We start from the raw sequence: 50,998 nt of genomic DNA on the forward strand, positions 1-50,998 counted from the left end.
AGCGGAGCCCCGCAGTCGCGAGCGAAAGGATGGCGCTGTGAGCCGGATCGTGATCATCGGCGGTGGGCCGTCCGCGCAACTTCAGGGATGTTGCTGCATCACGGCGGCCGGAGGCAGCAACATCCCTGAAAGTGTGCGGATCTTGCGGGCGGGTTCCGTCATGATCGCGCTCGATCCTTGTTGTAGTGGTGTCCTCGGCGCGGGAGGCCACTACATCCTGGATCGAGCACGGGCGTGCGAGCACGCGAGCACGGGCGTGCGGGATGACGCCGAGGCCATGCCGGGGTCCGCCGGAACGATCAGGCATGCCGGACGGGCTTGACCAACGAGCCCGAAGCGGGCGTGGTGTCAGGACCCGCGCCGGTGTTCAATGGCGCGTTATGGAGTGGACAGTGCCCATCGCCGTCGTCTTGTCGCTCGTGCTCGTGTTCCTGGTCGCGGGAGGTGGCCGTCGTTCCGACGCGGATCAGCTGGCTCGCCGGCTCGCCGTGGTCGAGCGCAAGCTGGATCTGATCATGGCGCACCTCGACATCCGCGAGCCGGAGCTCGAGGCTCCCGGGGCGGTCCTGCAAGAGCTGCTCGCCGGCCGCAAGATCCAGGCCATCAAGGCGTACCGGGAGGCGACCGGTGTCGGTTTGCGGGAGGCCAAGGACGCCGTCGAGCTGCTCGCCCGGCAGCGCGGCCTGGGCTGATTGTCGGCCCCGGTAGGCCGTCGCCGCTGCCCCCGACCCTTGCCGCGCTGCGCCGTGAGCGCCGCTGCATCGACGCAACTTCAGGGTTGTTGCTGCATCACGGCGGCTGGAGGCAGCAACTTCACCGAAAGTGTGCGGATGTCGCGGGGCGGCTCACTCGTAGCCGACGTAGATGACCAACTGGCCGTTCCTGGGTTCCGCCACCACGTAGACGGACCCGGGGTCGAACAGCTTCGGCGGCAGGTCCTGCTGCTCGGCGAGACCCATCCGCTCGGCGAGTTCCTCCGGGGACTGCCCGGCCGGGGGCGCCACCGTGACCTGCCACGAGCACCCGCCGGAGGCGCACGTCTCGCTCTGGTCGACGACTGTCGCCCCGGCGGGCACGTCCGGGATACGCCATTTCGGCGGCAACGAACCCTCGTCGCCGAATGCCCACAGAGACAGGAACCACAGGCCCCACCCGCAGGCCAGCAGGCCCACGACGCCGAGCCCGGCCACGAAGAGGCGTCGCGTGCGTCGACGTGGCGGGGTCGGCGGGGTCGGCGAGGTCATCGCGCCAGGCTAGCGAGGCGATGTGGATTTCCAGTGCATGTCAGCCGCTGAAGGACTCGGGGCCGAGCCGACCCCAGGCCACGAAGGCGGCCAGGGCGAGGTACACCGCGTTCACCGCGACGAACCTCGCCTCCCTGTAGCGCAGATGGGTGATCATCGCGCCGATCATCAGCAGGACCCAGCAGATGGCGGTGACCGGCACCAGGACCGGCGCGATGTCCAGCACCGCGGGCAGGATCAGGCCGGCGGAGGCCAGGAGTTCGAGCACCCCCAGAGTCCTGACGAAGCCGTCGCTGGCGTCCCCGGTCCACCCGCCGCCGCGGTGCGAGGCCAGCTTCTTGCGGGGTACGAACGTCTTGGTGATGCCGCCGGCCAGAGCGACCGCCGCCAGCAGTCCGGCCGCGATCCACAGCGCGATGTTCATGGAAGTTCCCTCCGGGTTGGGGTCGACCAGGAGACACCGCCGGCCCGGTGGCTGTGACGCTCCGGCGGGTGATGTGCTGCACAGGCCCGTGGTGTCACAGGTGAGGATCGACCGGTGTCGGGTGGTGGTGAACCGACGTCGAGGCCAGGAGTCGCGCATGGATCCCTTCGTGGACGCGTTCGTCACGCACCGGAACCTGCTCTTCACCGTCGCGTACGAGATGCTCGGCTCGGCGGCCGATGCCGAGGACGTACTCCAGGAGACCTGGCTGCGGTGGGCGGACGCCGGCCACGCGGCGGTACGCGACCAGCGCGCCTACCTGGTCCGGATCACCACCCGCCAGGCGCTGAACCGGCTGCGGACGAACGGCCGGCGCAGGGAGTCCTACGTCGGCTCGTGGCTGCCCGAGCCGCTGCTGACCACGCCCGACGTCGCCGAGGACGTCGAGCTGGCGGAGAACGTCGACGGCGATGCTGCTGGTGCTGGAGACGCTCGGCCCGACCGAACGGGCGGTGTTCGTCCTGCGGGAGGTGTTCGAGGTGGGCTACGACGAGATCGCCGCGACCGTGCAGAAGAGCCCGTCCGCGGTTCGCCAGATCGCCCACCGGGCACGGGCACACGTTGCCGCACGCCGGCCGCGCGGCCCGGTCTCGGCGGCCGAGGCGCGCCGCGCGTTGGAGGCGTTCCAGCGTGCGGTCGACCTGGGCGACGTGCAGGGCCTGCTCGACATCCTGGCACCCGACGTCGTCCTGCTGGGCGACGGCGGTGGCATCAAGCAGGCGGTGCTGCGGCCCGTCGTCGGCGCCGACAAGGTGGCCCGTCTGCTGGCCTCGCGAAAGGTGGAGGTCGCCGCGCTGTCGCTGCACCCCGCCGAGGTCAACGGCTGGCCGGCGTTGATCGTCCGGTTCGACGGCGAACTCGACACCGTGCTGACGGTGCGCGTCGACGACGGTCTCGTCACCGGCCTGTACGCCGTCCGCAACCCCGAGAAGCTGGCACACATGCGGCAGGCCACCGCGTTGCGCCGTTGAACGACCGCGCAGACGTCCCGAGTGCTCGGGCGTCGGTTCGCCTCGGGACGGTAATCCGTTGGCACTATCGCTGTCGTGGTCGGACACTGCGGCGATGGGACCTACGCAGACTGCGCTGATCGTGCCGATACCTGACGCGGAGCCTGCGGTGGGGCGGTTCCGCGCGTCGCTGGACCGCGCCGCTTCCTGGGGCGTGCCCGCGCACGTGACCGTGCTCTACCCGTTCCTCCCACCGGAACGGATCGATGCGGCGGTGCTGGCGACCGTACGGGACATCGTCGCGGCGGTTCCACGGTCCGACATCTCGCTGACCCAGGTGGGCTGGTTCGGCGATGCCGTCGTCTGGCTCGCGCCGCAGCCGGACGATCTGTTCCGAGAACTCACCGCAGCGGTATGGCACCGTTTCCCCGAGGCGCCTCCATACGATGGCACGCACTCGGACGTCGTGCCGCACCTGACGATCGGTCACGACGCTGCGCGGTCGGTGCTGGAGGACGCCGCCGAGGCGGTCGCGGAACATCTGCCGCTCAGGGCGACCGTCGAGGTGGTCAGGCTCATCGCGGGAACACCGGACGTTGCCCCGTGGCGCACGGTGTGTGAGTTCCCGATGGGGACTTCTCCGGTGACGCGGAGCAGGTGAAGAGTCACCAATCCGTCACGACGCCGGTGCGGACAGTGCGGGTCGTTACGCTCGGCCGGTGTCCGTACCTGCCGAGGAGGCCACCGACCAGGAGCGACGCTTCGTCATCGTCACCGCCGCCCGTGAGCTGGCCGAAGCCGAGGGCTGGCTGGGACTGAGCGTCCGTCGGGTCGCCGAGAGGGCCACCATGGACATCGGCGATCTCTACCGGCATTTCGCCGACCAGGATGCGCTACTGGCCGCCGTCGCGGTGCACGGCTTCGCCGAGCTGGCCGCCGCGCTGACCGCGGCGCACGCCGACAACCCGTGCCCCGAACGGGCGTGGGCGGTGATGGCGGGGGCGTACCTCGACTTCGCGTACGCCAATCCGGCTGTCTACGACGCGATGCTCGCGCTGACCCCGGACCTCGCCCTCGGCGTGGCCGGGGTGCCGGCGGCGCCGAGGGCCGTCTTCGCCGCGCTGCGGGCGGCCCTGCTCCCGCTCGCGCACGGCCGCGACCCGGACTCGCTCGCGGAGGTGGGCTGGAGTCTGCTGCACGGCGTCGTCATGCTCACCCGGGGTGGTCGCCTGCGCCCGGAGGCGCAGGAGGAGCGGGAGACGATGATCACGGAGAGGCTGCTGTCGTGGCCCTGCCCGGCGAGCGGAAACCCGGTGGGTGCGGGGCAGGCGATGCCCTAGAGTCGCGTCCGCACGAGCATGATCGCGAGGAGGCCGGCATGACCGTCGACCAGGAGGCCCGCCGACGGGCGCAGGTGCTGATCTTCGACGCGGACGACACGTTGTGGGAGAACAACGTCGTCTTCGAGCGGGTGATCGACGACTTCCTGACCTGGATCGACCACCCCACGATGAACCAGGTGGAGATCCGGACCATCCTGGACGACATCGAGCGGGCCAACGCGGTCGCGCACGGGTACGGCAGCAAGGTGTTCCTGCGCAGTCTCGGCGAGTGCCTGGAACGGCTGCGTAAACGGCCGGCCACCGACGCGGAGCGCCAGGAGATCGACCGGCTGGCCCTGGCATTGGTGGAGCACCGGGTGGAGTTGATGCCCGGCGTCGCCGAGGCCCTCGACGAGTTGGCGCAGCGGCACGAGCTGCTGCTGTTGACCAAGGGTGACCGGGAGGAGCAGCAGCGCAAGCTGGACGCCTGCGGCCTGCTGCACCACTTCGGGGCCGCGCACATCGTCGCCGAGAAGGACGTCGACACGTACCGGTGGCTGGTCCGCGAGCACGGGTTCGAGCCGGCCCGGGCGTGGATGATCGGCAACTCCCCGAAGTCGGACATCCTGCCGGCGCGGGCGGCCGGTCTGAACGCGGTGTTCATCCCGAACGAGAACACCTGGGTGTTGGAGCACGACGAGTTGGACCCGACCGACAACGGCGTGCTGCGGCTGGCCGCCTTCCCGGATCTGCTCCGGCACTTCTGACCGTCGAACCCGAACAGCGTCGGCGATCATGGTCGCGTTACGCGTACCTGCCGCTTTTTGCCCTTGAGATCAGTCACGCTCTGACCGGCCCGGCGACGCTTGTCCGGCCCGGCGCGATCCGCCTAGCCTGGGCCGGCGTTCGCGGCCTTTCGGGGTGTGCCGGGGACGCACCGGCGTCCGGCAGGCGGGCACCGTGGAGCTGAGTGCAGGGCGGCCCGGGCCTCCCCACCGAGCCGCGTGGCGTCGTGCCACGCCTACGCGCGTGGTGAAATGCCTGAGCTGTCCGCTCCCCCGTCGGACGGCCGGGGGTCAGGGCCGGGTAGTTGCGGACCCGGTCCTGACCCGGCCACCGGAGATTGCTGTGCCTAGGCGCGGTGCCGGCCGTCGCCGGCGTGGTGGGCGTCCGGCTCTCCCTCGCCGCCGCGGACGATCGAGATCGCCACGCGGCAGAACTCGTCCATGTCCGGGTTGAAGCCGGCCGCGATGTCGGGGTGCAACCCGGATCGGGTCTCGTCCAACAGCCGCTGGCACACCTGCTCGACCGGTTCACCAGCGTAGCTGGCTCGAATTCGGTCGGTGGCTGCCTGGAGAGCCGAGGTCAGCTGGTCCTCCAACGGGCCGCGCAGCTTCTGTTGCACAGGATCGAGCCCGCGTGGGTCGAGCGTGACATGTGGCTCCGACATCGGTGCTCCCTTCGTCGGCGTCCGCGATACCCCACCGCGGCCGTCGGTCAAACGCCGGTCGGTACGGCGGCGACCCGCACCTGGTAGGAGAAGTCCTCCGCCGGCTCCTCGTGGTACGACAACCGGCGGATCTGCCGGTCGTCGTCGTAGAGGGCGACGTCCACCAGGACGCCGAGATGCGCCAGGCCGATGGTGGCGACGCGCTTCTTGTCCTGGAGTACCGCGCAGACGCCACCGAGCAGCGTGCTGGCGTCGGACGTACGGTGCCCGGGCGGGCACCGCAGAACCACGTCCACCTCGATCGGCCCGGGCAGTGGCGTCCAGCCGGTGCGCTGGGCCGCGCCGAGGGCGGCCTGGAGCAGGGTGCGGACCCTCGTCGCCTGCCGGTGCCCGGCGGCGAAGATGGACAACGCTTCGGTCTTGACCGGTGGCAGGCCGCTCACCTCGAACGTCAGGGCGAGAGCGCGGGTGTCCTGCACGGCGGCACCTCCCTCATTGGGACGATCCTGCCGAACCGGTGCGGTGGCGCAGGGACGTTCCCGCGATAACCAACCGATCGGGCAGGCTGGGTCGGCCGGAGGCGTGTCGACGTCGGCGGCGAACGCGCTGGCTGCGGCGCTGGGAAAGACGCTAGTGCAGACCGCCCGCGCTCGGTAGTCGGTCGTTCACCCGGTGGTCGGCGGCGAAAAGGCGCAGAACTCGTTGCCCTCCGGGTCGGCCAGCACCCACCAGTACGCCCTGTCGACCGGCTCGCGCAGCAGCGTCGCGCCAGCGTCCAGCAGGGCGGTCGGCTCCGGGGCCACCATCTCGACGTCCCAGTGCATCCGGTTCTTGACGGCCTTGGGCTCGTCGACCCCGTCGAACACCCAGGCCTCCCAGGGAAAGCCGGCGGCGTCGTGCAGCGACGCGGTGTTCGGGCCGGAGGCGGTCGTACCGCCGAGCAGGCCGGCCCACCAGGCCGCCTGAGCGGCCGGGTCGACAGCGGCCACCACCAGCTCGACCGGGCCGGGGTGAGCCTCGTCGCCGGCCGGGAGCACGCAGAACTGGTTGCCCTCCGGGTCGGCCAGCACCCACCTGTCGACGTCGCCGTCGGGCTCGCGCACCGCCCGCGCACCGGCCGCGAGGAGCGCCGCCGGGTCCGCGTCCGCCAGGCGCACATCCAGGTGTACGCGAGTGCTGCCGACCCGGGGCTCGGGCACCCGGTTCACCCAGATCGACTCGGCGTCCGAGCGCGCCGAGCGGGGGTCGACGCGGGTGTCGCCGTCACCGGCGTCGGCGACGTCGGCGTCGAGCACCCGCGCCCAGAAGCCGCCCAGGGCGAGCGGGTCGACGGCGTCCAGACAGAGGTCCTTGAAGCGTGCGATCACCGTCCCAGCATGCCCGACCCGGGGCTGACCGTGGGGCAGGCGCCACGCCCGCCGGAGCCAGTGCGGCACGAAGCCCCGCTCGCCGCACGGAGCCCCGGTGGATCAAGATCGACCGGCGCCTGACCGCGATCTTGCACTTTCTGTGCCGACATAGGCCGCAATCCAGGCTTCTCGACGACCGGAACTGCAAGATCGGCGCGGGCGGCCGGGCGGGGACGGGGACGTCGGGGTGACGTGCAGGGTGCCGCCGTCGCGGTCCTTGGTGTCGCGGACCAGCACGACGTGCGGCAGGTTGTCGGCGACCTCGACGCAGGAGCCGCCGTTGCCGCCCGACCGTGTCGACTTGCGCCACTGCGGGTCGTCGACGTGTCGACGATCTGCGCGGTGAGCTGGTTGTCGGCGTGCGCCACCCGCTCGCCGTCCGGCATCTCGGCGAGCTTCCTCTCGTGGGCGCGAGCCCGGGGCTGACGCTGTCGGTCGGGACGGGCAAGATTCGCGCAGTTTCGGTGATGGTGCTGCCTCCGGCCGCGCGAAGGCAGCAGTTTCCGGGATGTTGCGCCGATCTTGCGGGGTGCTCGTCCTGCCCGTTGCGGGCAGGTTTCGTGGCTCGGCGAGCGGGGCAGTGTAGCCGCACGGAGTATCCGAGCGGAGCGTTTCCGCAGCTCCTCGGCTCGGAGGAAGCTCGCCGTGCGCCGGGGCACGGATGCCCTCCCCGGTCTGTTGCGCCAAGGAAGGGGGAGGGCGATGACGGACCCCGAAACGGCTCGACACCGACGCCGGCCGGTTGGACGGCTCGGCGCGGCGGCTGCCGCGTTGGCGTTGGTCGCGCCGCTGGCCGCGTGCGGCGGCGGCGAGAGTGGCGGCCCACCGACGCTCAACCTGTACTACCCGCCGGAGCAGAACCTGCAGAAGGTCGTCGACGACTGCAACACGCAGGCGAAGGGGCGGTACGAGATCGCCTACCGGGTGCTGCCCCGGCAGGCCGACGACCAGCGGGTGCAGATGGTCCGCCGGCTCGCCGCCGAGGACACCGGCATGGACATCCTCGGGCTGGACGTCACCTGGACCCAGGAGTTCGCCAGCGCCGACTGGATTCGTGAGTGGACCGGTCACGACAAGAGCGAGGTCGAGCAGGGCACCCTCGCCGGGCCGCTGGAGACCGCCCGCTACGAGGACAAGCTCTACGCCGCGCCGAAGAACACCAACGTGCAGCTCCTCTGGTACCGCAAGGACCTGGTGCCGCAGCCGCCGACCACCTGGGACCAGATGATCACGGCGGCCCGGCAACTCAAGGACCAGGGCAAGCCGTACCAGGTGCTGACCATGGGCGCGCAGTACGAGGGCCTGGTCGTCCTCTACAACACGCTGGCCGAGAGCGCGGGCGGAAAGGTCCTCTCCGACGACGGCAAGAAGGCCGTGATGGACGACGGCACGGTCCGGGCGCTGGAGCAGTTGCAGCGGTTCGCCACGTCGGGCGTGACCTCACCGTCGTTCAGCAACGCCACCGAGGACCCGGTCCGGTTGGAGTTCCAGTCCGGCGCCGGCGCGTTCCAGGTGAACTGGCCGTTCGTCTATCCGGCCCTGCAGGAGGCCAACCCGGAGCTGGCCAAGCAGGTCGGCTGGGCCCGCGTGCCGGGCGTCGACGAGGGCACCCCCAGCAAGGTCACCATCGGTGGGGTGAACCTGGCCGTCAGCTCGTACTCGAAGCACCCGGAGCTGTCGTTCGAGGCCGCGCGGTGCCTGCGCAGCGCGGAGCACCAGAAGTTCTCCGCGATCAACGACGGCGTGCCACCGACCATCGAGGCCGTCTTCGACGAGCCCGAGATGACCGAGGCGTACCCCATGAAGGACACCATCCTGGAAGAGCTGAAGGACCCGGCGACGCGGCCTCTGACGCCGGCCTACCAGAGCATCTCCACAGTCATGTCGGCGCTCCTGTCGCCGCCGTCCGGTATTCGTCCGCAGCAGACCGCCGACGAGCTGCGCGACGCCATCGCCGACGCCCTGGAGTCGAAGGGGGTGCTGCCATGACCCGGCCCGCCACCACGCAGACACCGGAGAGGACCGACGGCCAGCGTGCCGCGGTGCCCACCCAGCGAGGCAGCCGCCGCAAGGCGCCGCTGAGCGAGAACAAGAAGGCCGAACGTCGACTCGGCTGGCTGCTCTGCGCGCCCGCCGCCCTGGTGATGGTCGCGGTCACCGCGTACCCGATCGTCTACTCGGTCTGGCTGTCGTTGCAGCGCTACGACCTGCGCTTTCCCGACCAGCGCGAGTTCATCGGGCTGGAGAACTACGTCACCGTGCTCACCAACGAGTTCTGGTGGACGGCGTTCGGGGTGACCACGCTGATCACGGTGGTCACCGTGGCCGTCGAGCTGGTGCTCGGCATGGGACTGGCGCTGATCATGCACCGTACGCTCGTCGGGCGGGGCATCGTCCGTACCTCCGCGCTCATCCCGTACGGCATCGTCACGGTGGTCGCGGCCTTCTCCTGGCGGTACGCCTGGACGCCCGGCACCGGCTACCTGGCCGACCTGTTCAGTGACGGCGCGCCCCTCACCGAGCGGGCCAGCTCGCTGGCGATCATCATGCTGGCCGAGATCTGGAAGACCACGCCGTTCATGGCGCTGCTGCTGATGGCCGGGCTGGCCCTGGTGCCGGACGACCTGCTCAAGGCCGCCTCCACCGACGGCGCGACGGCCTGGCAGAAGTTCACCAAGGTGATGCTGCCGGTGATGAAGCCGGCGATCCTGGTCGCGCTGCTGTTCCGCACCCTGGACGCGTTCCGGGTGTTCGACAACATCTTCGTCCTGACCGCCGGCGGCAACGAAACCTCGTCGGTGTCGATGCTCGCCTACAACAACCTGCTGCGGGGTCTCAACCTCGGCATCGGCTCGACGATGTCGGTGCTGGTCTTCATCACGGTGGCGATCATCGCCTTCGTCTTCGTGAAGCTGTTCGGCACCGCTGCCCCCGGCAGCGACGATTCCGAGAGGCGCTGACATGGCTGCGGAAACCACCACCCGGGCGAAGCTGCGCTGGGGCCTGCTGGACATCCTCGTGGTCGTCTTCGCGCTGGTCCCGGTGCTGTGGATCGCCTCGCTGTCGTTCAAGACGCCGGCCACCCTCACCGACGGGAAGTTCTTCCCCCGGGAGTGGACGCTGGACAACTACCGCACGATCTTCGACACCGACCAGTTCGTCCGGGCGCTTGTCAACTCCATCGGCATCGCGCTCATCGCCACCCTGATCGCGGTGGTGCTCGGGGCGATGGCCGCGTACGCGATCAGTCGCCTGGACTTCCCGGGCAAGCGGCTGCTGGTCGGCATCTCGCTGCTGATCGCGATGTTCCCGCAGGTGTCGCTGGTGTCGCCGCTATTCGAGATCGAACGGCAGGCCAGGATCTTCGACACCTGGCTCGGGCTGATCCTGCCGTACATCACCTTCGCGTTGCCGTTGGCGATCTACACGCTGTCGGCGTTCTTCAAGCAGATCCCGTGGGACCTGGAGAAGGCGGCGAAGATGGACGGCGCGACGCAGGCGCAGGCGTTCCGGCGGGTGATCGCCCCGCTGGCCGCTCCCGGCCTGTTCACGACGGCGATCCTGGTCTTCATCTTCTGCTGGAACGACTTCCTGTTCGCCATCTCGCTGACCTCCACCGAGCGGTCCCGCACGGTGCCGGCGGCGTTGTCGTTCTTCACCGGCGCGTCACAGTTCGAGGACCCCACCGGGGCGATCTGCGCCGCCGCCGTGGTGATCACCGTGCCCATCATCCTGTTCGTCCTCTTCTTCCAGCGCCGCATCGTGTCCGGCCTGACCTCCGGCGCAGTCAAGGGATAGGTGAGTAGTCATGGCTGACATCGTGCTCGACAAGGTGAGCAAGAGTTTCCCGGACGGGACGGTCGCCGTGCGGGACGTCGACCTGGAGATCGCCGACGGTGAGTTCGTGATCCTGGTCGGCCCCTCGGGCTGCGGAAAGTCCACCACCCTCAACATGATCGCCGGCCTGGAGGACATCAGCTCCGGCGAACTGCGCATCGCCGGCAAGCGGGTCAACGACAAGGCCCCCCGGGACCGGGACATCGCCATGGTGTTCCAGTCGTACGCGCTCTACCCGAACATGACCGTCCGGGAGAACATGGCGTTCCCGCTGCGCCTGGCGAAGCTCGACAAGGAGACGATCAACTCCAAGGTCGACGAGGCCGCGAAGGTGCTGGAGCTGACCGCGCTGCTGGACCGCAAACCCGCGAACCTCTCGGGTGGCCAGCGGCAGCGGGTGGCGATGGGCCGGGCGATCGTCCGCCAGCCCAAGGCGTTCCTCATGGACGAGCCGCTGTCCAACCTCGACGCGAAGCTGCGCGTGCAGATGCGTACGGTGGTGTCCCGGTTGCAGAAGCAGCTGGGCACCACCACCGTCTACGTCACCCACGACCAGACCGAGGCCATGACCCTCGGCGACCGGGTAGTGATCATGCGGGGTGGCGCGGTGCAGCAGGTCGGCCCGCCGCAGGAGCTGTACGACCGCCCGCGCAACCTCTTCGTCGCCGGGTTCATCGGCTCCCCGTCGATGAACTTCCTGCACGCCGCCGTGCAGGACGGCAGCCTGCGTACCGCCCTGGGTGACGTGCCGCTCGACGACCGGGTCCGCCGGGATTTGGAGGCGGCCGACGCGCCCCGCGAACTGATCCTGGGCATTCGGCCCGAGCACTTCGAGGACGCCGAACTGATCGACGACGACACCCGCCGCCGGGGCCTGGAGTTCGAGGCGCCGGTGGAGATCGTCGAGTCGATGGGCTCGGACAAGTACGTCTACCTCACCGTGGAGGGTGAGCGGGCCACCGCCGCCGAGCTGGAGGAGTTGGCCGCGGACGCGGGCGCGGGTGACTTCGCCGGCGGCGGCGGCAACCTGGTCACCCGGCTGTCCGCCGAGTCCGGCGCGACCGAGGGCGATTCCCGCCGAGTCTGGTTCAACCTGGAGAAGATCCACCTGTTCGACCCGTCCACCGGCCGCAACCTGACCCTGCACGAGGACTGAACCCCGACCCCCGACCCCCCGAACCCGAACCCCCGCCCCCTGCTCTCGCCGATCTTGCACTTTCTGTCGTCGACATAGGTGAAATGCCCTTTAGGTCGCCACAGAAAGCGCAAGATCGGCGAGAGCAGGGGGTGGGGGGTGAGGGGGCGGGGGCGCGGGGGTGGGCTGCGGCTTGTGGCTGGGCGTGGCAGGGTGGGCGAAGATTGTGGTGTTGGCGGGGAGCGGGGGACTGATGGATCGGCGACTTGTTGCGTTGGCCACCGCGCACGGCGTGTCCACCTGGTACGAGGACTGGCGACACCGCCGCGTCGAGGTCGCCCCGGAGACCGTCGTGGGTGTTCTCGGCCTGCTCGGCGTCGACGCCACCAGCCCCGCGGCGATCGCGGACGCGCTCGCCGCCGCCCGAGCGGTGGACCGGACCACGCTGCCGCCGACCGTGGTGGTCACCGAGGGCAAGGCCCGTGCCCTGCCCGGCCCGGGTGTGGTGTCCCTGGAGGACGGCGGCCGACGGGCGGTCGACGGCGAGCTGCCCGGGGACCTGCCGCTGGGCTGGCACCGACTGGCCTGCGACGGCCGGGACGTGACCCTCGTCGTGGTGCCCCGGCGGCTGCCGGTGCCCCCGCGCACCTGGGGCTGGATGCTCCAGCTCTACGCGCTCACCTCCGAGCGGTCCTGGGGCATGGGTGACCTCGGCGACCTGGCCGAGTTCACCGAGTGGGCGGGAGCGACGGGCGCCGGGCTGGTGCTGCTCAACCCGCTGCACGCGGTCGGGCCGGCGCACCCGGTGGCCGCGTCGCCGTACTCGCCGGCCAGTCGACGCTTCGTGAACCCGCTCTACCTGCGCGTTAGTGACACCGCCGCGTACGCCTCGGCCGACCCGGCGACCCGGGCGGTGGTCGACGCGTTGCGTCCGGACCGTGGCGACCTGATCGACTACGACGAGGTGTGGACCGCCAAACGGCGCGCGCTGGAGCTGCTGCACCCGTACGCCCAGCCGGTTGACCTCGCCGCGGACCCGGCGCTGACCAGCTTCGCCACCTGGTGCGCGCTGGCCGAGCGGCACGGCAACGACTGGCGGGCCTGGCCGGCGGAGCTGCACCACCCGGACGCCCCGGCGGTCGCCGAGCAGCGTCGCGAACTCGCCGACCGGGTGGCCTTCCACGCCTGGCTGCAACACCTGTGCGACGAGCAACTCGACGCCGTGACGGCGGCAGCCCGCTCGGCCGGCATGCCGGTCGGCGTGGTGCACGACCTCGCCGTCGGCATCGACCCGGGCGGCGCGGACGGCTGGCAGCTCGCCGACGTCCTGGCCCAGGGGGTACGGGTCGGCGCGCCGCCGGACGACTTCAACCAGCTCGGTCAGGACTGGGGGCTCGCCGCGTGGCGACCGGACCGGCTCGCCGAGACCGGGTACGCGGCGTACCGGGACATGCTGCGGCGGACCCTGCGGCACGCGGGCGGCCTGCGCGTCGACCACGTCGCCGGCCTGTGGCGACTGTGGTGGGTGCCGCCGGGCGCCGGCGCGGCCGAGGGCACCTACGTGCGCTACGACGCCGAGGCGATGCTCGGCATCCTGGCCCTGGAGGCGCACCGGGCCGGCGCGGTGGTCGTCGGCGAGGACCTGGGCACGGTCCAACCCGCGGTGACGCGTGGCCTGCGGGGGCGCAACATGCTCGGGTCGACCGTGCTGTGGTTCGCGCGGGACGACGACGGCGCGTTCACCCCGCCGGCCCGTTGGCCGCGCAACGCCCTCGCCACGATCTCCACGCACGACCTGCCGACCGCCCCGGGCTTCCTGACCGGCGAGCACGTGCGGGTACGCGACGAGTTGAAACTGCTCGGCACCGATGTGGCCGTCGAGCGCGCCCGGGCCGCTGCCGACCGTGAGCGGCTGCTGGCGATGCTGCGCGACGAGGAACTGCTGCCCGAGGCGCCCGACGCCGGGGCGGTGGCCGACGGTGAGCCGGACGACGGTGACGTGGTGGTGGCGATGCACGCCGCGCTCGCGGCCAGCCCCGCGCGACTGCTCGGCGTGTCCCTCTACGACGTGTTGGGCGAGGTGCGCCAGCCCAACATGCCGGGCACGGTGGACGAATATCCGAACTGGCGGCTGCCGCTGCCGGCGAGCGTGGCGCAGATCCGTACGGACCCCGGCGTGACCCGGATCGTCGACCTGCTCACCGCCGCCCGTCCTCGGCGCACGTCCCCCGACCGAGCCGGCCGACGGACCAGCGCCGACCCGGCGGGGGAGTAGCCCGCCCGCTCAGGTCGCCCAGTCGAACCGCGGCGGCAGTCCGAGGAAGTCGGCGTACCGCGTCAGCGCCCGCTCGACGTCGGTCCGTCCGTCGGCGGTCAGCGGCGTCAACGGCCGTACCGTCAGGGTGACGGCCTCGCGGCCGGCCTTGCGCTTCCACACTCCCACCACCCGGCCGGCGCGAACCACGGTGGCCTGGAAGATGCCGTTGTTGCCGGGCACCACGGCCGCCCGGTGCGCGGTGTCGAGCATCAACGTGCGGTCCCGGTAGCCGAGGAGGTACTCGTCGAAGCCCGGCAGCGCCACCACACCGACCGCCGGGACGCGCGGGGTGTCGGCCAGCGCCGCGTCCACGTACATCGGCTCGCCGTCGACACGTACCGTGCCCAGCAGGTCGTCGGCAGCGGCCAGGCCGCGCCGCGCGTCGGTCAGGGTGAGGCCGCTCCAGCCGGCGAACTCGCGGTCGGTGACCGGTCCGTGGCCCCGCACGTAGCGGTGGGCGAGCAGCGCCAACGCCTCGTCCCGCTCCGGCCTGCGTTGCTCCGGCGCCCACTCGTCGAGCAGGACGAACGTCTGCTCGGTGCCGACGTTGGGCGCCACGCAGGTCACCCCACGCACGCTCGCGTACCAGAGCAGGTGGTAGCCGCGCTGGCCGTCGGTGCCGATCCCCGCCGCGCGCAGGGTGGCGAGGCACTGCGCCCGGGTGAGCCGGCCGCCTCCGGCCAACGCTGCGCCGAGCACGTCGAGCGCCCGGGCCTCGTCGGCCTCGGTCAGCCCGAGCTGCGCCCGCCGGGTCGCCGAGCCGGACATCGCGCGGACGCCGGTCAGCTCCAGCATCCACCGGGTGTCGGCGGGCGGGACGAGGTGCACGGTGCCCCGCATCGGCCAGGTGCGCAGCGCTTCGCGGCGCTCCAGCGCGGCCTGTACGTCGGCCACGGTCGACCCCGGCAGCCGGGCGCCCAGCGACCACAGGCCGCTCGCCAGATCCTGCGCCTGCATCGCGCCGAACCACTCGACCACCTCGGCGACGGTGCCGGGCCGGGTGGCGGGATGCGGTCGCAGCAGCAGGCTCGTCATCCGCAGTGCCAGCGCTTCGGCCGCGCTGAGGTCGGCAGGCATCGCGACGTCCCCTCTCCGGTGGTCGGAGCCCGTCAGCGTAGGCCAGGACCGGGCGTCTCCAGTTGCCCTCCAGAGTGTCGCGTTAGCGTCAGGATCGCCGACCACAGCCACCGGAACGAGGACAGCCATGAGCAGTGACGCCTCCGACGAGACCGAACCACCGCGGCACCCGTTGCCGCCCTTCACCGACCAGAGCGCGCGGATCAAGGTGCAGGCCGCCGAGGACGCCTGGAACACCCGCGACCCGCAGCGCGTTGCCGCCGCCTACACACCCGAGAGCGTGTGGCGCAACCGGTCGACGTTCGTCACGGGTCGCCGGGAGATCGAGGAGTTCCTGACCGACAAGTGGGAGCGCGAACGCGAGTACGCGCTGCGTAAGCAGCTCTGGGCGTTCCATGAGAACCGCATCGCCGTACGGTTCCAGTACGAGTGGCACGACGCCACCGGCCAGTGGTGGCGGAGCTACGGCAACGAACAGTGGGAATTCGACGCCCGCGGTTACCTGGCCCGGCGTGAGGCCAGACGTACCCATCACCGTCGAGGAGCGTCGCATCTTCGGCCCGAGGGCGACCGGGGACGACTCCGACCTGCCGCTTCGCTGACCTGACCTGCGGCCCGCGCCTGGATCGCGCCCACAGATCGTGGCGACACGAGGCGTAACGGTGACCGTCGTGGGAATGCCGCCGGCCGGAAGTACGCGCGCCGCGCGTACGGAAGGGAGTCCCATGACTGCCGCAAGCGAGCCGGCCCGGGGTGCCGGCGTACCGGCCGATTCTCGGGCCCGTCGGGCGTCCACCGGCGCCAAGACCAGCGCGGCCGCCACTTTCGCCCTGGTCTTCGGGGTTGCCGGCCTGTTCAGCGTGCTGACCGCCATCCTCGCCTGGCTGGGGCTGGTGCTCGGCATCATCGGCATCGTCCTCGGCATCGTCGGGCTGAAGATGGCCCGCCGACCGGGTGTGACCGGCCGGGGCGTGTCCATCGGTGGCCTGGTGCTGAGCATCCTGGCGGTCCTGATCGGCCTGGGCCTTGCCGCGGGCATCACCACGTTCGTCAACAACGAGAACGCGGTGGACCGCCTCCAGACCCAGGTCAACAACCTGCGGGACAAGCTCGACTGACACCGGGCCGGGCGTGTGGGGGGCCAGGGCGTGCCACTGGCCCCCCAGTAGGGTAGACGGCGTGCTCCGCCAGGTCACCGCGATCCGCTACGTCACCCCACTGCGGGAGGGTGGCTCGCTGCCGGGCGTCGTCGAGGCCGACGACCTCGGCACGTACGTGGCGAAGTTCTCCGGCGCGGGGCAGGGGCCCAAGGCGCTCGTCGCCGAAGTGATCTGCGGCGAGCTGGCCCGCCGGCTGGAGCTGCGGGTGCCGCCGCTGGTGGTCCTCGACATCGACCCGGTGATCGGGCGGGCGGAGCCCGACCAGGAGGTGCAGGAGCTGCTGCGCAACAGCGGCGGCGCCAACCTCGGGATGGACTTCCTCCCGGGTGCGCTCGGCTTCGACCCGGTGGCGCACCCCGTCGATCCGCTGCTGGCCTCGCGGGTGCTGTGGTTCGACGCGTACGTGGAGAACGTCGACCGGAGCTGGCGCAACCCGAACCTGCTCGTCTGGCACCGGGAGCTGTGGCTGATCGACCACGGTGCCGCGCTCTACTTCCACCACAACTGGCCGCGCGCCGAGGCCGCCGTGCACCGCGCCTTCCGGGCCGAGGACCACGTGCTCGCGCCGTACGCCGACCGGGTCGCCGAGGCCAACGGCGAACTGGCCGCCCGGGTCACCCCGGACCTCCTGCGGGAGGTGCTGGCTCTGGTGCCGGCCCAGTGGCTGACCGCCGCCGACTTCGACTCGGGCGACGCGGCGCGCGAGGCGTACGTGGCGCACCTGTCACGGCGGGTCGCCCGCCCGGCGGACTGGCTACCGGCGGGGAGCGTGGCGTGAGGCATCCGTTCGAGTACGCCGTCATCCGGCTGGTGCCCCGCGTGGAGCGCGGCGAGCAGATCAACGTGGGAGTGCTGCTCTACTGCCAGCAGCGTGACTTCCTGGCCGCGCGGACGCACCTGGACGCCGACCGGGTGCGCGCCCTCGCGCCCGACGTCGATCTGCCGGCGGTGGCCGCGGTGCTGGATTCTCTGGACAGGACCTGCTCCGGTGACGGGCCGGCCACCCGGATGCGGCTCGGCGAGCGGTTCCGGTGGCTGGCCGCGCCGCGCAGCACGATGATCCAGGCCGGGCCGGTGCACACCGGCCTCACCGTCGACCCGGCGGCCGAGTTGGACCGGCTGATGGTGGCGCTGGTCCGCTGAGCGGGCAGTGACCCCTGATCGCGCTGCGCCAGCGCCGTTGCCGGCGGAGCGCGATCCCCCGTTCAGGCGCCGGTGCCAGGGGGCGGCGGGATCGCGCGCCGGCACCGGTTGGCCTCAGGATCGTCGTCCGCGCGGGCGACCGGATCGGAACGTCCGGGAACTTGCGGAAAACTTGAGACCGGACGGCCGGAAGCCACCGATCTGTCGTTTGTCGCCGCGCCCCAGGGGTAGTCGCGGGAGCCGACCCGAGACGAGAAGGGGACACATCTGATGGCTGCCCAGACGAAGGTGGCGGTGATCTACTACAGCGCCACCGGCATCACCTACCAGATGGCGCAGGCCGCGTGTGAGGCCGCCGGGGAGGCCGGTGCGGACGTGCGCCTGCGCAAGGTGCGCGAGCTCGCACCGGACGAGGCGATCCGCTCGAACTCCGGTTGGCAGGCGCACCACCTGGACACCCAGGACGTTCCCGAGGCGATGATCGACGACCTGGCGTGGGCCGACGTGGCGCTCTTCGGATCGCCCACCCGGTACGGCATGATCGCCGCCCAACTGAAGCAGTTCATCGACACCACCGGACCACTGTGGTCGCAGGGCGCGCTGGCCAACAAGGTCTACGCGGCCTTCACCTCCACGGCGACGTCGCACGGTGGGCAGGAGACCACGCTGACGTCGCTCTTCAACGTCTTCTACCACTGGGGCGGTGTCGTGGTGCCCCCCGGTTACACGGACTCCAGCCAGTTCATCGCCGGTAACCCCTACGGTGCGTCGCACACCAGCAACAACGGAGAGATCGCACCGGACGCGGTGGCGCTGGAGGCCTGCGGCCTCACCGCCCGCCGGGCAGTGCTGATCGGCACCGCGCTCAAGCAGGGCCTGGGCGGCTGACGAACGGGCGACCGGTGGCACGGGCGGGGGCTCTCGGCCCGCTCGCACCACCGGTCGCCCCAGCCCTACCCCGTGACGGGGGTCCCCATACCGGACGAGCCGCGGCTAGGCGTGGTGGGCCGCGCGCGACGCCGGCAACAGGTCGGCCAGCAACTCGGTCAGCACGGTCACCCCGTCCGGGCTGAGCACCGACTCCGGGTGGAACTGCACCCCGGCGAAGCCCTGCCCGCGCAGGGCGTGCACGGACCCGTCGCGTACGTCCCGGGCCAGCTCCACCGTCCCGTACGCGGTGTCCAGCCGGTCCATCTCGGCGCGGGCGGTGAACGAGGAGTAGAAGCCCACCCGGCGGGACCGACCGAACAACGCGACCTCCCGTTGCAGCCCCTGATAGGGCGCGTCCCGGCGGTGCAGGCGCAACCCCAGCAGTCCGGCCAGCACCTGGTGCCCGAGGCAGACAGCGAGGGTGGGCCGGCCGGTCGCCAGCAACTCGTCCAGCAGTTCCCGCAGCGCCGCCATCTTCGGATCGTCCGGGCGGCTCGGATCACCCGGCCCGGGACCGGCCACCACCAGGTCGTACCCGTCCAGCGGGCCGCCTTCGTGCCACGGACGTAGCGTGACGGCGAGACCCAGCGCGCCCAGTTGGTGTGCCAACATGCCGGTGAAGGTGTCCTCCGCGTCCACGATCAGCGCCCGCAGACCGACCAACCCCGGCAGGCCGGGCGCGTCCGGCGCCCGCTGGTCCAGCCAGAACCGGGCCAGCGGCGTGTTACGCGCGGCGAGCGCGTCGCGTACCTCCGGGTCGTCGGCCAGCCGCACGACCGGTCCGCGCTCGCCGACGGACGCCGCCGGGCCCAGGCCGAGCGCGGCCAGCACCCCGGCCGCCTTGGCGTGGGTCTCGGCCACCTCGCCGGCCGCCGTCGAATGCCGGACCAGGGTGGCCCCCACCGGCACCCGCAGCCGGCCGGCGCCGGAGATCTCGGCGGTACGGATCAGGATCGGCGCGTCGAGCGTCTGCCGGCCCGCGTCGTCGTGACCGAGCAGCGCCAGCACGCCCGCGTAGTAGCCCCGACCCCGGCGCTCGTGCCGCGCGATGACCCGACAGGCGTTCTCCATCGGACTGCCCGTCACGGTGGGCGCGAACATCGTCTCCCGCAGCACCTCCCGCACGTCGCGGGTGCCCCGCCCGGCGAGCAGGTACTCGGTGTGGGCCAGGTGCGACATCTCCTTGAGGTACGGGCCGATGACCTGACCGCCGTGCTCGGCGACGGTCGCCATCATCTTCAGCTCCTCGTCGAGCACCATGTACAGCTCCTCGATCTCCTTCGGGTCGGCGAGGAACCGCAGGAGCGCCGCCCGGTCCGGGGTGCCGCCGGCCGGTCGGAAGGTACCGCTGATCGGGTTCATCATCACGAGCCCGTCGTCGACGCTGACGTGCCGTTCCGGGCTGGCGCCGACCATGGTCCGGGTGCCGGTGTGCACCACGAACGTCCAGTAGGCGCCGCGCTCGGCGACCAGCAGCCGGCGCAGCGCGGCCAGCGCGGCCACCAGCGGCGCACCCTGCACGGTGGCGTGCAGGGTGCGGTGGATGACGAAGTTGGCGCCCTCGCCGCGACCGATCTCGTCGGTGAGCACCTGCTGCACGATCCGCGCGTACTCCTCGTCGCTGACGTCGAACGCGGCGTCCCGGGTGCGGACCGGCTCGTCGGGCAGCGCGGCCAGGGCCTCGGCCAGCGGAATCCGCCCGTGCTCGCGGATCTGGAGGCACTCCAGCGGCGCGTCGTCGTCGACGCAGGCGAAACCGCGCTCGGCGATCTGCCGGTACGGCACCAGGGCCAACGTCTGCGCCCCGGGCGCGCCCGGGGGCAGCGGGATGTCGGCCAGCCGGTCGACGACGGCGACGGGGCCGGTGAAGAGTTCCAGGTCGTCGGCGCCCTCGCGGCGCAGCAGCGCGAAGGGGCCGGGGTCGTCGCCGCGGGAGATGGCGGCGAGCAGGTCGGTCAGGCTGGTCATCGTGGTCTCCGTGGATGCCGGGTGCCGCCAGCGGGGGCGGCCATCCGGGCCGGAGATCCGGCGGCCGCCTCGATGGCGGCCGCGTGGGTGAAGCTACGCGCGGGGGGTGGCCGCCGGGTCGGCGGGCCACCAGGAGGTCGGGTGCGCGAGCATGCGGTTCACCTTACGCGGTCACGGCCCGACCCGGGACCCCTTCGGACGTACGGGTGTGCCGGGGCGGACCACGGTCCGCGCCAGGCCGGCACCGGGTAACTTGACCGGCGATGAACATTCTCGCACTCGACCTGGGCACCTCCTCCGTACGCGGGCTGGTGCTGGACGGGGCAACCCGCCCGCTGCCCGGCGCCCTGGCCCGGCGGAAGGTCCGACTCGCCATCGGGGACGACGGCACCGGCACCCTCTCCGGACCCGACTACCTCGCCTGCCTCATCGAGTGTCTGGACGAGCTGGCCGAGGCGGGGCACCTGCACGACGTCGACATGGTGGCGACGTCCGCGCAGTGGCACTCGGTGCTGCCGCTCGACCGCGACGGCACTCCGCTGGGACCGGTCGTCACCTGGCTGGACACCCGCCCCACGCCGGTCGGCGACACGTCCGGCCCGGCCGACCCGGACGGCTTCCACCAGCGCACGGGCTGCTGGTGGCACCGCTCCTACTGGCCGGTGCGCCTGCCCTGGCTGCGGGAACAGTCCGGCACTCCGATCGCCCGGTTCGTCGGCCTCCCGGAGTACGTACTGGGCGAGCTGCTCCAGACGGCGCCCATGTCGATCTCGCAGGCCTCCGGCACCGGGCTGCTCGACCTCGCCACCCTGCGCTGGGACGAGGAGGCGCTGACGCTGGCCGGCGCGCGACCCCGCGACCTGCCGTCCCTCGGCGAGTTGGACTGGCACGGCCGGCTACGTCCCGACCGGGCCCGCCGCTGGCCGCAGCTGGCCGAGGCCCGCTGGGCGCCGCCGGTGGGCGACGGCGGGGCATCCAACGTCGGCTCGGGCTGCGCCGATCCGAGCCGGGCCGCGGTCACGGTCGGCACCTCCGCCGCCGTACGCCTGATGCAGCGCATTCCGGCCGGCGAGCCGCTGCCGCGGCTGCCCGAACGCCTCTGGCGCTACCGGGTCGACCACGACCACGTGGTGACCGGGGCGGCGTACTCCAGCGGTGGCAACCTGTTCGCCTGGGCCAACCGGGAGCTGCGGCTGCCCGAGGGGGACGAGTTGGACGCGGCTCTGGCGCTGGTACCGGTGGGCGGTGGCCGGCCGGCCGATCCCCGTTTCGGCGGCGACCGGGCACCCGGGTTGGCGCCGGCCGGCACCGGCGAGCTGCGCGGTCTGAGTTTCAGCACCACGGCCGTGGACATCCTGGCCGGGCTGATGCAGGGACTGTGCGGCCTGGTCGCCGAGGACCTCGCGGTGCTGGAGTCCACGATCGACAAACCGGTCGGGGTGGTGCTGGGCGGCGGCGCGGTGGCCGCGTCGGTGTGGTGGCGGCAGGCGTTCGCCGCCGCGCTCGCCCCGCGACCGGTGTCGCACCAACGCAACCCGGAGATCGGTGCGACCGGGGCCGCGTTGGTGGCGCTGGGCCGCTTTGGTGCGGCGGCGGCGCTCGCCGACATCGGCCGGACGGACGAGCTGGTCTCACCGACCACGACAGGACGTTCCCACCCGCAGTATCCTTCCTGAACTTTCGGCCTGCCCGGGCCGTTGACAGTGTCACCGAGCCTGGTTGGATGGACTCCGCTCCCCGGGTCGCGGTGGACGCGGCAGGACGGAGGAGGCAGGGTGGCGGCAGGTCCCGACCCGGTGGCCGGTGCGGTGTCGAACCACCGCCGGCGTCGTTTCGACGTCCGGGTCGTTCCGCATCGACGCCGCTCGCCGTTCCGACTGCGGGACTGGCGGATGAGCACCAAGCTGGCCACCGTGCTGCTGGTGCCGTCGATGGCGTTCCTCGTGCTCGCGGGCGTGCAGACCAGCACACTTGTCGGGCGGACGGCCACGCTCAACGACTTCTCCCAGCAGGTCGGCATCGGCCGGCAGATCACCGCCGTGGTCGACCAGCTCCAGCAGGAGCGGGACCGTTCGGCGGGTGAGCTGGGGGAGCTGCGCCGTGGTGGCGACCGGGAGTCGGCGGCCACCGCTCTGCGGCCGTTGCAGTCGGCCACCGACCGCGCCGTCGAGGACCTGCGCCAGGCGGCCGAGCCGTTGGCCGACGCCGACGCCTCCTGGCGGGTGGCCTTCTCCGAGGTGCTCGAGGCGTACGACCAGGTGATCGACATCCGACCGGCCATCCCGCCGGCGGTGCTCAGCAACGACACCATCCTGAGCAACTACCACCGGGCGGTCGACGCGCTGCTGGACCTGCTCGCCGAGCCGACGCCGGGCCAGGGCCAGCCGGGGTTGAGCGACGCCGTACTGCGCTACGTCCAGATCGCCCGGGTCAAGGAGCTGTCCTCCCGGGTCCGGGGGCAGCTCTACGCCGCCGGTCGGGCCGGCCGGTACGGCACCGAGGACCGGGTGATCCTCTCCGACCTGCGCGCCCAGCAGCTCACCGCGCTCGGCGCGTTCCGGGTGTCCGCCACCAGCGACCAGATCCGGCGGTACGACGAAACCTCGGTGAACCCGATGTTCCAGGTCGCCACCCGCCTGGAGGAGCGCAGCCTCCCGGTGGGCGACGCGGCGCCGGAGGTGCTGCCCTCGGAGCAGTGGTGGTCGGCGAGCCAGCAGCGTCAGGATCTGCTGCGGCAGGTCGAGGCGAGTGTGCTCGACGACGCGGTGCGCCAGGCCGACGATGCCAGCAGTGGCCAACTGCGGACCACCCTGCTGGTGGTCGGTGGCGTCGTGGCGGTGCTGCTGGTCGCCCTGCTGATCTCCCTGCTGGTCGGGCGGTCGGTCGCCCGGTCGATGCGGCTGCTGCGTAGCCAGGCGCTGCGGATCGCGCAGGTGGAGCTGCCCGACGCGCTGGACCGGCTGCGGACCGTCACCGGTGGCGTGCCGAGCATCGACGTGGCGCCGGCGGTGGTCCGGTCGCTCGACGAGATCGGTGAGCTGGCCGAGGCGTTCGTCGCGGTGCACCGCAGCGCCGTGACGGTCGCCGTCGAGCAGGCGCTGATGCGTCGCAACGTCAACGCGATGTTCGTCAACCTGGCGCGCCGCAGCCAGGTGCTCGTGGAGCGTCAACTGGAGCTGCTCGACGACCTGGAGCGTGAGGAGAGCGACCCGGACCAGTTGGAGAACCTGTTCAAGCTCGACCACCTGGCCGCCCGTATGCGCCGTAACGACGAGAGCCTGCTGGTGCTGGCCGGTACGGATTCCACCCGCCGGTGGAACCGCCCGGTGGGTCTGGGCACCGTGCTGCTGGCCGCCGCCGCCGAGATCGAGCAGTACCAGCGGGTACGGCTGGAGTCGATGGGCGCCGTCAACGTGGTCGGGCACGCGGTCGGTGAGCTGGTGCACCTGCTGGCCGAGCTGCTGGAGAACGCCACGGCGTTCTCGCGTCCGGACACGTCCGTCGTGGTGACCGCCCGGGTCGAGGCGTCCTCGGCGCTGATCGAGATCGTCGACGACGGCCTGGGCATGAGCTCGGCCGCGCTGGCCGAGGCCAACGCGATGCTGGCCAGCCCGCCGGCCGCGGACGTCGCGGCGGTCGAGCGGATGGGCCTGTTCGTGGTGAGTCACCTGGCGAGCCGACTGGGCGTGCGGGTACAGCTCGAAGGACGCCACAGTGGCCTCGTCGCGCGGCTCGTGCTGCCGCCGACCCTGCTGGCGCCCGGCGGCACGGTGGAGCTGGATCCGCCGGCGTCCGCCCGGATGCTGGCGTCGAGCGCCGCGCGGGGTGCCGCGTCGCAGCGCACACCGGGCGCGTCTCCGCCCGGCGGCGCCCGCGGGCCGGCCACCGCGCCGCTGGACCTCCCGGTGGCCGGTCGTCCGCCGTCCGCCGCCGTGCCGCGCCAGACCCGTTCCGTGCCGGTACGCGCCGATGACGTCCTGTCCCCGACCGCTGCCTCCTCGAACGACGGCGGCTGGTGGTCCCGGCAGGGTCCGACCGGTCCGGCCGCCCCCGTCCAGCCCGTGCCGCCCGCCACGCCGGTGACGGCCGGCACGAACGAGCGAGGACTTCCGGTACGCGTGCCGATGGCGCAACTCTCCGCGGTCACCCGCCCCGCCCAGCCGGGCTCGGCGTCGCCGCGCGCCGAACTCGACCCGGACGCGGTCGGTGGCATGCTTTCCCGGCTCTACAGCGGGGTACGGCGTGCCGAGGCCGAGGACACCACCGAGATACCGGTGCCACCCTCGTGGGGGCACGACGAAGGAGGACGACGACAGTGACGACGTTGAGCCAGGAGGCACGTGACCTGAGCTGGCTGGTGAGCGCCTTCGCGGATCGTGTGCCGGGCGTGGCGCACGCGGTGGTGGTCTCCTCCGACGGACTGCTGGTGGCGATCTCCGACCATCTGCCCCGCGACCACGCGGACAAGCTCGCCGCGGTGACGTCCGGGCTGATGAGCATCACGGCGGGCGCGGCGCAGATGTTCGACGGCGACATCGTCAAGCAGACGGTGGTCGAGATGGGCCGGGGCTACTTCCTCGTCATGCAGGTGCGCGACGGGTCGATCCTGGCCACGCTCGCGGCCGGAGACGCCGACATCGGCGTGGTGGGCTACGAGATGGCGCGGTTGGCGAAGCAGGCGGGGGAGATGCTCACCCCTGCGCTGCGGGCGGAGTTGCAGCAGGCGCTGCCCCGCTGAGTCTTCCGGCCGTGACCCGGACGGTCACCGGCTCACCCGAGCCGAGCCGTCCGGGCCCGGCCGTCCGGGCGGCCCGTTCAGAAGCCGCCCTCGGCGATGACGGAGCGGTACCAGTGGGCGCTGCGCTTGAGGACGCGCCGCTGGGTCACGTAGTCCACGTAGACCAGGCCCCAGCGCTGCTCGTATCCCTCGTCCCACTCGAAGTTGTCGAGCATCGACCAGACATGGAAGCTCTCCAGCGGCACCCCGTCAGCGATGGCGCGGTGCGCGGCGGCCAGGTGGTCGCGCAGGAAGGTGATCCGGCCGCTGTCGTCGACGGTGTCGTCCGCGGCCAGGGTGTCGGGGGTGGGCAGACCGTTCTCGGTCACGGTGAGCGGGATCGGGCCGTAGTCGCGGGTGACCCGGGTCAGGATGTCGTACATCCCGTCGGGGTAGATCTGCTGCCAGCCGGCCTCGGAGGTGGGCCAGCGGTGTTCGGTGCTGCCGTCGGCGGCGACGTAGATCGGGGTGTAGTACTGCACCGCCAGCAGGTCGATCGGCGACGAGATCACCGCCAGGTCGCCGTCGCGGATGCCGCGGACCATCCGGCTCTGCGGACCCAGGTCGGCCAGGACGTCCTGCGGGTAGCTGCCCTTGAGCAGTGAGTCGAGGTAGAGCCGGTTCTCGTAGCCGTCGTAGAGGTGTGCGGCGGCGGCGGCCTCGGGGGAGTCGTCGGTGGGGTAGCAGGGGTGCAGGTTGAGCGCGGGGCCGATCCGTGCGGTGCTGTCCGAGGCGCGGAGCGCGCGCACCGCGAGGCCGTGGGCGAGCTGCAGGTGGTGGGCGACGAGGTAGGCGGCGTCCGGGTCCTTCCGGCCGGGGGCGTGGTGACCCATGAGGTAACCGTTCTGCACGACGGTCTTGGGCTCGTTGATGGTGAGCCAGACCGGTACCCGGTCGCCGAGGGCCGTGAAGACGGCGTCGGCGTAGTCGGCGAAGCGGTGGGCGGTGTCGCGGGACTCCCAACCGCCGGCGTCCTGCAACGCCTGCGGCAGGTCCCAGTGGAACAGTGTCGCCATCGGGGCGATGCCGCGCTCGTGCAGGCCGTCGAGGAGTCGCCGGTAGAAGTCGAGCCCGCGCTGGTTGGGCTGGCCGCTGCCGTCGGGTTGGATGCGGGGCCAGGAGATCGAGAAGCGGTAGCTGCGCAGACCCAGGTCACGCATCAGGTCGAGGTCTTCGGCGTACCGGTGGTAGTGGTCGGCGGCCACGTCGCCGGTGTCACCGTTGCGGGTACGTCCGGGGAGGCGACTGAAGGTGTCCCAGACCGACTCGCCGCGGCCGTCCTCCTTCGCGGCGCCCTCGATCTGGTAGGCGGAGGTGGCCGCGCCCCAACCGAAGTCGCGGGGGAAGCGCAGCGGGCCGGCGGGCCCGGTAGGTATCGACATGGATTCTCCTCGTGGATACGGGGCCACCGCCGAGATTCGGGAGCGCTCCCAGGATAGGCCAGGAGCGCCCGACCCGGTCAGCCGGCCGTCACGGCGGCCGACGTTGGCGGGTCGAGGCGGATGAGGGCCCCGGACAGCGAACGAGGCCGACCGGGCGGCGCATCGCGCCTGTCCCGTCGGCCTCTTTTCCCATCGTGTACGGGGGTTTAGTGTGGGGACGGGGGAGGGCAACCCCCGTCCCCACCGTAACTGCACACACACGGGCGGAATTGGGTCCTGCCGTGCATGTCGCGCGGGAGCCGGGCCACGCGAGTGGCTCTGGTTCCACCTCCCTCCCTGTGGCGGGATGATGGCTGACGGCGGCGTCCGGGCTGGCCCGCCGTCGGCCTTCGGATGGTTCCCCGGGTCCGCCACGAGGACGGTCCCGGCGATCTTCCAGTTGGAACCTTTGTCGATGGAAGCGCTCCCATCGACCGATGTTGCGACTGTAACGCCCGTCACGCCTTTGTGAAAGACCCAAAACGAGATCGAAACAACTGGCGGATCCTGCCCCCTCCCCGCTTGTTGTGGGAGCGCTTCCATGGCAGACTGTCGATTCCACGCGACAGGAGCCAGATCGCGTGGTCGCGGGACCGCCGAGGGCAGCCGGCAGCACGACTTCCGGTCACGGCACCCGAATAGCGGCCGGCGGGACCCCCTCCCGCACGGACCGCATCGCACCCCCGGCCGGGCCCGGGGCTACCACCTTCCCGGCGCCTCGAATCCCCGCGTACCACCACCTGTGGGCAGGCGCCTCGCCGGGAACAACCCGGCCTGGTCCGAGGAGACACCGCGCACATGAGACATCTGGCACGACGCCGTCGAGTGGCGATCCTCGCCGCCGCCGCGCTCGCCGTCGGCGGGGTGACCCTGCCCGCTGGCGCCGCGCAGGCCGCACCGGCCTGCGACGTGGTCTACGCGACCAACGACTGGAACACCGGCTTCACGGCCAACGTGACCATCAAGAACCTGGGCGACCCGATCAGCAACTGGACGCTCAAGTGGACCTTCCCGAACAGCGGCCAGCGGGTGACCCAGGGCTGGTCGGCCCGGTTCAGCCAGTCCGGCAGCGAGGTCACCGCGACCAACGAGTCGTACAACGGCAACCTCGGCACCGGGGCCTCCACCACCATCGGCTTCAACGGCTCCCACACGGGGAGCAACCCGAAGCCCACCTCGTTCACCCTGAACGGCACCCCCTGCAACGGCACCCCGGCCAACCAGCCGCCGACCGTCTCGCTCAGCCTGCCCTCCGGGCCGTTCACCGCGCCCGCGGACGTGCCGCTGACCGCGACCGCCAGTGACCCGGACGGGACGATCAGCAAGGTCGAGTTCTACCGCAACGGCCTGCTCATCAACACCGACACCACCGCGCCGTACTCCTACACGCAGGAGGACCTGCCGGCTGGCAGCTACACGGTGCAGGCCAAGGCCTACGACAACGCGAACGGCATCGGGGTCGCCGAGAAGTCGTTCACCGTCGGCGCCGCCAGCGGTCCGACCCTGATCGCCACGCCGTCCGCGGTGAGCGTCAACGAGGGTGGCACCTCCACCTTCAACCTCAAGCTCAGTGCCGCGCCGACGACAAGCGTGCCGGTCACCCTCACCCCCAGTGGGGACAGCGACGTCACGGTCTCGCCGAGCACCGTCACGCTGACGCCCACCAACTGGAACACCGGGGTCACCGTCACGGTCGCCGCGGCGGAGGACACCGACACCGTCGGCGGTAGCGCCACCATCACCGCGTCGGCCACCGGGCTCGCCTCGCTGGCGGTCGCCGCCACCGAGATCGACAACGACACCCCCGGCGGCGACAACGCCTACATCAAGAAGTTCCTCGACCAGTACGGCAAGATCAAGAACTCGGGTTACTTCAGCCCCGAGGGCGTGCCGTACCACTCGGTGGAGACGCTGATCGTCGAGGCGCCCGACCACGGTCACGAGACCACCTCGGAAGCGTTCAGCTTCTGGATCTGGCTCGAGGCCCAGTACGGCCGCGTCACCCAGAACTGGGCGCCGTTCAACAGCGCCTGGACGGTGATGGAGAAGTACATCATCCCGTCGCACGCCGACCAGCCAACGGCGGGCTCCGCCGGCACCCCGCAGTACGCCGCGGAGTACAACCTGCCCAGCCAGTACCCCTCGGCCCTGAACCCGAACATCTCGGTCGGGCAGGACCCGCTGCGCTCGGAGCTGCAGTCCACCTACGGCACCGGCGACATCTACGGCATGCACTGGCTGATGGACGTCGACAACACGTACGGCTTCGGTCGCTGCGGCGACGGCACCACCAAGCCGGCCTACATCAACACCTTCCAGCGGGGCACCCAGGAGTCGGTGTGGGAGACCATCCCGCAGCCGTCCTGTGACACCTTCAAGCACGGCGGTCAGTACGGCTACCTCGACCTGTTCGTCAAGGACACCGGCGCTCCCGCCAAGCAGTGGAAGTACACCAACGCGCCGGACGCCGACGCCCGTGCGGTGCAGGCCGCGTACTGGGCGCTGACCTGGGCCAAGGCGCAGGGCAAGCAGGCCGACGTCGCCGCCACCGTGGCCAAGGCCGCCAAGATGGGCGACTACCTGCGGTACGCGATGTTCGACAAGTACTTCAAGAAGATCGGCAACTGCGTCGGGGCCAGCACCTGCCCCGCCGGCAGCGGCAAGGACTCGGCGCACTACCTGCTGTCCTGGTACTACGCCTGGGGTGGCGCGTACGACACCAGCCAGAACTGGTCCTGGCGCATCGGCTCCAGCCACAACCACTTCGGCTACCAGAACCCGTTCGCGGCCTGGGCGCTGACCAACACGCCGGAGCTCAAGCCCCAGTCGTCGACCGCGGTCTCCGACTGGACCAAGAGCTTCGACCGGCAGCTCGAGTTCTACACCTGGCTCCAGTCGTCCGAGGGCGGCATCGCCGGTGGCGCGACGAACAGCTGGGACGGCAGCTACGCCCAGCCGCCGTCGGGCACGAGCACCTTCTACGGCATGTTCTACGACGTCGACCCGGTCTACAACGACCCGCCGTCGAACCAGTGGTTCGGCATGCAGGCGTGGTCGATGCAGCGGATCGCCGAGCTGTACCTGCAGACCGGCAACACGAAGGCCAAGGCGCTGCTGGACAAGTGGGTGCCGTGGGCCATCGCCAACACCACGATCGGCACCAACTGGTCGATCCCGTCGGACATGAAGTGGACCGGCCAGCCGACCACCTGGAACCCGAGCAGCCCGCAGCCCAACACCAACCTGCACGTCGAGGTGATCAGCAAGGGCCAGGACGTCGGCGTCGCCGCCTCCTACGCCCGGATCCTGATCGCGTACGCGGCCAAGTCGGGCAACGCGGCGGCGAAGACCACCGCCAAGGGTCTGCTGGACGCGCTGGACGCGGCCAGTGACTCGAAGGGTGTCTCCACCACCGAGACGCGTGGCGACTACAAGCGCTTCGACGACGTCTACGACGCCTCCAGCGGTCAGGGCCTCTACGTACCGCCGGGCTGGACCGGGAAGATGCCCAACGGCGACGCCATCGCCGCCGGGAAGAGCTTCCTGGACATCCGGTCGTTCTACAAGAACGACCCGGACTGGCCCAAGGTGCAGGCGTACCTGAACGGTGGCCCGGAGCCCACGTTCAACTACCACCGCTTCTGGGCCCAGGCCGATGTGGCCATGGCGTACGCCGACTACGGGAGCCTGTTCCCGAACGGCTGACAGCGACCCGGGATGGGTGGAGTGCCCCGCCCATCCCGGGGTTCGGCCGGGTCCGGGGGAACGACGGGACCCGGCCGGCGGACGGCCTGACACCCACGGTCAGGCCGGGGTGGGCCGGTCATCTGGCCAACGCAGCGGGTCGACCGGCCCACCCCACCGCCCGGACTGAAGACTGCCGCGAAAAAGCCCAGAAATTCCGGCTGTCGCGGGATCACAACAATGAGGATGACGGAGTAACGTACGTCACCGGAGAGGCCGCTCCCCCCGTGGCGGCCTCTCCACTTTTATGCCCGTCGGCGTTCCCGTCCGGCCGTCTCGTCGGGCCCGGCGCCCGGCCCGATCGGGTGGCGCAGCCCCGGGTGACCCGGTGGCAACGACCTAACCGGCGGGAGCCGGTGGGCCACCGATCGACCGGTCCGGCATGGCCGCTACGGTGTGCGGATGCGCGCGACGGCACGGGGTTGGACCGCGGTCTGGTTGGTCGTACTGGCCCTCGTCCAGGCGGCCGCCTTCCTTGCCGTCTGGCGGGTTGCCGTGCACACCGGGACCGGTCAGTGGGTCGACACGGTCGCCCTCACCGGCAACCAGATCGGTCACGACCGCATCGACGGGCCGGTGGACCGGATCCTCAACGCGATGTCGGTGGTGTCGCTGCTCGCCGCCACGGCGACGATCGGCTTCATCGCGCTCATCCGGGGGCGGATCGCCCTGGCGGTCACCGCGACCCTGCTGATCGCCGGAGCCAACCTCTCCACCCAACTGCTCAAGTACGGGTTGAGCCGACCCGACTTCGGCGTCGACCCGGAACGCACCGCCCTGGGCAACAGCCTCCCCAGTGGTCACACCGCTGTCGCCGCGTCGGTGGCGGTGGCGCTGATGTTCGTCCTGCCGCGCAAGGTGCGAGCCGTCGGTGCCTTCGTCGGCGCGTTCTACGCCGCCGTCGCCGGGGTGGCCACCCTCTCCGCCGGTTGGCACCGTCCCAGCGACGCGGTCGCCGCCTACCTGGTGGTGGGTGTCTGGGCGGCGCTGGCCGGGCTGCTCCTGCTGATCACCCAACGGAAACAGGCCCAGATCGAGCCGGGCGACGCGCACCGCCTCGCCGCCGTCGTGCTCGGCGTGGTCGGCGTGCTCGCCCTGGTCGCCTCCGGCGTGGCGCTGTCCTGGCTGGTGGACCTGCGCACGATCGGCCCGCAGGAGTTGGCCCGCCGACCGTTGTTCATCGCGTACGCGGGCAGCGCCGCCGGCATCGCCGGGACGATGTCGGTGGTGATGGCGCTGGCGCTGATCGTCGTGCACCGGCTGGTTCCCCGGGTGAAGGGCTGACCCGGCGGGCGTCCGGTGATCAGGCGCCCTGGCGGGGAGCGGGCACGTGTGGGGCGACGCCCCGCAGGTGGCTGAGCACGACCGGATCGATCCGCCCCGGCACGAGGCGCTCCTCCAGGTTCTCCAGCCCCGCCCAGGAGACCAGCGCCGCCTCCGGCCCGGTGTGGTCCACCGGGTGACCCAGAGCGGTGAGCAGCGCCGCCACCTCGTCGGCGACCGCTCCGCTCAGGTCGAGCAGCGTCGCCGGGTCGGGCCGACTGAACAGCATCGTGTGCACGGCCAGCAGCCGACCGAGTTCGGCGACCGGATCGCAATGGTCGTCCACCCGCAGGTCGACCAGGACGTCGCTGGTGCCGCCGTATCCGCCGCCGCGCTCGACCACCAGCAGGCCGGCGCTCTGCCGACCGCGCCGGTCCCCGCCGGCCTCGTCACCGGCGCGCAGCGCGGCGACCAGTCGCTGGGCGAACGGCAGCGCCGACGAGGCCAGCCACGCCTCGCCCATCGCGTCGACCACCTCCGGGCCGGTCAGGATGTTGCCCTGCGCGGCCCAGCCGTCGCCGGTGCGCCCGCCGGCCCACGGGTGGCAGGCGGGGCCGGTCCAGCTCGCGCCCGGGCCATCGGAGCCCACCACGCCGAGCTGTCGGTGCTGCCGCTGCGGGTCGGCGGCGACCAGGCCGGCCACCACCTCGGCGGCGGCCACCCCGGTACGCAGCAGCGTGAGCCCCTGCGGGCGGTAGGCGAGGTTGACGTGCGCCTGGGTGGCCAGCGCCCCGACCTCGGCCTCCGCGGCCGGCACCAGCGCTCCGGCGGCGAGGAACTTGCTGGCCACGGCGACACCGTGGCGGCGGCCGTCGGCGGAGCGGGCGACGAGGGAGAAGGTCACGGGCCGAGACTAGCCGGCCTCGACGCGTACGCCGATGGCTCAGAAGGGCGTCGCGGCGGCCTCGGGCGGCGCGCCGCGCGCCCGGCGGGCGTCCGCGACCGCGACGCCGCCCAGCACGATCGTCCCGGCGACCGTGGCGACCAGGCCCGGTAGGAACAGCAGCGGTACGGCCGCCGCCGCGAGCACTCCGATGGCGATCCACCGCGACGGCGAGACCCGGCCGAAGACCTCGTACTCGAAGCGGGCCCGGCCGGCCAGGAACAGCGCGGGCCCGCCGAGCACCATGACCACCCACGGCGCCGGGGCGTGACCGAGCGGATGCTCGATGACCAACTCGTAGCCGACCGCCGTCGCGGCCAGACCGATCACCATGATCAGGTGGGTGTCGGCCGCCGAGCGCCCGATGTTGGCCGGGTGGCGGGCCATCTTCACCGCCTCGGCCAGGATCTGCCCGGCGCGTTGCACGTAGATCCGCCACAGCATGATCGACGTGGCCACCGCGAACGCGAACGCCCACATGTGTCCGGAGCCGTACGGGCCCTTGCTGTACGCGAAACCGGCCACCAGGATCGTCTCGCCGAGCGCCACGAGGAAGAACTGCTGGTACCGCTCCGCCAGGTGCTCGCCGGCGATCTCCCACTTGGAGACCGTGGAACGGCCCAGACCCGGCACCGGCCAGCCGAACCGTGCGGCCAGATACTCGACGAGCAGCGCCACGGCCCACAGCACCACCTGCTCGTTGGTGGGCAGCAGCGCCCCGCCGATCCACAGCACCCCCGTGACGGCGAACACCACCGCCATCCGCACCTTGAGCCGGCGGTACGGATGCGGCCCCAGCGCGATCGACAGGATCACCGGCCGAGTCACCTGCGCGATCACGTACGCCGTGGCGAACATGAGCGACGTCTCGCTGAACGCCCGGGGGATCGCCACCCCCATCACCATGCTGCTCACGAGCGCGGTCAACACGACGATCTGTAGCGGCGCACGGTACGGGTCGTAGCGACTGGTCGTCCACGCGGTGCCCTGCCAGACCGACCAGAGCGCCAGCAGCAACAGCAGCGTCTTGCCGCTGCCGGTGATCGCCGCAGCGGCGTGGTCGCGGGCCGGCTCCCTGCTCAGATCCTCGAACGCCCGGGCGGAGATGCGGGTGAGCGCGAAGACGTACACCAGGTCGAAGAAGAGTTCCAGGAACGTCGCCCGACCGGGCGCGGCCGCCGCCGGGACCGGCTCCAGGTGTCCTGCCGCCCTGGAACCCATGGTCAGCGGCCTGCGCCGGTGCTCCGGTCCACCTCGCAGTGGTAACACCTCCGCCGACGGCCGCGCGGCCAACCGGCGATTACGCCCACTAAGGGGATCTTGCTCATGGGTACCGTCAACGGGCACGATCGATCAGTGACGAATCGATGGGGCATGACGGTGCCGATGGGTGGAGTCCCACTGGCCGACCACCAGGCGATCTACGCGACGCTCGCTGGCGCAGGGTTCACCGACGTGTGGTCGTCCGAGGTCGCCGGGACCGACGCGTTCACCCCGCTGGCCCTAGCCGCGGCGTGGCAGCCGCAGCTACGGCTGGGCACCGCGATCACTCCGGTCTTCACCCGCGGCCCGGGTCTGCTCGCGATGAGCGCGGCAGCGCTGGCCGAGGCGGCCCCGGGCCGGTTCGCGCTCGGCATCGGCGCGTCCTCGCCGGTGCTCGTGCGGGACTGGAACGCTCTGCGGTTCGACGAGCCGTTCCGGCGTACCCGCGACGTGCTGCGTTTCCTGCGGGCCGCGCTGCGCGGCGAGACGGTGGACGAGGTCTACGACACCTTCACGGTGCGTCGGTTCACCCTCGAACGCCCACCGACTGTTCCGCCGCCGATCCTGCTCGCCGCGCTGCGCCCCGGGATGCTCCGACTGGCCGGCGCCGAGGCCGACGGCGTCATCCTCAACTGGCTCAGCGCCGACGACGTGCCGCAGACCCTCGCCGAGCTGGGTGAGCGACGCCCCGGCTTCGAGGTCGCCGCACGGATCTTCGTCTGCCCCACCGAGGACGCCGCGTACGCCCGTACGCTCGGCCGCCGGCTGATCACCAGCTACCTGACCGTCCCGGCGTACGCCGAGTTCCATCGCTGGCTCGGCCGGGGCGAGGCGCTCGCCCCGATGTGGGAGGCGTGGGCGGCCGGCGACCGGCGCGGCGCGGGCGCGGCGGTGCCGGACGAGGTGGTCGACGCGCTGGTGCTGCACGGCTCACCCGAGGGGTGCCGTGCCCAGGTGCGCCGCTACGCCGAGGCGGGCGTGGACGTGCCGATCCTCGCGCTGCTGCCCACCCCGGAGGTGACCGCCGGCGGCGTGGCCGCGCTGACGACTCTCATCGCCCAGTTGGGCACCGAGCCGGTGGGAGTGTCCGCGTGAATCTGACCGACCGGATCGTGGTGGTCACCGGGGGCGCCGGTGGTATCGGGGCGGCCCTGTCGCGCCGCTTCTCCGCCGAGGGCGCGGCCGCCGTGGTCGTCGCCGACCTGGACGCCGACGCCGCGCACGCCGTGGCCGAGGGCATCGGCCCGGTGGCGCACGCCGCCGCGCTCGACGTCACCGACGAGGCCCAGGTCCGGTCGCTCGTCGACGACACCGAACGCCGCTTCGGCCGTATCGACCTGTTCTGCGCCAACGCCGGGGTCACCACCGGCGGGGGAGTGGAGGTCGACGACGCGGCCTGGGACCGGGCGTGGCGGGTCAACGTGCTCGCCCACGTCTACTCGGCCCGTGCGGTGCTGCCCGGCATGCTCGTCCGCGGCGGCGGCCACCTGCTGCACACCTGCTCCGCGGCTGGGGTGCTGACCGCGGTGGGCGACGCCGCGTACACCGCCACCAAGCACGCCTCGGTGGGTTTCGCCGAGTGGCTGGCCGTCACCTACCGGGACCGGGGCATCCGGGTCAGCGCCCTCTGCCCGCAGGGGGTGGACACCCCGATGCTCGCCGACGGTATCGCCGAGGGGCACCTGGGCGCTCGGGTGATCACCGCGTCCGGTGCCGTGCTCACCCCGGACCAGGTGGCCGACGCGACCATCGCCGGGCTGGCCGAGGAGCGGTTCCTGATCCTGCCGCACCCCGAGGTCGCCGACTACGCCCGCCGCCGCGCCGAGGACCCGGACGGCTGGCAGGCTGGCATGCGCAAACTGGTCCGCCGCCTGACGAGCTGAGCGAGCACCGACGATGTCGTCCTAGACAGTCGATCGGCCGCGACGGCGAAGGCCGGGGGCGATCCCCCTGCTGCGGGAGCGCGTTCCCTTGCGTCGGGGAGGAGAAGCAGGCACGGCCGCGCAGACCATGAATCCGTGACAGGTTCTGGTCGTGTTACCTCGTCCGCCGCGAGTCGGTGGGCCGTCGCCTGCGTCGTCTTCGTCCTCACCAGGCGGCGTTGCGGCTGTCCTGGATCGCGGGCGGCCGGTGGGCGTACACCGCCTGCGACCGCACCCAACTCGTCGATCCGTCCGGCGGATGCGGCGCGGACCAGGTGCGGACACTGCCGTTCTGGGCGGGTTGGGGAGCCGTCGCCGCCGGAGTCGTGCTCGCGGTGATCGTGCTGGCCGCGATCCGGGCCCCTGGCCGCGCCGCGTCCACCGTCACCTGGGTCGCGGCGGCGCTGCTCGCCATCCTCGCGTTTGCGTTGCATCTGCTCTTCGAGGTGCCTCGCCGGCCTGCTCGTCCTCGGGCTGGCACAGCGGCGGGGCCAGCAGTTCCCGCGCTGGGTGCCAGGGCTGCGTGGCCGAGCGGTTCCCCGGCTGCTCGCGGTGGTCCCGGCCGGGATCGCGGCGCTCACGCTCGTCACGTACTGCGTGCTGAGCGTCGCCGTGTTCCTCGGCCAACTTCGCAGCGGTGAGGTGCGGTGGCCGGACGTACGCGAGGGGTGGGCCACGACCGCCACCCTGCTGGTGTTCCTCGGCGGGGGGTGGCGCTGGCCGTCACCACCATCGGCTACGCGCTCGCCACCCGGCCGGGCACGGCGAAGACCCCACCGCCGGCGCCGCAGGGGCCCCGGCCGTTCACGATCGGAGCACGCCCATGAACCGCACCTCGCCCGCCGACCCGCCACGGTGGGCGGTCTGGGCCGCCTACGCCGTACCCCTCTGTGTCCTGCCGTCCGCGGTCTGGCGGCTGTCCCTGCTGGTCACCGATGACGCGGCCACCGGGTGGTACATGATCCTCCTGTCCGTCCTCTCGATGGGGCTGGCGCTGTCGACGCTCGGCCTGGTGCACGACTGGGGACGACGGCTGCCGCACTGGGTGCCGCGACTCGGAGGCCGCCCGATCCCCGCGCGCCCGGTCGTGCTCGTCGCGCTGATCGGCGGTTCGGCGCTCGTCGCCATCTGCGTGTACCTCCTGCTCAACAGCAGATTCCACGTCGTGCAGCGCGGCTGGGTGGGGATCGGCCGCGACGAACCGGCCCATCCCACGCCAACCTGGGAGGTGCTGCGGTACTACGCGCCGATGGCCGCCTGGGGCCCGCTCGTCATCGCCGTGGCCGTCGACCACGCCCGCCGCGTCGCCGCCCTCCGGCGGCGCTCCGGGTGACGCGGAGCCGCACCACCGCCGGCGCCACCCCCGCGAGGGGGATGGACGAACGCCTGCTCACCTCTGCGAACGGCGGGCGCGACGCAGGGGAGCGGGGTGCACGGACCAGAGCAGGCGACGCCACCAGGGGCGGGCCGACCGCAACGTCGTCACGTAGACGGTGGCGACCTCGGCGGCACGGGCCGCCTGGTCGTCCGTCGCGGTGCCGGGGGCGAAACCCACCTGGTTGAGCAGCGTCGCCAGCTCGTCGACAGCCGGATCGGTCGCCGCCTCCGTGTCGGGCCGCGAACCGTCCGTGCGCCGGTTCCGGGCGTCCACGAGGGCCTGTCGGGCCCGCCCGGCCACCTCGGTCGCCGCCAGGTCGTCGCCGGCCGGGCGGCCTGCCAACCGCAACGCGTCGGTCACCTCCCGCCAGGCGCCCGCTATGCGCTGGCCGGGGTCACCCCGCACCAGCCGGTCGCGGGTCAGCGAGCGGCGCATCGCCAGCAGGGTGAGCAGCAGCGCCCCCACGACCAGCAGCAGAGACCCGCTGCCGCCCGCCACCAGCACCGGCGTGGACACGCCACCGGGCGCGGGCGGCCCGTCGGGAGCGGCCACCGGCTCCGGCGACGCGGTCGGCTCCAGGGTGGGCGCCGGCACCTCCGACGGCGGCGGGTCGTCAGGTGTCGGGCGGAAGTCCTCCTCCACCGGCCGTGGCTCGTTCTCCGGGCGGGGCAACGGCTCGAACGCCACCCAACCCAGCCCGTCGAACAGCACCTCCGGCCAGGCGTACGCGTCACCGGCTCGCACCGGCCCCTGACCACCGGACTCAAAGCCGACCACCACCCGCGTCGGCAGCCCGGAGAGTCGGCCGAGCACCGCGAACGCCGCCGCGAACTGCTCCGACGTACCCCGCTGCCCGCCACCGTTGCGCGGGCCGAAGAGGAAGAAAGCCAGATTCGGGTACGCGTGCCCGCTCGGCGCGTCGGCCACCACCCGGTAGTGCTCGGACAGGAACTGCTCGATCGCCGCCGCCCGCGCGTACGGGGCGCCGTTCTCCTCGGCGAGCTGGGTCGCCAGCCGGCGCATCGGGTCCGGCACCCCGTCGGCGACCCGCAGCACCCGGGCCACCTCCTCGCCGGCGGGCACGTTCGCGGTGGCCAGCAGGTTGTTGGAGGGGCGCTCACGGACCGACGTCACCTCGTACCGCAGCCCCGGCGTCAGCCCCTCCGGCCGGATCAGCGTCCCCGTCGCCGGGTCGTACGCCACCCGCGCGCCGCTGACCTCACGGGGCGTCGCCACGGCCGGCAGCAGCCGCCCGGTCAGCTCCGCCACGGTGATCTGCTGCCGGACGGTGTCCACCGTGCTGTCCCGGGCCGGCTCGCTGGCCGGCAGGATCCGCCCCGCGTTGCGGTACGTCGCGCCGACCCGCCAGGTGATCCCGTCGTAGTCACTGAGCACCGCCAGCCGGATCCGCGGACCGTGGGCCGCGTCCGTGCCCTCGGCCGGTGGGGCGGCGTCCTCCGTGTCCACGTCGAGGAGCTTCTGCTCCGGGTGCAGCGTCCACCCGGAGATCCGGATCAACGGGTTCTCGTCGAGAGTCTGCACCTGCGGCGGCTCCACGTACCGGCGCGGGTCGACCGGCCGTCCGTCGACCTGGTCGGCGACCACCGGACCGAGCAGCGCGACCAGACCGATCACCAGGGCGACGCCGAGCGCCGCCGACACCGCCAGCCGGAGGCGCACCGCCGCGCGTACCCCGGGGGCCAGGCCGGCCGCCGGATCGCCGCCGGTCGGTGACCCGCCGGTCGAAGCGGCCAGCCCGACCGCCGCTACCGCGACGAACGCCACCGTCGCCCCGATCGCCGGTTCGGCGTTCGGGCCGACCACGTAGAGGGCCGCCGCGTACAGCCCCGCCGCCGGCAGGTAGCCGAGCAGCACCCGGCCGGTGCGCAACGCGACCTCCGCCCCGGCCAGACCGGCAAGCCAGGCCGCCACCACCGGCACCAGCACCGTGTCCGGCGTGGGCTCCACCGGGATCATCGCGGTGAGCAGGCGGGGAATGCCGTTGCGCGCCGCGTCCGCGCTCACCTCCAGCAGGCTGCCCGGCAGGTCGGCGCGGGCGGCGGCCAGGCGCAGAGACCACAGTGCCCAACCGGCCAGCGCCGCCATCGACACCGGCGCCACCAGCCACGACGGCAGCCGCCGGGCAGCCACGCTGACCAGCACCGAGCCCACCGCCGCGCCGATCACCAGCCGGGTCAGCAGGTCGCCCGCGTACACCCGGCCGAGCACCACCCCGGCGAGCGCGGTGAGCACGACGAGCGTCAGCGGCACGACGGCCGCCCGCAACGCGCGTACCACCCGCCCGGCGGCGCTCGGGCCGCCCGCCGCCGGCCGTCGCGGGGCCGCCGTCTCCTGCTGCGGCGCGAGGCCCGTCACCACCGGCGTACCCCGTCCCACTCGGCGGCGAACTGCGCGCCGTCCGCCGCGTCGACCACCACCAGGCCCGCCGTGCCCGCCGGAGTCGGGTCGGTCGCGCCGAACACCCCGACCACCACCGACGGGTACGCGCCACGCAGCGCGCCCACGTGCCCCAACCCGTCCCGCCCACCGGGGCCGGTCAGGAAGATCAACGTGTCGCCGAGCCGGTCCTGGCGCAGCCGGGTGGTGACCCCGCGCAACGCGTCGTCCTCGTCGGACAACTCGGCGGCGGCGAGCCGGTCCAGCGGCCCGAGGGCGGGGCCGTCCCGGCCGTCCCCGTGCTCCGGGCCGACCAGCAGCAGCACCACCGGCAGATCCGCGCGGAGCGCTGCCGTCACGACCGACGCCGCCGCCTCGCACGCCGACTCGAACGACTCCGACACCCCGCCGGAGCGGTGCGGATGCGCGGCGGCGCGATTGTCGAGAAGGACGATCAGGCGGGGCAGGCTCGTGTCCACGTTCTCGCGCACCATCAGCTCACCGACGCGGGCGCTCGTGCGCCAGTGCACCCGCCGCAGATCGTCGCCGACCACGTACTCCCGCAGCGAGTCGAACGTGATCGACCCGTGCGGCGTACCGTCCACCCGGCCGTCGAGGCTGCGCCCCGCGCCCGTCGGCACCGCCGACAGCGGGTGGATCCGGGGGTGCACCCAGACCGGGGCCGTCTCCCCGTACGGGCGGGCGAGCGCCACCAGGCCCAGCGGGTCGCGCCGGGTCACCCGCAGCGGACCGACCGCCACCACCCCACGGCGATCGGTCGGCACGTCGTAGCGGACCTCGGTGTCTCGACCCGGACGCAGGCGCAGCAGTGGCACCGGCACCGCGCGGCTCCCGCACCGGTCCTCGGCCAGCAGGTTCGCCGAACGCAGCCGGCCGGCGTTGCGGACCGTCAACGTCATGCTCGCCGGCTCCCCGCGCGCCACCCGGTCCGGATCGGCCCGTCGGGCGACCACCAGCCGGGGCCGCCAGGCCGCCGTCAGCGCCGCGTAGCCGACGGCCGCGCCGGCCGCCGCGCCCAGCAACGTCAACTCTGGGTACGCGAAGTGGAAACCCGCCCCCAGCAACACGGCGGCGGCGACGAGCAGCCCGACCCCGCGGGCGGTGATCCCCATGGCGTTGCCGCCGGTCAGCCCTGCACCGGGGCGGGCTGCCCCGACGGCAGCGGCACCGGCACCGAGGCGACGGCCTGGCGCAGCACCTCCGCGGCGGTCACCCCGCGCACCTGCGCGTCCGGGGTCAACAGCAGCCGGTGCGCGAACACCGGTTCGACGAGCGCCTTCAGGTCCTCCGGCATGATCCAGCCCCGCCCGTCGATCAGCGCGTACGCACACGCCGCCCGCGTCAACGCGATCACACCCCGAGGGCTGACCCCGACGCGTACCTGCGGATGGGTACGGGTCGCGGCGGCCAGCCGGACCGCGTACGCGTAGAGCGGCTCGGCGATGTGCACCCGCCGCGCCATCCGGACCATCTCCCCGACGGTCGCCGTGTCGGTGATCGGGGCGAGCGCCTCGGGGGAGCGGACCGTCGCCCCGCGCAGCACCTCCACCTCGACCGCCTCGTCCGGGTAGCCGACGGACAGCTTCACCAGGAAACGGTCGAGCTGCGCCTCGGGCAGCCGGTAGGTGCCGTCCATCTCCACCGGGTTCTGCGTCGCGACCACGAGGAACGGCGCCGGCACCGGATGCCGGACCCCGTCCACGGTGACGGTGTGCTCCTCCATCACCTCCAGCAGCGCCGACTGGGTCTTCGGCGACGCCCGGTTGATCTCGTCGGCGATCACGATGTTGGCGAACACCGGGCCCGGATGGAACTCGAACTCCCTGCTCGCCTGGTTGAAGATCGTCACGCCGGACACGTCCGAGGGCAGCAGGTCGGGCGTGAACTGGATACGTCGCCACTGACCCTTGACGGTCGCGGCGATGGCCCGCGCCAGGGTCGTCTTACCGACCCCCGGCACGTCCTCCAGCAGCACGTGCCCCTGGGCGAACAGCGCCGTCAGCGCCAGCCGCACCACCTGCGGCTTGCCGAGCACCACCGCGTTGACGTTCTCGGCCAACCGGGCGGCCAGGGCGGCGAAGCCCTGCACCTCCGGCTGGGTGAGCGGCTCGTGGGTGTTCACGGTCGGCGGTGCTCCTCGGCTGGTGGTTCAGCAGGTGGGCAGGACGTTGATGTTGTCGCCGCCCTCCAGGTTGAGCCAGGCCCACGGGATGTAGTTCTTCCCGCTGTACTCGACCTGCACCCACCAGGTGCTGCGCTTCTGGTCGTTGTAGATCCAGGAGTCGACGTCCTCACCGGACTTCTTGCAGTACGCCTTCAGACGAGTGCCGGGCTTCGCCCAGCCCTCCTGTTTGTCGTTGTCCTGCCGGGTCACCGAGAAGATCTCGTTGCCGTTGCGGCCGTCGACCTCCTTGTTGCAGTACGTCCGCTGGTCACCGTCCGGACCGTTGTTGCACGTCGCGATCCCGTACAGCGGCTCGGTGCTGTCCGCCCGCTGCGCGGTGCCCTTGCCGGCGGCGTTGGTCGCCGTCACCGTGAACGTGTACGCCGTCCCCGGCGTCAGACCCGACATCGTGATGCTGGAACACGCCCCGGCCTTCGCCGGCTCACCCGACGTGCTCAGCGAGCAGGTGGCCCTGCCGCCGCCCGCGTCCACGGTGAACGTGACGGTCGCCGACGTGGCCGTCGCCGACGAACCGGTGACCGTGACCCGGGGCGCCGCGACCGTACGGGCCGTGGCGGTGGCCTCCGGACCCGGTCCGGCCTCGTTGACCGCCTTCACCTTCACCGTGACGTTCTGGCCGTTGCCCAGCCCGGTGACGGTGGTGCGCGTCTCGGTGACCTCGCTGGTCCGGCCACCGACGTCCACCTGGTACTTCGTCACCGGCCGGCCGTTCGCCTCCGCCGGCGACCACTGCACCGTGACCGCGCCCGGCTGGTCGGCGACCGTGCCGGCCTGCAGGTCGAGCGGCCGACCCGGTGCCGCGAACGGCACCACCGTGTTGCTGACCGGCGACGCCGCCGAGCCAGCGCCCTTGTCGTTGACCGCCACGACGGTGAACGCGTACTGGGTGCCGAACTCCAACTCACCGGCCGGCACCACCAGCTCGGTCTTCGTCGACTCGCCGGCCGGCGCGTTCGTCCCCGCCGACGTGGCCGTCACCGCGTACTTGACGATCTTGTTGCCCTGCGCGTTCGCGGCCGGCCACTTCACCACCACCGTGCCGTCCGGCCGCTCCTGCGCCGTGATGCTGGCCGGCGGATCGGGCACCGCGGCGGTCGGGGTGACCGGGTTGCTGCTGCGCGGCGGCCCGTCCCCCTTGGCGTTCACGGCGTGCACCGCGAAACGGTACGTCTCGCCGTTGGTCAGCCCCTTGACCTCCACCGAACGCTGGTTGGCGCCCACCTCCAGGCGCTGGCCGGCACCCTCTACGACGTACTTGATGATCTCCGCGCCGTTCGCGGCGGCGGGCCGCCAACTCACCCGGGCCTGGGCGTTGCCGGCGGCTGCCGTGACGCTGCGCGGCGCGCTCGGCTTGCTCACCCGGGGCTTCTTCGGCGGGGGCGGCGGCGGGGGCGCCGGCGGCGGGTCGCCGCCCAACACGTCGTTGGCGTACTTGTCGACCTCGCGGACCTGGTGCTTGTCGTCCACCACCCGGGCCGTCGCCGAGTCGGGCGAGTTGATGAAGAGGTGGTTCTCGCGGACCTCCATCTCCAACGGGCCGTTCGCCTTGCCCTTGATGGTGTCGACCAACTGGCCGCCCGCGTCGAAGGAGTAGATGGTGCCGGTGGTCTCGTCGGCACAGTAGAACCGGTCGGCCCACGCCACCGCCGGGCTCAGCCGGTCGCCGTCGCCCGGCACCGTGAACGCCCGCTCTTCACCGACGTCACCCACCACCAGCACGCGCCGCTCGGCGGGCACCGTCACCGGCACCCGCGGTCCGGAGGTGCGGGCCGGCAACGCCGCCGGGCCGGGCAGCGTCAACGGCGTCGGACGTACCTCGCCGCGCTGCACCCGCAGAAGCCGGCCTGCCGTCCGGTCCAGGATCGCCACGCCGTCGTCCAGGGTGGAGACCCCCAGATCGTGGCTGGGGTCGGCGACGTCGTACGTCTCGACCCGCTCCGGGCTGATCCCAGCGCCGGCGGGCGCGGCCGAGGCCGGCACGGACGGCAGCTTCGCGGCGGTGACCGCCGAGACCGTGCCCTCGCTGGGCACCGCGATCCAGAGCCGGCCCTCACCGTCGAACGCGCCGCCGGTGATGCCCGGCGGATAGCGCACCGGCTCACCCACCGGGCTCAACGACCGGGGGTCGAGCTGCCGCACGATGCCCTGCACCGCGTCGACGACGAACGCCGCGTCCTCGTGCAGGGCCACGCTCACACCCAGACCGGGCGTGGTCGGCGTGGTCGCCGTGAGCTGCAACGTCGCCAGATCCAGTGAACTGATCTGCCCGGTCTGCAGGTCCCGCAGGATCAGCAGCCGATCGGTCTGGGCGACCTGCATCGGGTGCCGACGGGCACCCGGAATCTCGGTGCGGGTGTCCACCCGGGCCGTCACCCCGTTGACCCGGGCCAGCTCGCTGCGCACCCCGCTCCACAGCCAGGAACTCGCGTCGTAGTTGGCCACCGCGTTGTCCGCCGCGCCCAACCCCAGGACGGTCAGCCCCATGGCGGCCAGCAGCGCGGTGACCGTGCCGACCGTCACCAGCCCGCCGCGCAGTCGGGACCGGGAACGGGGGGCGTCGGTCCGCTCGGCGTCGTCGATGCTGGCCACAGCCGGCTGCCTTCCCTGAGTCGTGGCAGGTGGCGTACGCCTCGCGGCGACCCCTCCCCTGAGCCGGGTGCCATCATATGGCCCGGCCGGGAACGGGGGAACCCGCACCGTCACCCCTGTGGATACCGAGCGTGCGCGGTGGACGCCCAGCTCAGCTCCACAATCGTCAATCCGACGTCGGCCAGCGCGAAAGCGTGGACCGTTCGCGTCGTCCGCGCGACAGTGCTCCCGTGACGGTCAGCTCGGCGGCGTGGACCGCTCGCGGTCCGTGCAGACCTGACCCGAGGTGGCGAAGCTGTCGGTGGAGTAGACGGCCAGCACCGTGAAGCAGTAGTCCACCCGAGAGCTGAGCCCGTTGACCGTGTGGCTGGTCCGCCCCGGCTCCACGGTGGCCATCACACCGAGCGCCGAGCCGGCCCGCCCACCCGCGACCATGAACGGCACCGCGCCGCCGGACGGGTCCGTCCAGCTCAGCGTGATCGTCACGACGTCGTCGCGGAGCTTCAGGTCACCGGGAGGGGGACCGGTCGCCGCCGGCGCCGCCGTCACGGGCGTACCGGACGGCGGAGGCGGCGTGTCGTCGCGGCTCAACACCACCGCACCCAGCCCGGCGACCGCGACCAGGGCAACCCCCGCGGCCACCGCCGCGCCGATCACCGTCGCCCGGTTGCGGCCCGTCGAGCCACCTCCGTCGGTGTACGCCTCCGGCGCGTAGTACTGGCCCGGGTACACCTCGTGGCTCGGCGGGGCATGCTGCCCCGGGTACTGCTGAGCGGGCGGATACACGGGCGCGACCAGCGGTCGGTACGGCGCGACCGGCCCCGGCATCAGGTCGTCCACCGGGGTCGACGCAGGATTGCCCGGTCCACCCGCGACCGTCGCCGGGTTGCCGTATCCACTCCCGACCGGTGGTGGACCGTCGTGCCCGCCCGAAACCGGGGTGGTGGACGTCGTAGCGGCCGGGCCGAGGCCCGGTCCCCAGGTGGAGCCGGCTGCCGCCATAACCGGCTCGCCGGGGTCAGCTCTTCCGGGCCGGGGGGTTTCCGGCCCGACGGCCGGGAACACCTCCGTCGACGCGGAGGCGAACCCCGACGGCTCGCTGTGCACGGCCGATCGCGCGGCAGTGCTCTCGCTGCCCGGCACGGGCGTCTCGGACACGCTCGCCGGCCCGCTCAGGGTCGCCTGCCCGTCCACGATGGCCCCCGGACCCGCCGCGGTCTCGGCGACCGGTGTGGTCCGTGTGTCCGTCGGCTCCACGGCGGCACCGCCGGACGTTGGCATCGGTTGTGGCGGCGCGCTGCTGCTCCAAGGCGGGGCGGTCAGTCCCCACGGCGGTGCGCTGACCGGAGGCGCCGACACCGGCTGACTGTGGCCGGGCGGTGCGGACACGGGGGAGGGGTAGCCGGGCGGTCCGGATACGGGCTGGCTCTGCCCGGGTGGTGCCGACACGGGCAGGCCGGGCGGTCCGGACACGGGGAATGCCTGTGCCGGTGGGCCGGAGACGGGGTGCGGCGGGCCGGAGACGGGGAACGCCTGTGCCGGTGGTCCGGAGACGGGGAACGCCTGGGCTGGTGGTCCGGAGACGGGATGCGGCGGGCCGGACACGGGGATCGCCTGGGCCGGCGGGCCGGACGCGGGGTTGGCGGTAGGTCGGGACACGGGGATCGCCTGGGCCGGCGGGCCGGACACGGGGTTGGCGGCAGGTCGGGATACCGGGAATGCCTGACCTGGCGGTCCCGATACGGGGTTGGCGGGAGGCCCGGATACCGGGTGGGATCGGGCGGGTGGTCCGGAGACGGGGTGGTCGTAGCCGGGTGGAGCGGACACCGGGCGTCTCGGCTGCATGGCTGGCCCGGAGGGTGGCGCCGAAGGCAGCGGCGGTCCGGAGATCGGCTGCGGCGGCGCCCCGGGCGTCGGGCCGAGCACGGGGTGCGTGGGACTGGCCGCCGGACCGGACGCCGTCGGGGTCGGTCCCTCCACCGGGACGGCTGCGCCGCTCGCTCCGGCCGCTGCGATCCGAGCCGCCTCCTCGGCCAGAAGGGGCTCGATCTGTCGTACCTGAATCGTGGGGTTGTCCCACCGCGGCGCCGGCGTCGGGCTGGTGGGCGGCGCGGCGGGGGTCGGCGCGGTGAGCCGGTGCGCGTCGGCGGGTGGTGCGCCTATGGACGGCGCGCTATGCCGGTGCACGGTGCGGTGCGGTGCGGAGCTGGTGTGCGGCGTGGTGGTCGGCGGTGTCTGCGGCGGGTTGGCGGCCGGTCGCATCGGCTCGTGGTCCGTGCGCTGACGCGGCGGCGCGGGGGGAGGCTGTTGCCGGACGTGCGGCGTGGGCTGGACGGCGGCCCGGGGTGCTGGCACGGCCGCCGGCCGGGGCGATGGCGCCGGCTGCTCGACTCGCTGGCGCGGCGGCACCGGCGGTGTGGCAGGCATCGGCGGTGTGGCAGGCACAGGAGGGACGGCGGCCGCGGGCGGCGTCGGACCGGTCGGGGCCGGGGGAGGCTGCGGCGCCCAGGGTGACGCGGGGGTCGGCTGGCCGCCGGCGGCCGGTCGCATCGCGGCCAGGGTCGCCAGGGACAGCGTCGGGCCGGACAGCGCCGACCGGGCCCCGGAGTCGATCGGCGAGGCGTCGGAGGTGGGGGTCGACGGCCCAACGGGCGACCGCTGCGGAGCGGGGCTGGCCTCGCCGAGGTACGCACGGGCGGCGCGTACGGCGGGGTGATGCTCGCCGAGCACGGCGGGCCCGGCGCTGGCGACCCGGGTGTAGTTGCGGCGGGCCTCGTGCCTGTTACCCAGTTCCTCGGCGACCTCCGCCAGTTCGAAGGCGAGCGCGAGCATCGTCGGCTCGGAATGGTCCCAGCGCCGCTCGCCCGCCGCGAAGGCCTCCTCGAGCACCCGGCGGGCGGCGAGCGGGTCGTCCGCCTCGCGGTGCAGGCGGGCCAGCAGGTGCGCGGTGTGCAACGTCTCGGGGTGGTCCTCGCCGTACGGCGGACGGGCGGACCCGACAGCGTCCGCGAGCAACTGCCGGGCGGCGTCGTGGTCACCCGCCGCGCGCAGCGCAAGGGCCCGTTGCTGTACGGGAGCCAGAGGAGAGGGTTGGGACACAGGGCAATGCTGCCGTCACGGGGCCGCCGACGCTACCCGGGCCTGCCCTCAAGCTGGCCGTGGTGACCCTGGGTGGTGGCGTGAGCAGCGGCGGGAGGGTGATGTGCATGATCCACGAGCGCCGTGTAGAGTAACTCCCCGTGCGGCCCGCTGGGCCGGCCTTCGGATGCAAGATCATCTGGGTCGGCGAGGTAGGCTGGACGAGCAAGTCCGGGTGGCGGAATGGCAGACGCGCTAGCTTGAGGTGCTAGTGCCCGTATAGGGCGTGGGGGTTCAAGTCCCCCCTCGGACACATCATTACCACATATTGATCATGATCCGCGCAGGTTGACCTGCGCGGATCTTTCCGTGGTTAGTGTGCAATGCTCCTGGTCGCAGACGATGGTGATCTTTCTCTTGTGCAGGAGTGCGACCAGGTCATGTGGAGTCTGGATGCCGCCGGGGAGGCGGGGATGGTCGGTGAGTCTGGCGATGATGTGGTCTTCCCTTGAGGTAGAGGATCTTGCGTCGGCGGTCGGCGGTCGGTGGGCTGTTGGGTGCTGGTGTGGCCGTGGCGGCATCGGTAGCCGGGGCGTTGGTTGATCCAGTGGGATTCCAATCTTCGGCCGCATGGTCCGCAGCGCAGTAGGCCGGTGAACAGGTAGCGGCGGGTGGTGCCGTCGTGGGCGCTGCGGTGGGAGCGGATGGTCTGGGTGGCGACGAAGTCCTGCTCACTGACTACGTAGCCATCCACTGAACGCCCCGCGGTAGGGCATCGAGCCAGATGAGGGGATCAGGCGCGTCCGGGTCTTCCAGAATGTCACACACTGGGTCCCGTTCGACTGCGGCTGTCACTTCAGCGAGAAACTAGACCAACTTCGTCGTCTTCTCGATCGCATCCTGACTGAGAGTCACGCTCGCATGCACCGTGTGTTAGTTGACAGGCAACGTTACAGACTGCGCTGCCTTCAACCAAGATCACAAGGGTGATGCCGTGCGCGCAGCAGGAGTGATCGGTCCGAGCAGAGGCGCGGCCCCAAATCGGGCACCCGTCGCCACCTCACCTCTTCGGTGTTCGCGGGGCGGCGCCGCGATAGTCTTTGCATCGGATGAAGCCGTCGGCTCGAAGGTGAGGCTTGCCCGATGGGTACCAGCTACGAACCGATGAGTCTGGCCAGGTTGGCCACCCATCTGGCATCCGCGGACACCGACCAGACTCGCTGGAAGCTCGTATGGGAGTTTCTGGAGGAGTACCGCTGGGAACCCGCCGACACCAGGATCGACCTGTTAACCGATGAGCCCGGGCTGACCGGGGACCCACGGTGGGACGCGCTGCTTGCCGCGCTCGCGGAGCACCTGCTAGCTCAGGCAGATCTTGCCCCGCCCGGGTGGGTTGACGCGCGTGTGCTGCGCCGGGCATGGTTTCCGGCCGAACTGGCCATCCACCGGGCCGACGCCCTGGCCTGGGCACCGGCGGCATTCCGGAAGCATGGTGTGTACCTGTCCGTGCACGACTTGGCTGCGGCGTGAGCGGATCAGACGGCGTCCTCATGGGGCGCGCGGAACTCGAACGCGCGTTCACTCACCTGGGCGACCGGCTTACCCGCCGCGGAGTCGTCGCCGACATCTTCATTGTGGGTGGTGCCGCGATGGCGCTCGCCTACGACGCCAAACGGGTGACCAGGGACGTCGACGCGATGTTCGTCCCGCACGGAGTCGTCCTCGATGAGGCGCGTGCAGTGGCCGACGAACTGGGCCTACCGCCGTGGTGGCTCAACGAGCAGGCCAGCGTGTATGTATCCGGCAAGGACGACCCGGGCAAGCGGCGCGTCTTCGACCACCCTGGCCTGCGCGTGATGGCCGCCTCCCCGGAGCACATCTTCGCGATGAAAGCGCTCGCGGCGCGAACCCGCGACGTGGACGACCTCCGCGCCCTGGCGGCGCTGGCCAAGGTAACGACGGTGGACGACGCTAAACGTCTGTGCGCCGACTTTTACCCCGACGAAGCGATCTCGCCACGAGCAATGGGAGTTATCCGCGAACTTTTCGGATAATTCGGAATCACATCGCAGCACGGCGGTCAACCTGATCACTTCCTCTGGCTCAGGCCTCTGAGCAGGATTCTCACCTGTCCGCCGAGAGCGCGTGAAACGTCACCGTCACGCGCGGCGCTTGCTCAGAATCCTATCTGCGGTTGTTCGCCTCGGACATGGAACAGCTGGTGCCGTCGGGGGAGAGGTGCTTCGGGAATCTGCCGTTCCTGTTCAGCGTCAGAGACGTGCGACGGCAGGATGGACAGATCTGACGACTGCGTGGGCGCCTGCACTGCCTTGGAATATCACGATCCGCAGTGTGACGAGTCGTTCCCGAGCCATTGCATTCCTTCTGGGCGCCGTAGCTGAACAAGCCGTACGTCTCTTCACCGTAATGCTTCGGCAAAGTCTTGATCTTCGTGAGCTTCAGACGCAGACAACAGACGTCACAGTGGGCCAAGGGGGGCGACCTCCCGTGACGGACGCTCCCGGCACCGATCGGCGTCCAGAGGGGTTCTGCCACTGCATTCGCTGTAACGCTTCAGGGCTGATGCGCGGGGGAGCCTTGAGCGGATGCTGCCCGAGGCCCGATCGCGGTCCCCTCTACTCAGGGGCAACGCATGTGGAGTCATGCACGGAAAGTATCGATCGGAGTGCGCAGGGTCAAGAGGGGTGATTTGTCATGGTACTGGCGTCGCCGTGACTGTCTACCGCAGCGGTCGGGTGACTCAACCGGATCCAGACCTTCGCCGTGGCGGTGCGAGCGCAGATCCGCGCGTTGCAGAAGCGCCGCGTTGCATCGCGCTGATCGGCGCTGGATTCTCTGGCGCTGCGCGAGGTTGTGGTGAATTTGAGAGTTCGACGAAGGCGGTGAAACTCGTGTACTCACTAGCGAGGGACGCGAGCGATGCGGGTTGCCGTCAACGCCGACGGACTGAAACTCACCAGGACCCACGACGGAGGGCTCCCGCTTGATGGCTGCACGTTCATTTCGGTCAGTCGATGGCCGAGCGAGTTGGCTGGCAAGCGTCGGACCCGACGCGTCCTAGCTGCGATTCATGCTTACGCGCGGTAATGAGCGTGCGAGGTTGAGTCAACCCTGACCGTGACGTAATCTATAAGCATGTGCACTCCTAGTGGAGCACAGGTGATACGTACAAGAGTTCGAATCCCCCCTCGGACACAACCCATAGGCCCACGGTGCGCGCTGAGATCGGTTTCAGCGTGCACCGTTTGCGCTTCCGGGTGGTATGTCAGCCGTAGGCCCAACTGGCGGTAGACCTCGGTTTTGTCGGCGGGGTCCGCGTCGCGGAGCACGGTGACCTTGTTTCCAAGGGCCTCGACCAGCGTGGTGATCTCTGCCTGGGTCATCCGGCGTGGTGCGGCGGAGTTCCCTGCGTGCAGCTCCGTTTCGGCTCGGGTCCGTTCGGCCTGTGTCTGGGCTATCCAATTACTGACGACTGAGAGCGCGTTTGGTTTGTGGGTTGGGCGGGTGTGTCGCACAGCCGGTCCGATCGATGAGGGTGATTCGGTCGGTAGACGGGTATGGATCGAGTGC

The 50,998-nt window shown here is 71.9% G+C and carries 43 protein-coding genes, 1 tRNA gene and 2 pseudogenes; 28 read left to right on the top strand and 18 right to left on the bottom strand.

What is annotated here, in order from left to right; all coding sequences use genetic code 11:
- Window positions 1–322 (top strand): hypothetical protein (locus ABZV06_RS24905; RefSeq protein WP_355624537.1); only part of this gene is annotated, 322 nt, incomplete at its 5' end.
- A 70-nt stretch (window positions 323–392) separates the two neighbouring features.
- Window positions 393–692, top strand: coding sequence for a ribosomal protein L7/L12 (locus ABZV06_RS24910; RefSeq protein WP_355246792.1), 300 nt, complete (start codon window positions 393–395; stop codon window positions 690–692).
- Window positions 693–845: 153 nt separating this feature from the next.
- Here the strand turns inward: ABZV06_RS24910 and ABZV06_RS24915 are convergent, their stop codons facing one another.
- The gene (locus ABZV06_RS24915; protein ID WP_355246794.1) at window positions 846–1,244 is read right to left on the bottom strand and encodes a hypothetical protein; all 399 of its coding nucleotides are present in this window, start codon (window positions 1,242–1,244) and stop codon (window positions 846–848) included.
- 40 nt (window positions 1,245–1,284) lie between these two features.
- Window positions 1,285–1,668, bottom strand: a complete 384-nt coding sequence (locus tag ABZV06_RS24920; protein WP_355624539.1) for a DoxX family protein — start codon at window positions 1,666–1,668, stop codon at window positions 1,285–1,287.
- 220 nt (window positions 1,669–1,888) lie between these two features.
- Here ABZV06_RS24920 and ABZV06_RS24925 point away from each other — a divergent pair.
- From ABZV06_RS24925 to ABZV06_RS24945, 5 genes and pseudogenes are all read left to right on the top strand, one after another.
- Window positions 1,889–1,984, top strand: a pseudogene (locus tag ABZV06_RS24925) (RNA polymerase subunit sigma-24); the annotation flags it as partial.
- A 154-nt stretch (window positions 1,985–2,138) separates the two neighbouring features.
- A complete protein-coding gene (locus tag ABZV06_RS24930; RefSeq protein ID WP_355624541.1) occupies window positions 2,139–2,699 on the top strand; it encodes a sigma factor-like helix-turn-helix DNA-binding protein in 561 nt (186 codons plus the stop codon).
- 58 nt (window positions 2,700–2,757) lie between these two features.
- Window positions 2,758–3,339, top strand: coding sequence for a 2'-5' RNA ligase family protein (locus ABZV06_RS24935; RefSeq protein WP_355246803.1), 582 nt, complete (start codon window positions 2,758–2,760; stop codon window positions 3,337–3,339).
- Window positions 3,340–3,397: 58 nt separating this feature from the next.
- Window positions 3,398–4,018: a TetR/AcrR family transcriptional regulator gene (locus ABZV06_RS24940; protein ID WP_355246806.1), complete on the top strand. Its 621-nt coding sequence runs from the start codon at window positions 3,398–3,400 to the stop codon at window positions 4,016–4,018.
- A gap of 38 nt (window positions 4,019–4,056) precedes the next feature.
- Complete coding sequence (locus tag ABZV06_RS24945) at window positions 4,057–4,767, top strand: HAD family hydrolase (protein ID WP_355624543.1); 711 nt, start codon at window positions 4,057–4,059, stop codon at window positions 4,765–4,767.
- A 365-nt stretch (window positions 4,768–5,132) separates the two neighbouring features.
- Here the strand turns inward: ABZV06_RS24945 and ABZV06_RS24950 are convergent, their stop codons facing one another.
- From ABZV06_RS24950 to ABZV06_RS24965, 4 genes and pseudogenes are all read right to left on the bottom strand, one after another.
- On the bottom strand, window positions 5,133–5,450 hold the full coding sequence (locus ABZV06_RS24950; protein ID WP_355624545.1) for a hypothetical protein: 318 nt from the start codon (window positions 5,448–5,450) through the stop codon (window positions 5,133–5,135).
- 47 nt (window positions 5,451–5,497) lie between these two features.
- Entirely contained in the window at window positions 5,498–5,929 is a 432-nt protein-coding gene (locus ABZV06_RS24955) for a hypothetical protein (RefSeq protein WP_355624547.1), read from the bottom strand.
- A gap of 186 nt (window positions 5,930–6,115) precedes the next feature.
- Complete coding sequence (locus tag ABZV06_RS24960) at window positions 6,116–6,817, bottom strand: VOC family protein (RefSeq protein WP_355624549.1); 702 nt, start codon at window positions 6,815–6,817, stop codon at window positions 6,116–6,118.
- Between the two features lie 237 nt (window positions 6,818–7,054).
- A pseudogene (locus ABZV06_RS24965) lies at window positions 7,055–7,183 on the bottom strand (DUF397 domain-containing protein); the annotation flags it as partial.
- 378 nt (window positions 7,184–7,561) lie between these two features.
- Between ABZV06_RS24965 and ABZV06_RS24970 the strand changes: the two are divergent.
- The 5 genes from ABZV06_RS24970 (at window position 7,562) to malQ (ending at window position 14,106) form a co-directional block, all read left to right on the top strand.
- Window positions 7,562–8,848 (top strand): ABC transporter substrate-binding protein, encoded by a 1,287-nt coding sequence (locus ABZV06_RS24970; RefSeq protein WP_355624550.1) that lies wholly within the window; start codon window positions 7,562–7,564, stop codon window positions 8,846–8,848.
- Window positions 8,845–9,819, top strand: coding sequence for a sugar ABC transporter permease (locus ABZV06_RS24975; RefSeq protein ID WP_355246824.1), 975 nt, complete (start codon window positions 8,845–8,847; stop codon window positions 9,817–9,819). Before ABZV06_RS24970 ends, ABZV06_RS24975 begins: the two co-directional genes overlap by 4 nt.
- A gap of 1 nt (window position 9,820) precedes the next feature.
- Window positions 9,821–10,657, top strand: a complete 837-nt coding sequence (locus tag ABZV06_RS24980) for a carbohydrate ABC transporter permease (RefSeq protein WP_355624552.1) — start codon at window positions 9,821–9,823, stop codon at window positions 10,655–10,657.
- Between the two features lie 10 nt (window positions 10,658–10,667).
- Window positions 10,668–11,852, top strand: coding sequence for a sn-glycerol-3-phosphate ABC transporter ATP-binding protein UgpC (gene ugpC, locus ABZV06_RS24985; protein WP_355624554.1), 1,185 nt, complete (start codon window positions 10,668–10,670; stop codon window positions 11,850–11,852).
- A gap of 232 nt (window positions 11,853–12,084) precedes the next feature.
- Window positions 12,085–14,106: a 4-alpha-glucanotransferase gene (gene malQ / locus ABZV06_RS24990; RefSeq protein ID WP_355624556.1), complete on the top strand. Its 2,022-nt coding sequence runs from the start codon at window positions 12,085–12,087 to the stop codon at window positions 14,104–14,106.
- A 9-nt stretch (window positions 14,107–14,115) separates the two neighbouring features.
- On the opposite strand, the gene ABZV06_RS24995 is transcribed toward malQ, so the two are convergent.
- Complete coding sequence (locus ABZV06_RS24995) at window positions 14,116–15,225, bottom strand: winged helix DNA-binding domain-containing protein (RefSeq protein WP_355624558.1); 1,110 nt, start codon at window positions 15,223–15,225, stop codon at window positions 14,116–14,118.
- Between the two features lie 127 nt (window positions 15,226–15,352).
- Between ABZV06_RS24995 and ABZV06_RS25000 the strand changes: the two genes are divergently transcribed.
- From ABZV06_RS25000 to wrbA, 5 genes are all read left to right on the top strand, one after another.
- The gene (locus ABZV06_RS25000) at window positions 15,353–15,832 is read left to right on the top strand and encodes a nuclear transport factor 2 family protein (protein WP_355624559.1); all 480 of its coding nucleotides are present in this window, start codon (window positions 15,353–15,355) and stop codon (window positions 15,830–15,832) included.
- 118 nt (window positions 15,833–15,950) lie between these two features.
- Window positions 15,951–16,343, top strand: a complete 393-nt coding sequence (locus ABZV06_RS25005; RefSeq protein WP_355624561.1) for a DUF4190 domain-containing protein — start codon at window positions 15,951–15,953, stop codon at window positions 16,341–16,343.
- A gap of 61 nt (window positions 16,344–16,404) precedes the next feature.
- Window positions 16,405–17,163 carry a HipA family kinase gene (locus ABZV06_RS25010; protein WP_355246846.1) on the top strand — a complete coding sequence of 253 codons (759 nt, stop codon included), beginning with the start codon at window positions 16,405–16,407 and terminating at the stop codon, window positions 17,161–17,163.
- On the top strand, window positions 17,160–17,528 hold the full coding sequence (locus tag ABZV06_RS25015) for a DUF3037 domain-containing protein (protein ID WP_355246849.1): 369 nt from the start codon (window positions 17,160–17,162) through the stop codon (window positions 17,526–17,528). The genes ABZV06_RS25010 and ABZV06_RS25015 overlap by 4 nt, the downstream gene beginning before the upstream one ends.
- Window positions 17,529–17,798: 270 nt before the next feature.
- The gene (wrbA, locus tag ABZV06_RS25020; RefSeq protein ID WP_355624563.1) at window positions 17,799–18,416 is read left to right on the top strand and encodes an NAD(P)H:quinone oxidoreductase; all 618 of its coding nucleotides are present in this window, start codon (window positions 17,799–17,801) and stop codon (window positions 18,414–18,416) included.
- Window positions 18,417–18,521: 105 nt separating this feature from the next.
- On the opposite strand, the gene ABZV06_RS25025 is transcribed toward wrbA, so the two are convergent.
- Complete coding sequence (locus tag ABZV06_RS25025; protein ID WP_355624565.1) at window positions 18,522–20,426, bottom strand: anthranilate synthase family protein; 1,905 nt, start codon at window positions 20,424–20,426, stop codon at window positions 18,522–18,524.
- Between the two features lie 263 nt (window positions 20,427–20,689).
- On the opposite strand from ABZV06_RS25025, the gene ABZV06_RS25030 reads away from it, so the two are divergent.
- The 3 genes from ABZV06_RS25030 to ABZV06_RS25040 all read left to right on the top strand — a co-directional run bounded on the left by ABZV06_RS25030 (window position 20,690) and on the right by ABZV06_RS25040 (window position 25,164).
- Window positions 20,690–22,102 carry an FGGY family carbohydrate kinase gene (locus ABZV06_RS25030; RefSeq protein ID WP_355246857.1) on the top strand — a complete coding sequence of 471 codons (1,413 nt, stop codon included), beginning with the start codon at window positions 20,690–20,692 and terminating at the stop codon, window positions 22,100–22,102.
- Between the two features lie 99 nt (window positions 22,103–22,201).
- Window positions 22,202–24,745: a nitrate- and nitrite sensing domain-containing protein gene (locus ABZV06_RS25035; RefSeq protein WP_355624567.1), complete on the top strand. Its 2,544-nt coding sequence runs from the start codon at window positions 22,202–22,204 to the stop codon at window positions 24,743–24,745.
- Window positions 24,746–24,750: 5 nt separating this feature from the next.
- On the top strand, window positions 24,751–25,164 hold the full coding sequence (locus ABZV06_RS25040) for a roadblock/LC7 domain-containing protein (protein ID WP_323178473.1): 414 nt from the start codon (window positions 24,751–24,753) through the stop codon (window positions 25,162–25,164).
- Between the two features lie 77 nt (window positions 25,165–25,241).
- Here the strand turns inward: ABZV06_RS25040 and ABZV06_RS25045 are convergent, their stop codons facing one another.
- The gene (locus tag ABZV06_RS25045) at window positions 25,242–26,585 is read right to left on the bottom strand and encodes a GH1 family beta-glucosidase (protein ID WP_355624569.1); all 1,344 of its coding nucleotides are present in this window, start codon (window positions 26,583–26,585) and stop codon (window positions 25,242–25,244) included.
- An 846-nt stretch (window positions 26,586–27,431) separates the two neighbouring features.
- On the opposite strand from ABZV06_RS25045, the gene ABZV06_RS25050 reads away from it, so the two are divergent.
- Window positions 27,432–30,329: a glycoside hydrolase family 48 protein gene (locus tag ABZV06_RS25050; RefSeq protein WP_355624593.1), complete on the top strand. Its 2,898-nt coding sequence runs from the start codon at window positions 27,432–27,434 to the stop codon at window positions 30,327–30,329.
- Window positions 30,330–30,764: 435 nt separating this feature from the next.
- The gene (locus tag ABZV06_RS25055; RefSeq protein WP_355624571.1) at window positions 30,765–31,652 is read left to right on the top strand and encodes a phosphatase PAP2 family protein; all 888 of its coding nucleotides are present in this window, start codon (window positions 30,765–30,767) and stop codon (window positions 31,650–31,652) included.
- Between the two features lie 19 nt (window positions 31,653–31,671).
- Here ABZV06_RS25055 and ABZV06_RS25060 read toward each other — a convergent pair whose 3' ends face one another.
- Both ABZV06_RS25060 and ABZV06_RS25065 read right to left on the bottom strand, forming a co-directional pair.
- Window positions 31,672–32,535, bottom strand: a complete 864-nt coding sequence (locus ABZV06_RS25060; protein WP_355624573.1) for a DUF1028 domain-containing protein — start codon at window positions 32,533–32,535, stop codon at window positions 31,672–31,674.
- 39 nt (window positions 32,536–32,574) lie between these two features.
- Window positions 32,575–33,795, bottom strand: coding sequence for a low temperature requirement protein A (locus ABZV06_RS25065; RefSeq protein ID WP_355246871.1), 1,221 nt, complete (start codon window positions 33,793–33,795; stop codon window positions 32,575–32,577).
- 153 nt (window positions 33,796–33,948) lie between these two features.
- Here ABZV06_RS25065 and ABZV06_RS25070 point away from each other — a divergent pair, with 153 nt between their 5' ends.
- Together ABZV06_RS25070 and ABZV06_RS25075 are read left to right on the top strand one after the other, a co-directional pair.
- Window positions 33,949–34,932, top strand: a complete 984-nt coding sequence (locus ABZV06_RS25070; protein ID WP_355624595.1) for an LLM class F420-dependent oxidoreductase — start codon at window positions 33,949–33,951, stop codon at window positions 34,930–34,932.
- Window positions 34,929–35,720 (top strand): SDR family oxidoreductase, encoded by a 792-nt coding sequence (locus ABZV06_RS25075; RefSeq protein WP_355624575.1) that lies wholly within the window; start codon window positions 34,929–34,931, stop codon window positions 35,718–35,720. Before ABZV06_RS25070 ends, ABZV06_RS25075 begins: the two co-directional genes overlap by 4 nt.
- 205 nt (window positions 35,721–35,925) lie before the next feature.
- Here ABZV06_RS25075 and ABZV06_RS25080 read toward each other — a convergent pair whose 3' ends face one another.
- The gene (locus tag ABZV06_RS25080; protein ID WP_355624577.1) at window positions 35,926–36,174 is read right to left on the bottom strand and encodes a hypothetical protein; all 249 of its coding nucleotides are present in this window, start codon (window positions 36,172–36,174) and stop codon (window positions 35,926–35,928) included.
- Between the two features lie 408 nt (window positions 36,175–36,582).
- Here ABZV06_RS25080 and ABZV06_RS25085 point away from each other — a divergent pair, with 408 nt between their 5' ends.
- Window positions 36,583–37,092 (top strand): hypothetical protein, encoded by a 510-nt coding sequence (locus tag ABZV06_RS25085; protein WP_355624579.1) that lies wholly within the window; start codon window positions 36,583–36,585, stop codon window positions 37,090–37,092.
- 57 nt (window positions 37,093–37,149) lie between these two features.
- Here the strand turns inward: ABZV06_RS25085 and ABZV06_RS25090 are convergent, their stop codons facing one another.
- The 5 genes from ABZV06_RS25090 to ABZV06_RS25110 all read right to left on the bottom strand — a co-directional run bounded on the left by ABZV06_RS25090 (window position 37,150) and on the right by ABZV06_RS25110 (window position 47,428).
- Window positions 37,150–39,435 carry a transglutaminaseTgpA domain-containing protein gene (locus ABZV06_RS25090; RefSeq protein WP_355624597.1) on the bottom strand — a complete coding sequence of 762 codons (2,286 nt, stop codon included), beginning with the start codon at window positions 39,433–39,435 and terminating at the stop codon, window positions 37,150–37,152.
- A 74-nt stretch (window positions 39,436–39,509) separates the two neighbouring features.
- Window positions 39,510–40,667: a DUF58 domain-containing protein gene (locus ABZV06_RS25095; protein ID WP_355624581.1), complete on the bottom strand. Its 1,158-nt coding sequence runs from the start codon at window positions 40,665–40,667 to the stop codon at window positions 39,510–39,512.
- Between the two features lie 14 nt (window positions 40,668–40,681).
- On the bottom strand, window positions 40,682–41,677 hold the full coding sequence (locus ABZV06_RS25100) for a MoxR family ATPase (RefSeq protein ID WP_355246890.1): 996 nt from the start codon (window positions 41,675–41,677) through the stop codon (window positions 40,682–40,684).
- 27 nt (window positions 41,678–41,704) lie between these two features.
- Complete coding sequence (locus tag ABZV06_RS25105) at window positions 41,705–44,329, bottom strand: fibronectin type III domain-containing protein (protein ID WP_355624583.1); 2,625 nt, start codon at window positions 44,327–44,329, stop codon at window positions 41,705–41,707.
- Between the two features lie 237 nt (window positions 44,330–44,566).
- Complete coding sequence (locus ABZV06_RS25110) at window positions 44,567–47,428, bottom strand: tetratricopeptide repeat protein (RefSeq protein ID WP_355624585.1); 2,862 nt, start codon at window positions 47,426–47,428, stop codon at window positions 44,567–44,569.
- A 208-nt stretch (window positions 47,429–47,636) separates the two neighbouring features.
- Here ABZV06_RS25110 and ABZV06_RS25115 point away from each other — a divergent pair.
- Window positions 47,637–47,720: transfer RNA gene (locus tag ABZV06_RS25115), tRNA-Leu, on the top strand.
- A 60-nt stretch (window positions 47,721–47,780) separates the two neighbouring features.
- Here ABZV06_RS25115 and ABZV06_RS25120 read toward each other — a convergent pair.
- Complete coding sequence (locus tag ABZV06_RS25120; RefSeq protein WP_355624587.1) at window positions 47,781–48,161, bottom strand: zinc ribbon domain-containing protein; 381 nt, start codon at window positions 48,159–48,161, stop codon at window positions 47,781–47,783.
- 389 nt (window positions 48,162–48,550) lie between these two features.
- Between ABZV06_RS25120 and ABZV06_RS25125 the strand changes: the two genes are divergently transcribed.
- Window positions 48,551–48,937 carry a hypothetical protein gene (locus ABZV06_RS25125; protein WP_355624589.1) on the top strand — a complete coding sequence of 129 codons (387 nt, stop codon included), beginning with the start codon at window positions 48,551–48,553 and terminating at the stop codon, window positions 48,935–48,937.
- The gene (locus ABZV06_RS25130; RefSeq protein WP_355624591.1) at window positions 48,934–49,461 is read left to right on the top strand and encodes a DUF6036 family nucleotidyltransferase; all 528 of its coding nucleotides are present in this window, start codon (window positions 48,934–48,936) and stop codon (window positions 49,459–49,461) included. Before ABZV06_RS25125 ends, ABZV06_RS25130 begins: the two co-directional genes overlap by 4 nt.
- Window positions 49,462–50,998: the final 1,537 nt, after the last annotated feature.

The sequence above is a fragment of the Micromonospora sp. NPDC005172 genome, assembly GCF_040608555.1.
GTDB lineage: Bacteria > Actinomycetota > Actinomycetes > Mycobacteriales > Micromonosporaceae > Micromonospora.

What these genes read in the sequence shown, in the direction of transcription:
- ABZV06_RS24915 (WP_355246794.1), bottom strand. Translation starts at nt 1,244, where the DNA reads ATGACCTCGCCGACCCCGCCGACCCCGCCACGTCGACGCACGCGACGC.
- ABZV06_RS24920 (WP_355624539.1), bottom strand. Translation starts at nt 1,668, where the DNA reads ATGAACATCGCGCTGTGGATCGCGGCCGGACTGCTGGCGGCGGTCGCT.
- ABZV06_RS24930 (WP_355624541.1), top strand. Translation starts at nt 2,139, where the DNA reads ATGCTGCTGGTGCTGGAGACGCTCGGCCCGACCGAACGGGCGGTGTTC.
- ABZV06_RS24945 (WP_355624543.1), top strand. Translation starts at nt 4,057, where the DNA reads ATGACCGTCGACCAGGAGGCCCGCCGACGGGCGCAGGTGCTGATCTTC.
- ABZV06_RS24950 (WP_355624545.1), bottom strand. Translation starts at nt 5,450, where the DNA reads ATGTCGGAGCCACATGTCACGCTCGACCCACGCGGGCTCGATCCTGTG.
- ABZV06_RS24970 (WP_355624550.1), top strand. Translation starts at nt 7,562, where the DNA reads ATGACGGACCCCGAAACGGCTCGACACCGACGCCGGCCGGTTGGACGG.
- ABZV06_RS24975 (WP_355246824.1), top strand. Translation starts at nt 8,845, where the DNA reads ATGACCCGGCCCGCCACCACGCAGACACCGGAGAGGACCGACGGCCAG.
- ABZV06_RS24980 (WP_355624552.1), top strand. Translation starts at nt 9,821, where the DNA reads ATGGCTGCGGAAACCACCACCCGGGCGAAGCTGCGCTGGGGCCTGCTG.
- ugpC (WP_355624554.1), top strand. Translation starts at nt 10,668, where the DNA reads ATGGCTGACATCGTGCTCGACAAGGTGAGCAAGAGTTTCCCGGACGGG.
- malQ (WP_355624556.1), top strand. Translation starts at nt 12,085, where the DNA reads ATGGATCGGCGACTTGTTGCGTTGGCCACCGCGCACGGCGTGTCCACC.
- ABZV06_RS24995 (WP_355624558.1), bottom strand. Translation starts at nt 15,225, where the DNA reads ATGCCTGCCGACCTCAGCGCGGCCGAAGCGCTGGCACTGCGGATGACG.
- ABZV06_RS25000 (WP_355624559.1), top strand. Translation starts at nt 15,353, where the DNA reads ATGAGCAGTGACGCCTCCGACGAGACCGAACCACCGCGGCACCCGTTG.
- ABZV06_RS25005 (WP_355624561.1), top strand. Translation starts at nt 15,951, where the DNA reads ATGACTGCCGCAAGCGAGCCGGCCCGGGGTGCCGGCGTACCGGCCGAT.
- wrbA (WP_355624563.1), top strand. Translation starts at nt 17,799, where the DNA reads ATGGCTGCCCAGACGAAGGTGGCGGTGATCTACTACAGCGCCACCGGC.
- ABZV06_RS25025 (WP_355624565.1), bottom strand. Translation starts at nt 20,426, where the DNA reads ATGACCAGCCTGACCGACCTGCTCGCCGCCATCTCCCGCGGCGACGAC.
- ABZV06_RS25030 (WP_355246857.1), top strand. Translation starts at nt 20,690, where the DNA reads ATGAACATTCTCGCACTCGACCTGGGCACCTCCTCCGTACGCGGGCTG.
- ABZV06_RS25045 (WP_355624569.1), bottom strand. Translation starts at nt 26,585, where the DNA reads ATGTCGATACCTACCGGGCCCGCCGGCCCGCTGCGCTTCCCCCGCGAC.
- ABZV06_RS25065 (WP_355246871.1), bottom strand. Translation starts at nt 33,795, where the DNA reads ATGGGTTCCAGGGCGGCAGGACACCTGGAGCCGGTCCCGGCGGCGGCC.
- ABZV06_RS25070 (WP_355624595.1), top strand. Translation starts at nt 33,949, where the DNA reads ATGACGGTGCCGATGGGTGGAGTCCCACTGGCCGACCACCAGGCGATC.
- ABZV06_RS25080 (WP_355624577.1), bottom strand. Translation starts at nt 36,174, where the DNA reads ATGGCGAGCAGCGCCGCCGCGACCCAGGTGACGGTGGACGCGGCGCGG.
- ABZV06_RS25085 (WP_355624579.1), top strand. Translation starts at nt 36,583, where the DNA reads ATGAACCGCACCTCGCCCGCCGACCCGCCACGGTGGGCGGTCTGGGCC.
- ABZV06_RS25095 (WP_355624581.1), bottom strand. Translation starts at nt 40,667, where the DNA reads ATGGGGATCACCGCCCGCGGGGTCGGGCTGCTCGTCGCCGCCGCCGTG.
- ABZV06_RS25125 (WP_355624589.1), top strand. Translation starts at nt 48,551, where the DNA reads ATGGGTACCAGCTACGAACCGATGAGTCTGGCCAGGTTGGCCACCCAT.